A 54,788-nucleotide genomic window follows, 5' to 3' on the forward strand; every position below is an offset into this window, starting at 1 on the left:
CCGAGGTCGAGGCCTTCATCTCCGCCCGGCGCCCCCGACGCGCCCGCGCTGCCGGCCGAGGAGCTGCGGCTGCTTCTGATCGGCGCCATGGCCAACGAGGGCGCGCGGATGCTGGCCACGGGCATGCTGCAGCGCGCCTCCGATCTCGATCTGGTGGCACTGCAAGTGCTGGAGATGCCGCGCTGGCGCGGCGGGCCGATGCAGGTGGCGATGCGCCTCGGGCCTCGGAAACTGCGCGAGGCGCTGGCCGGGGTGGCGCATCCCGACCGCGCCTTCTGGGCACCGCAGCCGCTCTGGGACGATCTGGTCACCACGCGCGCGGCGGACTGGCCGCAGCGGTAGGTCTGCGGGCTCAGCCGAGCAGGATGCCGACCATCACCATGGCCAGGCCGAAGACCGACAGCAGCAGCGTCGCCATGTTCAGCGGCACGATCTTGCGCATAACCTCGCGCAGCCCGTCGTCGTCGAGCCCGGCGCGCTTGGCGCTCCAGACCTTGATGATGCATCCGAAAAGCCCCAGGAGCCCCGCGAGCGAGACCGCCGCACCCAGCCAGATCAGCCATTCCATGCCGCACTATCCTCCGTTCGCGCCGCCCTTCGGCGCTTTCGGGGCGGGTACTGCATCGCCGCCCGCCTCGCAACCCTCGGCGGCATCTGCCCGGCGCGCCGGATCGGGCTTGATGAGGGCGGCGCCGGGGGGGTAGTCAAACCGGCGATACCGGCAGAAAACCTGGCAGGAGTTGATGAGATGCAGGACAATGGTTCCGACGCCTATGGCGTCGCCGCAGGCGAGCTGAAGCAGTTCATCGAGCGCTTCGAGCGGCTCGAGATGGAAAAGAAGGAAATCGCCGACCAGCAGAAAGAGGTCATGGCCGAGGCAAAGGGCCGCGGCTACGACACCAAGGTGATGCGCAAGGTCATCGCGCTGCGCAAGCGCGACAAGGACGACATCGCCGAGGAAGAGGCGGTGCTGGAAATGTACAAGGCCGCGCTCGGCATGGACTGAGCCGCCGCGCCAGCCCCTCGAAAATCCCGGACCGGGGCACGCGCCCCGGTTCCAGGCCAGATAATACCAGACCGGACCGGAGGCGGGACCTCCCGCCCTTCTTCTAGGCAAAAATATCCCGGGGGAGCCGCGCAGCGGCGGGGGCGGAGCCCCCTGTTCTCCGACGTGCACGCGCCGATTCAGGGCGTCAGCACCCGCACCCCGTCCATCTGCGCCAACTGCCACAGATCCTCGTCGTAGAGCCCGGTGAGCATGTCGACATAGGCCTCGTCCCAGCCCGGCATGTCGAGTTCTTCCTCCATCGCCCCGGGCAGGGCGTATTTCTCCAGGAAGGCCGTCATCACCCGGCGCTTCTGCGCCTCGCTGACCGTGGGGTTCTCGCGCAGGAAGCCGCGGAAGCGCTGCATCGCCTCGGGGCTGACGAGTTCGGAGAAGATATCGAAGCTGCCGGTGATCTTCCGCTCGGGCTCGATCCCCGCGGCCTCGCGCAGGATCTTCCCCCAGAGCAGCGGCGTGTCCTCGTTGCACCAGAGCGTGATCGGCACATCGGGCAGGTCGCGCCGCAGCCGCATGACGAGATCGGACCAGCGCAGCTGCATCGGGTCGGCGCCCGACAGGAAGCTCTCGAGCGTCTGGTGCGGCGTGGCGCGCAGCATCGCGGGCAGCCATGTGGCGAAATCGCGCAGCCCGAGGAAAATCTGCAGATCGTCCCCCTCGAAGAGCCGGGCGATCGCCTTCAGCCGCCGTTCGGCCTTGCGATAGAGCGTGCCGCCCTCCAGCGCGAGCTTCGGCACGGATAACAGCGTCTCGTGGCTCAGGATGAGCCGCGTGACCTGCCCGGGATCCTCGCTGAGGATGGCGTCGAGCAGCACCTCGCGCGCTTCGGGCGCCGGGTCCTCTGCACCGAGCGCGCCGATGGCCTCCGAAAGCAGCATGCGGTAGCGCGAGGGGCCGGGGACGGCGATGCCCTCGCGGTGAAACTCGCCTGCATTGCGCAGCAGGCCCTTGAGCAGGCGATCCTCGTCCGTGCATTGCGCGCCGATATGGAGAATGACCTGCATGACCTGCACTTTCGGTTACCAACGGCAGGCACTATACCCGGATGAGAGCCAAGGAAAACCGCGCGCCGCCCGGGGCGGATCACGAAGGAGCCCTCATGAGCCTTGCCGACAACAGCGCCCCGCGCCGCGCCCGACTTTCGCTGGCGCGGGCCTTGCCGAACCCCTGGTCGCTCGGCGCCGCGCTGATTGCCGCTGTGGTGATCGCGCCGATCCTGGCGGTGCTGTGGATCGCGCTGTTCCCGTCGGAAAACATCTGGCCGCATCTCATTTCGACAACTCTGCCGCGCTATTTCGGCAATACGCTCAAGCTGATGGCGGGGGTCGGGCTGCTGGCCGGGGCGGCAGGCTCGGGCGCGGCCTGGCTGGTGGCGCGCTACGAGTTCCCGGGGCGGCGCTGGCTCGAATGGCTGCTGCTGCTGCCGCTGGCGATCCCGGCCTACGTGGGCGCCTACGCGCTGGTCGATTTCCTCGAATACGCCGGGCCGGTGCAGACCGGGCTGCGCGAACTCTTCGGCTGGAAGACCTCGCGCGACTACTGGTTCCCCGAGATCCGCTCGATGGGGGCGGCGATCATTGTGCTCTCGGCGGCGCTTTATCCTTACGTCTACCTGCTGGCCCGCAACGCCTTCCGCGAGCAACCGGGCAGCGCCGACGAGGTGGCGCGTTCGCTGGGGCAAGGTGCCTTTGCGCGCTTCTGGCGCGTCGGCCTGCCGCTCGCGCGCCCGGCCATCGCCGCGGGCATGGCGATCGCCATGATGGAGGCGGTGAACGATTTCGGCACGGTGGATTACTTCTCGGTGCAGACGCTGACCACCGGCATCTTCAGCGTCTGGCTGCAGAGCAACAACGCCGGAGGAGCGGCGCAGATCGCTGGCACGGTGCTGGCGCTGGTCATCGTGCTGGTGCTGCTCGAGAAGGGCTCGCGCCGCCGCATGCGCTTCTTCAACCTCTCTTCGCGGCACCGCCCGGTGGCGCGCACCGCGCTGCGCGGTGCCACCGGGATCGGCGCGACGCTGGCCTGCCTGATCCCCTTCGGCATGGGGTTCGTGCTGCCCGCCTGGGTGATCCTTGGCCATGCGATCGACAACGCGCGGGCCTGGGCCGACCCGAGGCTCTGGCAGGCCGGGGTGCACACGCTCACCGTTGGCGGCATCGCGGCAGTTCTCACGGTGCTCGGCGGGATCTTCCTGGTCTACGGCGTACGCTTGTCGGGCCGGCAATTGCCGCGCCTTCTGCTGCCGATTTCGACCATCGGCTACGCCGCGCCGGGAGCTGTGCTGGGGGTGGGAATCCTGATTCCGCTGGCCGCTGTGGACCATGTGCTCGCCGACACGGTGGAGGCCGCGACCGGCATCGACATGGGCCTGGTGCTGACCGGGTCGGCCTTTGCGCTTGTTCTTTCCTATTTCGTCCGCTTCTTCGCCATCGCGCAGGGCGCGGCGGATGCGGCGATGGGGCGGATCTCGCCCAATCTCGCCCGCGCCGCCCGCTCGCTCGGCCGTACCCAGGGACAGACGTTGCGCGAGGTGTACTACCCGCTGATGCGCGGCTCGGTCGCCTCGGCGCTGCTGCTGGTCTTCGTCGATTGTGTCAAGGAGCTTCCTGCCACGCTGCTGCTGCGCCCGTTCAACTACGAGACCCTTGCCACGCGTGTGCATGACCAGGCCTCGCTGGAGAACCTCGGAGGCGCCGCCCCGGCGGCGGTGCTGGTGATCGGCGTGGGGTTGGCGGCGGTGGGACTCCTGGCTCGCGCAAATCGCTGAATCGCTCTTGCACAAGGGGGCGAAGCTGGCATATGCCTCTGCCCACGGTGCCCCTATAGCTCAGCTGGTAGAGCAACTGATTTGTAATCAGTAGGTCCGCGGTTCGAGTCCGTGTGGGGGCACCATTTTTCCTAAGACTTCGGTCGTGATGCCATATTTTATCATGGTTCCAGAGGTCCAGTGAACCAAGAACTCGCGTGCGCATTCTCTTGGCGCACTTGCAGGCATCGCGGCGCTCTTCCTCGCTTTTCACCACTTGGTCTCGGTCAACGCCGCTTATCAGGCAGTATTGAGTCAGATGAATTGCTGCAATTGCCCGTCTTGGTAGCGATGCTTTTCCTTGAGGTGGAGCCTGAGAAGCACGCCTTTGCCACGTCTTGTTATCGCTTTGCGGGGGTCCAAACCTTCCATACTTCGAAGACCTATTCCTGCCTGAAAATAGGTTAGCTGCGACCCTCAAAAGCACGGCCCGGACTGGGCGATCTCTTGCTTGGATAGTATGTGGCGAAGAATTCTTGGGCCAGACGCTGACCTGCCGCTGTCGTCCTCCATTCTTCCAATCGCCGAACCATTTCTGCGCGCATTCGCGAGTTAACAATGAGCTGCAAGAAGTGTCTTCGTAAAAATGAAGATTCTGAAAAGGACCTCATTTCATTTGGTAAAATATCGTTCGCGTTCGTCGGTTTTCGTCTTTGCGACCCGCCCCGAGGTGAGCGGGCTCGAAAGACGAAAGACCGCGTCACGCAATACGCGCAGGAAGAAAGGAGGAGCCCCCGCCTGCGTGCTTGTCGTCCGTTTCGGGGGCGGCGTTTACAAGAAAGGACGTTCGAATGAACGCCATTCAGAAACGTGCGGTGGTACAGGCCTTCCTCGCACGTCACGATCTCGATCTTCAGCATTCCTGCCTGCAGCTCGGCGGTGCGCCGGCCCTCGGCAGGTTGCAGCGGTTCCGCCGCGCGGTGGCCGTCGCAACGCGGCTCACCACGGGCCACCGCCGGGAGCTCGGCTGGCTGCAGCGGTTGTTGTTGGCCGAGCACGGGAAGGAGGTTGGTTTCGACGAGGTGGATTTCTTCCACGATATCGACCCGGCGGACCCATCGATCCTGACCATCTGCCTGCTCACCGAGGCCCTTGCCGAGGTGATCTCTGCCCTGGGAAACCCTGGGGGCGCGCAGGGCTCCGATGAAGCAGCTGCTGCATGAAGGAGGACAGCATGAGCTATAACTACACGCGCCGCGAAGTGACCATCGAGTACCTCGCGGAACTGGTCATCACCCATGCTGCCGGTCTTTCAGACTGCTGGCGCCCTGCCAGTCTCAACGTGGAAGGTCGTCGTCATCAGATGATGCTGGAGCGCTTTGCGCGTGGCGACGTGCTCGACGACCGGGATGATGCCGCGCTCGAAGCCGTCGGCAAGGCCCTGATTGCCGACGTCGAGGGGATGCTGCCAGGGTATTCGGCGCTGATCCTGCGCGGTGACACTCGCGAAGACGTGTACGTCAATGCCGAGATCCAGCGGCGTCATGACATGCTGATTCGATGGCAGGAATTCCGCGATGCCCGCAACCGTTTGCGCGGCAAGGTTCGGGCAATGCGCCTTCTTGCGGACCTTTGAAGGCAATGGCGGCCAGGCGTGACGCCTGGCCGCCATTGGGTGCAGAATTGCGTGCCACGCACCTCCGGGCACCGCTCTTGTCCGGCGCGGTGCACCATTTCTGGGTTTTTCTGGCATCGGAGGGCCGGGCGCCGCGTACTTTCCAAGTCCCGCAGTCCCATTTTCCGGTCTATGCTATCGTAGATTTTGGCGCACAGGAGTGCATCGTGACAGACGAACATGAGCGCAAGAGACGTCATGCTATCAACGCCTTGAAGGGTATCCTGAAAGATGTGCCCATGAGCGAGCCGCCCGAAGACATGACCTTGGGCGGCAGGGGCATCCGGAATGCCCCGCGGACTCCGCCGGAAGAGCCTACACCGGAACTCGAGGCGGAGATGGACGCTCGTCAGGATGCCTACCGTGCCGGTGAGGTCGGTGAGCCGCCGCTGCTCGAATTCTCGAAGTGGTATCGGGAGGCGAGGGGTCGGACACCGGCGCATTACCAAGCGGTGTTGAAGCCGAAGAACTGGAAAGGTGATGACTCATAATGAAGAGATTCAGGCCTTCCTGGCCGACGTTCTGGCGCTATATCGCGGACACGGTCTGGAGAACCGTGGCGAAGCCGTAGGTTGGAGGTCTGTCGCCGGACGGCACTCGGTGGGTGGCCTGCAAGCCGGGGTTCTTTCTGCACGTCCGACTGTTGTCACGTCTGTTTCGGCGCCTGTTCCTCGATGGGCGGCTGGTTCTGCATCGCGCCGGGGAACTGGCCTTCTACGGCGATCTCGAACGACTGGCGCAGGCGGATGCCTTCATCGCCTGGCTCGCGCCATTCCGAAAATCCGAATGGGTGGTCTATGCCAAGCCGCCTTTCGGCGGCCCCGAGGCCGTGCTCGCCTACCTGAGCCGATACAATGCACTCGACGTCTGCTATCTGCGCTTCTTGGACGCCGTAGCACAAGTCGGATGCCAGCGCTTCTGCGACATCCGTGAAAAACGCAGCATGACGTAAGGCGTCGACAGGAAGGGCGGTCTCCGGACTTTCTCTGCAAGTGCGAACCTAACTTGGTCAAGGTTCAGGACCTGACATTCAGTCAGGCCCAACTCCCCAGATCCAAGGAGGCCGAAACTGACCACGGCTTCCAAAAATTCGCCACCGGCGCGAGAAACCGGTTCACTAAACGTAAAGCAGTGTTCTTCGCGGGGAGAGTTGGCGCACCTCAAATTGAAATTATGCACGCCCAAAGCGTTGCAATCTATCCGTAAGGAACTCACATTGCGTGGGAACGAAAATGGAAAGTAAAGTATGTCTGTAGCGATTACCAAACAGGCCGAAGCATATCTTGAGGCTTTGGCAGAGGCGCTCGAGATCCCACTGGCACGCTACGAACAGGCGGAAACGAGCTATAAATCACTCGGTGACTGGCTGCATCGGGAGGCGTCCAGCGTCCGGGATCATGACCCGGATATCTTTATACAGGGCTCTTTTCGGCTCGGCACGGTTATCAGGCCGATGTCTGACGATGAAGAGTATGACGTGGACTGCGCCTGCTCGCTTACAAGTCTGAGCAAGTCGGATCTGTCTCAGTACGATCTGAAGGACATGCTGGGCAAAGAAATAAAGCTCTACCGTGAAAGCAAGGGCATCAAGAAACCGGTGCACGAAGGCCGACGGTGCTGGCGACTCGAATATGCCGATGGCGCCCAGTTCCATATGGACATCGTTCCCTGTATTCCAAACGCCGAAGATCAGCGACTGCTGCTTGAGACGCGCAATCTCGATGCACAATTTTCCGACACGGCCATCGCAATCACGGATAATGAGGAACCGGCGTACTACGCCATCACAGACGAATGGCCACGTTCCAATCCGCGGGGATACGCGGAGTGGTTCAAATCGCGCATGGGCGACGTCTTCCTCCGCAGGCGTCAGAAGATCTTGAACGAAATGCGCGCGGAAGGTGTAGCCGCCAGTGTCGAAGACATCCCGACATATCGGGTGCGCACACCGCTGCAATCTACCATCATGATTTTGAAACGGCACCGCGACTCAATGTTCGCGGATGATCCGACAGACAAGCCAATTTCGATCATAATTTCCTCTCTTGCCGCGCACGCTTACCAGAGCGAGGAAACGATTGGCTATGCGCTGCTGTCGATTCTGAGCCGGATGGAGGACGCAATTGAGCATGACGGGACAAAGTACATCATCAAGAACCCGACTGACGCGCTCGAAAACTTCGCTGATAAGTGGGAGGACCATCCGGAGCGCGCGGATGCGTTCTTTGAATGGCTGAAGCAAGCGCGAGAGGATTTTTCCACCGCCGGTCGTCTGGTCGAACACAGGCGCATGGCAAATGTGCTGGCGAGCCGTATGGGGCAAGGTCTCACCGATCGGGCAAGCAACCGTGTATTGCAGCCATCACGGCCAGGCTCGCCCAGCCTTGTGAAGGCTGCAGGGGTAGCTTCGGCGACCTCAGCCCCCAGTGTTTCCTTCGGAGACACACCTCGGACGCCCAAAAAGCCTGACGGTTTCGCATGACTTGGTGGCTGCTGCAAAATTCAAGACTTAGGGCGGAAAAGGCCACCCTCGCGGAACTGGAGGGCAGCGTGGATTGGCTTTCTGTCGAAAAATGGCAGGCCAACAAAGACCTTGAAATGTGCGTCGGCTTCATAATCACGCATGGCGAGAAGCGTTTTGGGTTTCGGATGCGTTATCCAAGTGTATTTCCAGATGCGCCGCCAATGATCTTCACCGACGACGGATCGCGGATTTCAAACCATCAATATGGGGCTGACGGGGAACTCTGCCTCGAACACCGCCCAGACAACTGGCACCCTGCGATCACAGGCGCGGATATGGTGGCGAGTTGCCAGCGTCTGATTGCCGAAGAACATCCCGAGGGTGGAGAGACCGTAAATGCGCGATCGGCACACACTGCATCTCTCGGACGTGACCTTCGATCCAAGTCTTGTCGTTTCTTAGTGAGCGAGAACGATCTTGCGGCAATCAACAGGCTACCGGACTTTGGGGAAAGAGAGTTCACGCTTTCAGAGAGGAAGGCAGCAAACAGCTTTCTTGCTTCACTAACACACATAGGGCCAATGGACGCTCCGTCTTGGGTGAGCGACCTGGTCTTGCCCGATGGATTTGCCAAAGAAGCGGGAACGGTCGTTCGCGTGCCGGGAGCAGGAAGCTTAGGCCCTGTAACCATCGAAGCCCTGGGAGCTTTTCTTGACCGCGTAGGCCTTCGTGAACTGCGCTGTCGAATGTTCGACACGGATGCGTTCACCTATTTGCTATTGGGCTACGCGGAGGAATGGGAGCTTTTCTCGATCTTTGGTAAGCCAGACGATCGGAAGGCTTTCCCTTACAGAACGGTTATCGTTCCGGCCGAGCAAAAAACGCGTGCCGGACGAGTTCAAGGTGCTGGCTGACAAGTCTGTAGGGATCGTTGGATGTGGCTCCGTTGGGTCAAAGGTTGCTGCCAGTCTTTGCAGGACGGGCGTGGGAAAATTCCTCTTAATCGATGAAGACATTTTTTTTCCCCGGCAATGCAGTGCGCAACGAGTTGGACCTGAGCGTCACGGGCGCGCATAAGGCGTTCGGGCTGCGAGAAAGACTGAAGAATCTGGCTCCTGAAGTAGATGTCGCCGCATTGCGCATGACACTCGGCGGCCAAGAAAGCGCGGACTCTATGGCCGGTGCGCTTGAGGCGCTAAGTGAATGCGATGTTCTGATCGACGCCACTGGCGAGCCGACCGCATTCAACATGATTGCCTCAATGGCTACGCGCAAAAGAAAACCAATGGTCTGGGCCCAAGTGTTCGCCGGCGGAATCGGGGGCCTTATAGCGAGGGCGCGGCCCGATATGGATCCAACCCCGCACATGGCACGGGCGCAAATCGACAGGTGGTGTGAGGATCAAGGCGTCGCATGGATCAAGCCTGACGATCCAGAGCGTTATGCGGGCCAGGGTGCTGATGGGACACCGATGCTTGCGGTTGATGCAGATGTCGGCGTAATTGCTGCGCACGCCAGCCGTTTAGTAATCGATCTACTGGCCCGCCCGGACGGCAGCATCTTCCCTGTCTCTGCCTACGTGATCGGCCTTTCATCAGAGTGGCTCTTTGACCAACCCTTCGACACGCGGCCAATCGATTTGATCCCTGTTGGGGAATGGGGGGAAACCATAGAACCGCTTGACGAGAAATCCTTTTTCGAGATCCTCAAAGCCCACTTGCCTCCAGAGGAGGACGCGGATGCAGTTGCAGTTGCCGACTGATGTTCTGCAACGCATGCGACACCATCTGTTCATGTCAGGGTCACGTGAGATCGGCGGAATCTTGATGGGCGAAGAGATCGGCGACCAGGTGTTTCAGATCGTCGACTTCAGCGTAGACACATCCCGCGGAACCCGCGCGCAGTTTGTGCGCGACGCCGATCATCACGATGAAGCTCTGTCGGCTTTCTTCGAAAGAACGGGTTCCGAATACGGACGCTTCAACTATCTGGGCGAATGGCACAGCCACCCGAGCTTCAACGTGGACCCCAGTCTTCAAGACGTGCGCGCCATGCAGGATCTCGTGGACGGCTCTGGAGGGGTAGATTTTGCGGTACTCTTTATCAGCCGGCTGAGATGGTATTGGCGCTTCGAATGCAGCGCACATCTTTTCGTACGCGGCCATCCTCCCTCTACGGTTAGCGTCTCGCGTGTGTAACGTGCCTTCTAAATGAAAGACCCGCTTGAAAATGTTCAAACGACACTTCGACAATTTTCTCACGAAGCTCATAGACTGGTGGTTCCGGACCACAACAATCGAACGCTTTCTGATTCAGACAGGCGTAGGTTTGCTCATTGCGATCTTTGCCGGGGCACCCTTGCTCCTTCAGCTTTTGCGTTTTTTTTTGGGGGAGCCTTCCTGAAGGCGCAGCCCGTCTCGAGAACAAACTTGAGGACATCGACTTTTATATTCTTGCAGTCGGCCTTGTCTTAATAGTCTCCGGAATCGCATTCGCGGTTGCAAGATTCATTGGAGAGGCGCGAGCGCAATCAAAATTTCGGAACATCGTTATCGAGGCGCGCGGACTTCGGGACGATGATGGAAATTCGTTGGCCGACACGGTGGCAAAACACCAGAAGGGCTCGGTGGTGCCCATCCTGCTGGACTTGCGAAACAGGCTGGACGGACAGGTGATCGCACCTGAAAGAGCTCTGAGCGAAATAGTATCAATGCACCGGTCTGTTCTGCAGCACCAGAAAGATGGCGACAGGGCTGATCTTACGACGATCTATGGCGGGCTGACATCGGTCCCCTACACATTTCTGACGGGCGTGCTGCTCGACGATGAAGGAAGCATCATCACTTATGACTGGGACCGCGCTCAGGAAACGTGGCGTAAGATCGAAGGCCCTGACGATGGCGCACAATTTCATGTGGATGGGGTCGAAGCGATCGGGGGTGCGCCAGAAGTCGTTTTGGCAACGGCATTCTCATACCCGATCCAAGATGACGACATGGCGACCACGTTTGATCTCCCGAAGGTCAGACTGACCCTCGATGGCATGTCATCCGACGGACACTGGTCGCAACAAAAGCAGAACCGCTTGGCACAGGAATTTCTGGAGGTCGCGAAGAATCTTGCCGGGAAAGGCGTAAAGCGGTTGCATCTGGTGTTGGCCGCACCGAACAGCGTGGTTTTCACATTTGGTCGGCGCTACGATAAGCGGAACTTGCCGGAAATCGTAGTATATCAATATCAACGCGGGGAACCCATTGCCTATCCGTGGGGCGTGTCAATGCCCGTTGCGGGCCTTGATCAGGTCAAAGTAGTCGAGTGCTCTGAGCAGGGTGCCTAAATTGTAAATTAGGTCCATAGCTTTGAGCCTTCACGGAAGGATTTCTTTCGCAAGCTAATTTGCCGAAGGTGGTAGACTTTGCATGAAGGGCCTTGGGTTATATCGCACTGATCCGACCTGGCCTGCTACACGATCCTACTGATGGCCGCTTCGGGGAAGCTGCGCCGCAGCGAGGTCCGTCTTGACGAAGATCGGCTTAGGGCCGTCTCTGCCGGGAGGGTCGCCTCACTTGGGCACCCAGCACGCCGCGCCGCCGCAGGTCTGCTCCGAGCCCTTTCACGCCATTCAGGTCGAAGAAAGTCGAAATTCCTTTTGCGCATGCAGCATTAACCGAGATCCTCCCGCATGGGAGCCTCTTCGGAGGGCGCAGCAGCCTCGCCGGGGAGAAGGGCGATGCCGTTTTCGAGGGAAGAGTTTCTTCGCGATCTTCGCCGCCTGGAACACGGCGGCATGGCCCTACTGGATGCTCGCCTATCCCGTAGGGCTCATGATGATTGTCCTCTGCCGGCGCGGCACGGCGCGCGCGTCCCGGGTCGTGCTGGCGCTGCTCGGGCTGATGTGGATTGTCTGCGGGGCGGGGTATCACTGGGCCTATTTCGCGCAGATCAATGCGGCGGCACGGGGCTTGGCCCTGGCTTTCGTCCTCGAGGGAGCCTTGCTGATCGCCTTCGCAGTCATGACGGACGTCCGCATTTACGCTGGGCGGGACCTGCGAACGGCCCTGGCGCTCGCTACCATGGTCTACGGGCTCGCGCTCTACCCGCTGGTCGGCTGGATCGGAAGGCAGCGTGCTCGGCGCCAACTTCACAGGCAGCTTTCCCTACGTGTGGGACAAGCAATCCGGTGATAGGGCTGTGAGCGGGGAATGACCCGCTGAACGCAAAGGAACGCACCATTCGGTTCTCCATCACCATAGCCCTCATCCTGCTGCTCTCGGCGGTGGGGCTGACCTACGAGATCGCGGCAGGCCGCGTGCTCGCGCCCTTCTTCGGCACCTCGCTGCTGACCTGGACCAGCGTTATCGCGACCGTCCTTGGAGGGTTCTCGCTTGGCAGCGCGCTGGGGGGGCTTCATCGCTGAACGGCCGCGCGCGGTGGCGCTCGGCAACGTCCGAAACGCGCTGGTGGCGACGGCGGTGCTCATGGCAGTTTCGCCGACACTGCTCGGGCTGTTCCATGCCTGGGGCGCGCGTGGCACCGGCGGCATGCTGTTGACCGTGATCCTCGTCTTCTTTCCGGCTTCGGTCTTCGTGACACTGCCGTCGCCTCTGCTGGCCAAGCTGGCCATCGAAGCGCGACCGGGCCGCGAGGGCTCGTCACTGGGGATCGTGCTGGCCGCCGGCTCCGCGGGGGCGATCTTTGGTGCCATCCTCGCCGGGTTCGTGACGCTGCCGCTGATCGGATCGACCGCGACCTTTGCCGCCTGCGGCGCGGCCGCGCTTTTTTGCCTGCCGTTCCTGCGGAGCGGGTCCGCTGACCGGGGGGGAGCAGAACAGGGTTGTCTCCTTCTCAGCGGTCGGCTTCGTGGCCTTCGCGGGTCTGGCCGGCGCGCCGGCCTGCGAGTACGAGTCTGGCCTTTCGTGCCTGCATGTCGCGAAGAACGGCCCCGAGGTGCTTCTCGTCTCGGATGGAACCATACAGGCCGCCGAGTGGGCGTCTGCCGCTGAGCCGAAAGCGGCTGCGGGTGAGCTGGTCCTGCCCTATACGCAGTGGCTCTGGAACCGCCTCGATCATGACTTGGGTCCGGCCCCTTCGGTGCTCTTTGTCGGTGGTGGCGGCTACACCCTCCCGACCGAACTTCTCGTCTCGCGCCCGAAGGCCCGAGCGACCGCCGTCGAGATCGATCCGCTCGTGACCCATGTCGTGCAGGACAACCTGCCGCGCGCGGGACAGATGATCGCACGCACGGGGTACGACGCAGGCACCGAGGCCGCGACCGGGCGGCTTGGACTCGTGCATGCAGATGGGCGGGTCTACCTGAACGAGACAGAGCGCCGGTTCGATGCTGCGGTGATGGATGCCTTTTCCTCGGGCTCGGTCCCGGCCCACCTCGTGACGATCGAGACCTTCGAACGTCTGCGCGGCATCGTGGATGGGCCGGTCTATGTGAACCTGATCGACAAGCCTGACGGCCCCCTTGCCCGAGGTGTTCACGCGATCCTGCGCGAGCTCTACCCGCATGTGGAGACGATCCGCGGTCCAATCAGCGACCGAGGGCGCGGCAACATGCTCCTCGCAGCGTCGCGCACACCGCTGACCGCGCTCGACAGTCTGCCGGAAGACTACCAGTACACCCAGCTCTCGGATGCCCGCGCCTTCACCGATGATCGCGGATGGGTGGGGCATCGGTAGGCGCGCCGGGGGGGCACTCCCTGTGGCCAGCTTCCATTGGCGATGGCTGACGGGGGCAAAGGTGGCTAATTCGGGCCTACCTTTCCGCAGTCCGTCGGGGAACGCGCGTTTGAGGCCGGGCTGGATATATTGCGCTAAACGCCAAAAAAATCTGCTCCGCAGCGAGTATCCTGAAGCTGCGCGTTCCGACCGGCCAGCGCTGCGCCTGCTGCATCCTGCCAATCAGAGAGTTCCAGGGACGCTGAGCTGTGATGGCAGCATTCGTCCAGCCGGCTCGCTGAACGCGTTGCTCCTGTTGGCCTTCCGTCGCTCAACCGCCTCTGGCATCTTGAGCGAGAAAGACCAAGCCTCCGTGCCAAGGGCGGCAAGCACGCCTCGGCGATGACCAGAAAGGAGCCACCGATGACCATGACACGACGCAACATGATAAGCGCCCTCGCGAGTTTTACGGTTTCAGTCCCAATTGGAGTTCGGGCGCAGGCTGCACCGGCGATCCATGTCCTCAAGGATCCGAATTGCGGGTGTTGCACGGGCTGGATCGAAATCCTGCGCCGTGAGGGTTTCACCGTCACCGCGGAGGACAGCCTTGGCACGCTTTTGATGCGCCACAAGCTCGACAAGGGCATCCCGCAGGACATGACCTCCTGCCACACCGGCGAGATCGAAGGCTACATGATCGAAGGGCACGTGCCCGCGGCCGACATCCGCAAGCTCCTCGCGCAGCGCCCGGAGGCCATCGGCCTCACCGTGCCCGGCATGCCTTACGGATCGCCCGGTATGGGTCCCGAGAGCGAGCGCGAAGCCTATGATGTAATCCTGATCAGAAAGGATGGGAGCACAGAGGTCTTCTCCAGCTACGCGGCCGCCTGAGCAGAGGTCTCCCGTCCGAAGGCAACCCGCTCGGGCGTTGCGAGTGCCCAAGGTCAAAGGGCTTTAGTGCCCGAAGCCGCCAGTCAAACCGCTCACATGCCAATGTCGTTTCTCCGGATGGCGAGCTTGCTCCGCATATTCCCGCTCGGCTCGGCAAGTGACACGGCGCCGAAACTTCTTCCAGCACCGACCCTCGCCGGTCCCCGGTTGCCCTGACTTACGGAGCGTCGCGCTCACGATACTCCGCTTCAGTGTCAAACAAGGCGGCGCCCGATTGATCCAGATCATGGACCTTCCAGCGCTGGAATCCCGCATGCTTGGCCTCCCGGCGGATCAATGCCTGGGGAGACATGACATCAGAGCGGCCTTCACTGCGCCGCCGAGGAGAATGAAAATGAAACTCAGCACATTTCCGGCGCTCCTATTCGCATCCACCGTCGCCCTTGCGGGAGCTGTTTGGGCTCACGAAGAGGGTCAGGGATGGGGTGGCCAGGGCATGATGGGCAACCCTTCCGGAGGGTATGGCGGAGGTGGCTATGGTCACGGCCAGGGCATGTTGCAGAGGCAGATGCCACAGGGCGGCTATGGACAGGGCATGATGCAGGGTCAAGGCAGCCCGGCTGAGATGATGGGCGGACAACGTCCCATGTATCCGCAGCGCTCACCTCAGCAGAATTATGGAAATTTCGGACCCGGGATGATGAATGGCCAGCCCCCGATGTTTCCCGGTTCAAGCTACATGGACCGCGGCATGATGAACGAGATGATGCACCCCGGCCAATTTCGGGATGGGCAGGGCTACATGGACTTGGGACAGATGTTCCAAAGCATGGAGAGCAATTTTGCGGACGCAGACTCCGACGGCGATGGCGTGCTTTCAGCAGAAGAGTTCGAACAGCTCCACATCATCATGGTTCGGCCCGTTCTTAGTGACAGATTTCAGGCTCTCGACGAAGACGGGAGTGGTTCGTTGAGCACGGACGAGATGGCCGCGCCCGGCCATATGATGGAGCGCATGCGCCGGTTCTGGGGTGGGAGCCAAGACAACTGACTTCAGGCTGTTTTGCCCCTGAAAAGCTGCTGGCCCAGATAGGTGGCTGGGCTGGCTGACTTTTACGCGGGAGGCGACAGGTCCTCCCATTTCGGGGAGTTTATGGGTCCGTTGCCGGTGTTGTGCGAAGACGGGCGGGCGCCGGTGAAACGCGCGTCTGCCCGCCACGGCGAACGGCGGAACATTCGAGCAGACTGCTCCCGGCCCTCTCGACGAACACCGATGGCATCAATTTCAGAATGCCTTTCGTGCCGGCGTTGCCTGCGTGTGCCGCAAACTGGCTGCCCACTCCTTCACCCCCCCATGCATGCGAGTTCACTTTTTCGGGAACCCTCCAGCGCTGGAAGGCCGTTGAGCCTGAGAGCGACAAGCATGGAGGAGCCGATGACCTATTCCCGCTTCGCCCTCATGATCCTCGCCTCGACGGTGATCATGTTCGGGCTGATGTATCTCAACACCTACGCGTTCGAGCATGTCTTCTTCAGCGAGACCCGTGTCTACATGGCGATCGTCATGGGCGCGACCATGGCCTTCGTCATGCTCGCCTTCATGGCCGCGATGTATCCCAGTCGGGCGGTGAATATCGCCATCTTCGCGGGCAGCATCGTCGTCTTCGCCGGCGCGCTCTGGCTTGTGCGCAGCCAGGTGACCGTGAACGGCGCAAGCTACATGCGGGCCATGATCCCCCACCATTCGATCGCCATCATGACCTCCGAGCGGGCCGGCATCGAGGACGCAAGGGTGCGCAAACTCGCCGACGGCATTGCCACGGCCCAGAAGAAGGAGATCGCTGAAATGCGCGCGCTGATTGCCGATGTCTCCGCCGGAAACGTGGTGCGCGAGATCTACGAGGACCCGCCCGCGCGGCAGGGCACTCTGCAGGATGCGCTCAGCAACACGCTTCTATCGACTCTCGATCCGGCACCGCTGACCCCCGAAGAGGCCGGTAAGGCGATGCCCGAGGGCGAGACCTGCGCCTTCCGCCGCACCCGCACCGAAGACCCAGTGCTGATCGCGGCCGCCGATGGCAGCGCAGCCGTCACCAAACTCAACGGCATCATCCTTTCGTTGAATGCAGGCGACGCCGAGCGGTCCTACAGCACCGAGGGGCTCGAGATGGCGGTCGAGCAGGTGGATGCACTGCGTTCGGACAGCAAGTTGACTTTCAGGCTCGATCCCGGCCCGGAAGCAATCTACCGCGGTTTTTGGTCCTGCAGCGGGTAAAATTTCTGGACTCAGTTGTCTTCGCGGTTCCCTTGCCTGGCGAGAATGCTCGGCGCGCCCGCAAGACGAGAAGCACATCTTCTCTTACGCAGGGGCTGCCCACAACTTCGGCTCATACGCGATGAAAGACGGCCCGATCCGCCATCCGGGCGGCAGAAAATTGCCTGACAGAAACGTGTTTCACCCCGTCCGCGCGAAGCACTTGCTCCGAGAGCGTCTGGATGCGTAACTCTTGCCCATGCTGGAAAAGATTCGAGCCATTGTGATCTTTTGCTCCGTGATGCTCATCACGGTCGGCATGACTCTCGGTCCGGCAAATGCGGCGACCATGATCTCCTGCGAGTCTGAGACGCCGTCGGCGCCTGATAACGCTCAGCCTCACGCAGAACATCATGCACAGATTCCCCACGAGGTGCATGACGATGTGGCGTCTTCGACGCCTCATCAGGCCGAGCACTGTTCGAGCCATGCGTGCATTTTTGGCATCTCGGTGAGCTCTTACGCCCCTTCGGACAGCTTGGTCGAGACGCGCTTGGCCAGAGAGCCCTTTGCATCCTCGCTTGTGCCCCTCGCCAGCCCCGATGGGCTGCGGCGACCTCCTCGCGCCTGAACATCCTTTCTGACACCGCGGCTCTCTTGGGCCGCGCAATGAAGATGTTCTGAACGCGGGACCTATCCCATGAAAATTCTGCATGCGGCTTTCTTGCCGCTGCTCGCTGCGGGCTGCGCGTCCGTGGCCGAGCTTGATGCCTCGCCGACGCTCGTCGCGGCGACCAATTCCGGCATGACCGCACTCGCCGAGGCGGGTCCGACTGTCACCTACACACGTCATGCCATCGAAGAGCCCGGCGACTGGCGCGCCCTGAATGACGCCCAGTCGGAGGAAAGCCGATGAGGCGCGCGACACTTCCGGCTCTTGGAGCTGTCCTCCTTCTCGCGGCATGCGGTGACGCAGCCCTGAGACAAAGTTCCAGCGCGCCCCGTGCAGGTTTTGCCTCTGTAGAGGCTGGGAGCCGCAAGGCTCTGGGCTCGGCTCCCGCATGGCACCTCTCTGCCGCCGAGATCGAGGCAAACGCGTCGCGCGTCCATGCACTGATCAACGGCAAGACGATCAGCGCGGACACCGCAGTACAGGTGGCACTCATCAACAATCGGGCACTGCAGGCCAACTTCGCTGATCTTGGTCTTTCTTCCGCCGAGCTCTGGGAAGCGGCGATGGGCCCGGTCCCCTCGGTGGGCGTGTCGGTGTCGGGGTTGGCCGGCGATGTGACCCGGTCTCTCGAAGCGACGCTGATCAACTCGTTGCTCGACCTCGCGACTACACGCTCCCGGACCGAGATCGCTGCGATCCGTTTCCGACAGGCAGAGCTCGCGGCGCTTTCCGAAACCATCGCGCTCGCCATTGAGACCCGGCGTGCCTGGATAGAAGCGGTGGGGGCTTTCGAAGCCGCCGCTCTGATCGGACAGGCGCAAGGTACCGCAGATGCCGGGTCGGAGCTGGCCGCGCAACTCGGCCGGACTGGCGCGATGAGCAAGGCGGATCAGGCACGCGAACATGCCTTTACCGCCGAACTCGCGGGCGAGCGCAGCGCCGCCAGGCTCGAGGCACAACTCGCCAAGGACCGTCTCATGCGGCTTATGGGGCTCTGGGGCAGCGGCACGACTTTCTATGTGCCCGACGCCCTGCCGTCCCTGCCGGGCCGGCCCCGTGCTTCGGCGGATATCGAACGCATGGCCTTGGCGAACCGCGTTGATCTGGCGGCGGGCAAGCTCGAACTGCAGGCCGTTGCGCTCGACTACAAGCTGAGCGGCGAGACGCGGATGATTTCCGATGTCGCGCTTGCGGCCGGGCTCGAGCTCGAACGCGCGGACGACGAGACCGAAAGAAGCCCAGTGCTGGAAGTGGACTTCGAGATCCCACTCTATGATACCGCAGGTCTTGTCTCGAAGCGCGGCCAGATGGCTTACCTGCAGGCTGCCAGCATGCTTGCGCAGACCGCTGTCGATGCGCGTGCCGAGGCGCGCATGGCCTACCGCGCGGTCACCGGACGCCACGCCGTCGCGCGCCATTGGCGGGACGAGGTCATGCCGCTCCGCAGGCAGATCGATGAAGAGGCCCTGCTGTCCTACAACGGCATGCTGACCTCGACCTTCGAGCTGCTCGAAGACGCGCGTGAGGGGCTTGATGCGCGTCTTTCCACCGCAGAGGCCAAGCGCGACTACTGGCTCGCCGAAACTGATGTCACCGCCGCGATCTGGGGGGGGCGACGTCGGCGCATCCTCCGAAGAGGAGGACGAAGAATGATGAACCGCAGACAACTTCTGGGGGCCGGCATCGGCGCGGGGGCGACCCTCGCCTCGGCAGCTATGGCCCAAACCCGCTTTCGCGATCTGCCCGAGGCGGCGAGCACCGAGAGCCCCTATACTCAGGTGCCAGAGCGTCCGGGTGTCGGACCGGACTACAATCCGGTTGTCACCCTAAATGGCTGGTCCTTGCCTTTCCGCATGAACGGCAACGTCAAGGAATTCCATCTGGTTGCCGAACCGGTCGAACGCATCATGGCCGACGGGATGATCGCGCGTCTCTGGGGTTACAACGGTCAGTCCACTGGCCCCACGATCGAGGCGGTGGAGGGCGAGCGGGTCCGCATCTACGTGACCAACCGGTTGCCCGAGCACACCTCGGTCCATTGGCACGGGCTGATCCTGCCATCCGGCATGGATGGTGTGGGCGGTCTCAGCCACCCTGGGATTCCGCCGGGCAAGACCTTCGTCTACGAGTTCGATCTCACGAAATCCGGCACCTTCATGTACCACCCTCACGCCGACGAGATGGTGCAGATGGCGATGGGGATGATGGGGCTCTTCATCGTCCACCCGCGCGATCCCGAGTTCATGCCTGTCGACAGGGATTTTGCCTTCCTTCTGGCGGCCTACGACATCGACCCCGGGACCTATATCCCGCGTGTAGCCGAGATGACGGATTTCAATCTCTGGACTTTCAACAGCCGGATTTTCCCCGACATCGACCCGCTGGTGGCGGCGAAAGGCGACAGGGTGCGCGTGCGCGTGGGGAACCTCACGATGACCAATCACCCGGTCCACATGCACGGCTACGATTTCGAAGTCACCTGTACGGATGGCGGTTGGGTACGCCCCGAAGCCCGCTGGCCCGAGGTGACCATCGACATCCCCGTCGGCGCCATGCGCGCCTATGAGTTCGACGCCGTGCATGAGGGGGATTGGGCACTGCATTGCCACAAGTCGCACCACACGATGAACGCGATGGGCCATGAGCTTCCGAACGTCATCGGCGCCGACAAGCGACGACTGACGGAAATGGTGCGTCGCCAGCAGCCCGGTTACATGCCGATGGGTACTGCGGGCATGGCGGACATGGGCGAAATGTCCATGGAAATTCCCGAAAACACCATCCCGATGATGACTGGTTGGGGACCTCACGGGCCGCTTGAGATGGGCGGCATGTTTACCGTGATGAAGGTGCGCGAGGGGATCGAGGCAGGCGATTACAGCGATCCCGGCTGGTACGAGAATCCCCCCCGGCACGCAGGCCTACGAATGGACCGGCGAACTTCCGGACCACGCATCCAACACCAGCCCCAAAACCCTTCTCACGCCGCGCGGCGGTGTGAGGCAGGGCTGACCTATTCGAGCAAAGGAGGACCAAAGCTCATGAAGAAAGCACTACTCACTCTCGCGACCCTGATCGCGCCCACTTTCGCATCGGCTGCCGGGCAGCACGCCGGTGGTCACGCCGACGATCATGGCCCGATGAAGGGCCATGCCATGGCGCTTGGCTCGACCGCCCAAGGCGAGCCCACGCGCACGGTCGAGATCGTGATGAACGAGGACTACGACGCGGACTCCGTCTACGTCTTCGACAAGAAGGAACTCGACTTTGCTGCTGGCGAGACCGTGCGTCTGCACATCATCAACGCCGGCGAAGAAGTCCACGAGTTCGTCATGGACACCGCCGCAGCCAATGCCGAGCACAAGGAACTGATGGCGAAGTTCCCGGAAATGGAACACGACGATCCCAACTCCGTCCGCCTCGAGCCGGGTCAGGAGGCAGAGATACTCTGGACCTTCGGCGAACCCGGCACCTTCGAATTCGCATGCCTTCTTCCCGGCCATTACGAGGCCGGCATGCACGGCCCAATCACTGTCAACTGATCCAAGCGGAGACTTCCCATGAAACTTCTTTCGATTGCAACTGCACTCGTCGTCTCTGCGACGGCGGTTTTCGCCCAGAGCGACGATGGCATGAGCACCGGCACGGTGACCAAGGTGGACACCAAGTGGAACAAGGTGACCATCGATCACGGCCCGCTGGAAAACCTCGATATGCCCGCGATGAAGATGGTATTCGTCGTTGCGGATGCCGCCATGTTGGAAGGGCTGGCGGAAGGCACTGAAATCCGATTCAGCGCCGACCGCGTCAACGGCAAGCTGACCGTCACCGAGATGGAACAGCAATGATAACAGACCCCGCGCCGGCTCTGGCCGGCGCGGGACGCTTAGCCAGAAGGGAGGGCTCCGTCACAAAGGTTCGCCGCAGCGCGGCGAATGGCAGAAAGGTCCGCGCTGCCGACCTTCATCCTCCGAAAATGCGGCGCAATGGACGAATGTCCGGTCTGGTGAAGCTGCACCGCGGCAACCATCAGGACAGCGAATGTCCGTTCAGGGCATCAAATGGAAGTTGCGAAACCAAAATTCGAACGACGGGCCAATATTGCATGGATGCGCCCCACCGGCATTGCCTGCAGCCGATGATTTGCATCGCCGATTTCCCAAGCAATCAGCCCCGGATTGGAACCGCCGGCATGTAGGCCAATTCGCGCGATTATGTCATTCGTGTGCCAGTTCCGAGCCTGCGCCCGTGTCGTCGGGCAATTTTGGATAAGGTGACGAAAGTATTGTCCGATCGTCAATCCAATTTCCAATACTGACCGACTCGAAACGACCTGTTTCTTCTACCGGATAGCGGATAGGCTGACCCGACCTAATATCGAGAACCTCGGAATCGCGTACGACCAGCGATCCATTGACGATTACGTAGGGAATACCGGTCGAGGGCAGTCCGTTTTCACCGGACTTATAGGTGGCGTTGTCGGTAACAGTTTCGGGGTTAAATAGAGTCAAGTCAGCAACCTTGCCGACCTGGACCCGCCCGCGATCCTGCATGTCCTGAAGCCCGGCATCGCCGAGGTGCAGCGCTGTCCAATAGCTGACCTGCGACAGGGTGAACATCAGCGGCACACCCTGCTCGCGGCCCATGCGGAGAGTTTTGGCGTAGGCGCCGGGCGTACGCGGGTGACCGGCATATTCCGGATAATCAGCCTCCCAGGCCAGCAACGCGCCTTCCCGTCCGACACCGGGCATGGCGTCGCTCGCAACCGTCATATGAGGAACCGTCAGCCAATAGGCCATCCATTTCTGGCGCGGAGGCAGGAAGACGACGACGGACTGGCCGGGATCATTTTGCACGAGGGCCTCGTATTCCTCCCTCGTGAGGAATTTGTTCTGCAGGGGATCAAACAGCGTGTCCTCGTACTGGTAGCCGTATTTGTCGATCCACAGTTCAGGCTTGAAGAAGTCAGCGCCGACCCCGGTCGACCCAGCGTCATAGGGATAGTACTCGCCCCACATGTTGAGGCCCTTGGCGCGGGCCATCTGGAGTTTTTCTTCGATCTCCCACCAGCCGTAGTCATTGTCATGAGCCACCAGCAACGGTGCATCCAGGAGATACGCATTTGTGAAGACCTCGTCGAAAGCGATTGGCGCTTCGGTCGGCGTCTCCGCGCTCAGGTGGTATCGCGTATGGACTGAGGCGAGCCGGCCATATCGGGCGGCAGTGCGCTGCATCTCGAACACTTCGTAGCTTGTTGCCCCGGTCGCCATGTAGGCGAGATTAATTCCGACGCCGACCGCGCCCGCGCGTAGATCATCGTCCACGATCTTCATGACCGCATTCATCTGGTCGATATTGCTGCGAGTCACGGACCAACCCTGCGTCCCGTCTCTCGCCGTCTCGTTGACGTAGTTAGAGATGTTGGACATATCGACCGTTTCGTCAAAATTGCCTTCAGGGTCATGGACGACCATGCGCGCGAGCAAGGTGCTTGCCGTCGTGCCGTAATTGACCTGCCAACCTTCCTTTGCCTTCGTGTCGTACCAGTCGCCGACGTTCAGTGCGCCAAGTTCCAGGTCCATCCCGGTCGTCACACCGTCGCGCAGTGCCATTTTGGTGGCGAACAGATCGACCGCATGAAAATGCGTGTCGATGAAACCGGGCGCGACTACAAGGCCGGTCGCGTCAATGGTTTCCGCTCCGGTAATCGCAACCTTGGTTATCGCCGCGATGCGACCATCCTTGATCCCAACATTGGCGACAGCATCATACATAGTCTCAGGGTCCATGACTCGACCACCATTGACGACAAGGTCGTATTGCTGCGCAGAAGCCGCGATAGCGAACATCATACCTGCGGCGATGCTAACCGAACCAATGGGCACAAAATCCATCAAGGCTTTCGAAGTAATTCTCATTCTGAAATCCCTCCGATTACAAACTCCCTGACGATGATGGTAATATTGTTTGGTTTGTGGCGGTCGTGATCCATGTCAAATTTCTCGCGCGTTGGAAGCTTCGAAGTTGGATCGCAGGCTTCCAACCAAGCACTCAGCTCAGAAATCAATGTCTTAAACGTCCGCAATGCCGGCCTCGGATCGTCGGAAATGCTGCGGTCTGCATAAACGACCGGCTCGGTGGAGCTGCGCCGCAGCGAGGTCGGCCAGCCCCAAGGTCGGGTTAGGGCCGGGAATGACGGGCCGCGCTCCCCGCCAGGTGTAGGGCTCGCCGCAGCGCCGCATGACCGGTTAAGCGCGAACACGACATTCGATCTTGTCGCAGCACGACGCTTATTGCTGACTTTGAGGCCGAAATCGGTGGTCTGGTTCGCGAGATGCAATCGGCTGAAATGCAAACGCTTCGAACTCGCCGGCATTCCCCTCGCCCGGGGGATGGAAACCGCGCTCGAAGATGCCACTCACCTATGTGCGGTTGTGGCTCTGACTTTTCTAAGGAGCCACGCTCCATAGAGAACGTTCGGCAATATCAGCAGGAGGGGCACCAGCATCTGCTGGCCTTTGCCTGCCTCCTCGAGAGCCTGTTGCTGCTCCATGGCCTGCTGCGACGCGAGGCCGATCATGAAAATCGCGAAGTCCCAAAGCGCGTGGTAGATGACGGAAACCCAGAGCGATCCGGTGCGCAGGAAAATCGCCATTAGAAAAAAGGCCCGTGCAAGCGGCCATCGCTGCTTGAACCAAAGCGGGACCGAAGTCTCCCGTGACAAAGCCATTCAATAGGTGAACGGCGCCGAAAAGCCCCGATGTCCAAAGGATGGCTGGCCAGATGGAAACTCTCGCGCGCAGGCCATGGAACAGCAGCCCCCGAAACATCGCTTCCTCCGAGAACCCCACCAGAAGCGTGTTCGCGAGAACGAGCAGCGTAACTCCTGCAGGAGGCAGCCCCATAAGCGCCGCGAGGCCGAGGATCACGGCAAGCACGAGGACTGGGAACCAAAGCAGCGGGAGATCGCGCCTGCGCGGGCGTCTGAAGCCCACCTCCTGCCATCCGGGCCCCCATGTGATGACGGCGGTCAGCAGGACCCCGGCAAGAAGCACCTGCCAAGCGAGGGTGCTGGTCAGCAGATCCTGCAGCGGCTGCGGGCTCGGGTGGAACACCTTCGCCCCGAAGATCGTGACCGTTACCCATCCCACCAGCAGGATAGTCAGCCCTGACGCGGAGGTCTTCGACCCTGAGGGGGCCTCGGTCAGGGGCATGCGCGCCACCAGCAGCTACGGCGACCTCCCAGCCGGGGAACAGTCACAAGCCCTGCTCGCGGCGATAGGCGTCGACCGCCTTGCTTGCGTGAATGGATTGCTCTGCCGAGCAGCTGGAGCCGGCGGTGATCAGGCTGCCGGCGGGGGCGAACAGCAGGGTGCAGCCGGTGTCGAAACGAACCTCAAACTCTCCACTGTCCCGGTGCAGCAGTTCCGGCGGAGCCCCAGTCGCGCCGCCGGGGGTTGCGGGAGCTGCGCTCTCACGCAGGTATCGCCCGTTCACCCATCCGCGCAGACTGCCCGCAGCATTCTCGATCTGGCACCAGCGCGAGCTGTCAGTGCGTTGGCACCCGAGGTTGCGTAGCTCGGCGCCGTTGGACACGGTTCCCACGACGACATGTCCGGTCCCCGGCCCAGCCCGCACGTTCAGGCTGTCCTGCGGTGGAAGATCACTGACGACGTACCAGTCCGGACCTCCTGCAAGGCCGTCGGCAAAGTCGGTAGGAGTCGCGCCCGCGCCATCGGTGATCGAGATGTCGAGGCTGTAGCGCGCGGTTTCCTCCCGGCGGGCGGCATTGCGCATCAGGAAGACCTGAATGCGATAGCGCCCGTTCACAGGCAGTTGCCCGGAAAAACGGTCGCCGGAACTTGCGCCAGTGAACATCGCAGCATCCGCCCCCGGAGCCCAGACGTTGAAGTAGTTCGACAGGTTGGACGTCTGCAGCTCGACCTGCATGGCCTGACCCGCCCCAGCTTGCAGGTAATAGTCGACCGCTGCGTAGCCGCTGATCTCGCCGCTATAGGTCGCACCCGTCGTCCCTGGCGCGAAGCGCACCTCGACGCTGCGGGTGTCCTGAGCGGCGACTGGTCCCGCAAGCGCCGCCATCAAGCCAAGAGCAAGATTGCACAGGGTTCGTGCCATCATCGTCCTATCCTCCGTCGGTGGGGCGTCATTCGCCCAGCTCCCGCAACAGTGCAGCCACAGCTGCCTCAAGCTGAGGATCGCGACCGCTCAGCATCGCCTCCGGCGGGGTATGGACGACCTCGTCCGGGACAATTTCCCGGTTCTCGAAGAAATCTCCCTCAATCGTCCGGAAGCCCAGCTGGGGCACTCCAAGAACGACCCGCGTATCAAGCTGATCGGGGCGCAGCACCGCTGTCCCGGTGCCCGGCACGCGGTCGCCGACCGCAGGCCCCATTCCCTCGCGGATATAATAGTAGGGAAAAACCGACGCATCCGAGTAATTCCAGGTGTTCATCAGAAGCGCGCTCGGCTTTGCCCAACGAAGATAGGGCGTCGTCCCCAGATCGACGCCGTTGCGGGTCACCATTCCCGAATGGCGTTCACCCGTGAGGAACGCGCTCAACTGGTCATGCAGGTTGCCGCCGAAATTGAAACGGGTGTCGACGATGGCACCTTCCTTGTCACGGTCGCGCCCCATCAGGTCGGAATAGACCTGCCGGTAGGAGTCATCCATCATGCGCCGCACATGGGTATAGCCGAGGCGCCCGCCCGAGAGTTCCAGCACCATGGCCCGCCGCTTCTCGACCCAGGCATGGTAGGCCAGCTCTCCGTCGCTGCCCGGAGGGGCTGCTCGTAGGGTGACGTCGACAGTTGCACCCCCATCCGCCGGGGCAACGGTGAGACGCAGCTTGCGCCCCGCCATGCGGTTCAGGAGCGGATAGATGTCATCCTCGGGGCCGATCCAGGCCCCATCCACCGCGAGGATCACCGCGCCAGTCCCAAGCGGTCCGCCTGCCAGTGCTGCCGGTCCGCCGGGCAGCGTCGCCGCAATTTTCACACCCGCGCCCACGTGATCCGTTTCGTAATAGAGGCCAAGTTCCGCTGTGCTATCCCATCCTGGGTTATCCTGCACGAAGCGCGCCGTCATGTGGGAGGCGTTCAGCTCTCCCTGGAATTCGTTCATCAAGGTGACGAAATCTTCCCAATGGGTGATGTGCGGCAGGTACTTCGCATAGGCGCCCCGCATCGCTGTCCAGTCGACGCCATGCAGCGCGGGATCGTAGAATTTCGACTGCACGAAGCGCCAGTGGTGATCGAAGATGTATTTCATCTCGGCGACCGGATCGAAGCTGGCGCGCAATTGAAACGGCGTTTGGGTACTTGCACCGCTGGCGACCTGCACGGTCTCGATGGACCCGGCCTTGATCAGGAAGAGGGTCGAGGCGTCCTTGCTCGCGATGATCTGCTCGATGCCGGTGCCCGGCTTGGCAAAGACCTGTCGCGGCCGACCGGTAGCAAGGTCGATTAGCTCGGCCTCAATCATGCCGGATGTAACCTGCAGGGTGACCAGGAGCAGTCCACTGTTGTCGGCGGTCATGCGGGTCAGGATCGGCAAGACAGGGCTGTCTGTGATGCGCGACGTGCGGTAGGGCACGCCATCGAAGTCCGGTTCCGTCCCCGCGTCCGCAGCCGTTGCCTCGCCCAATTCGCGGGCAAGATAGACGTCCGCCGTGAGCCAAGTCGCCATGACATCGACCATGGCGCCTTCGGAGGACAGGTTCCGCTGCGAGAAACGGTCGCTCACCCAGAAGACGACGCTACCATCGGGGCTGAACCCTGCCTCGTCATCGCCGAAACCACTGTCACTGAGGTTGTAGCGACGGTGCGCGCCCGTCGTCTCGATCATCTCGATCTCGGTATTGGTCGAGATGAAGCCGGTCGTGGTCAGAATATACTTCCCGTCCGGGGACCATTCGAAATCGAACTGGTCGACGCTGTAGAAGTAGCTGGCACTGTCGGGCAGGATTTCCGTGCTGGTCCCGGTGCCCGGGTCGAAGATGCGGATTGCGTTGCGGTCGTCGCGGTAGGCGATGCGCCGTCCATCGGGCGCATAGGCTGGCTGCAATGCGTCGCTCTGCGTGTCGATCACGCGCCGTTCCGACATCGCCAGCGCCGTCAGGAAGCCCGTGTCCTCGTCGCCCAGCTTGGTCTCGTAGATATCCCAGTCGCCCTCGCGCTCGGCGGCGTAGAGCAGCCGCTTGCCATCCGGCGCGTAGCTCACGGAACGCTCCGCCTGCGGCGTGTCGGTGATGCGGCGGAGCTCACCCGTCTCGGGCGAGGCGACGAAGACCTCGCCGCGGGCGATCAGCGCGATCTCCGTCCCGTCGGGCGAGGTGACGGCCTCAGAGACCTGACCGGCCAGATCGCTGTAGACCTCGCCAGTATAGAGCGTGCCCTGACGGATATTGACCGGCACCTGCACCGGCTCTTGCGCACCGGGGTCAAGCCGCCAGAGTTGCGTGTCCCACGTGTAGACCAGCGTGCCGTTATCCGCGACGGAGGCGAAGCGCACCGGCATTGTGTTATGCGAGGTCACTTGTTCCGGCACACCGCCATCCAGCGGCATGCGCCAGACGTTGAAGGTGTCCGGCGCGGCGTTCGGGTCCTCGGTGCCGGTCTGCGGCATCTCGGTGGTCCAGTAGAGGCTCTGCCCATCCGGAGCGAAGGCCGGGCTACGGTCGACGCCGCGATAGGTTGTCAGTTTTTCGTGGCTTCCGCTCTCGAAATCGTAGAGCCAGATGTCGGGAGTGCTGTCCGAAATCTCGCCCTTGCGCCAGAAGTTCTCGACCGTCTTGCGCTCGACATAGGCCAGCGTGCGCCCGTCCGGGCTAAGGTCGGCCTGGGCTATGGGCAGAGGCAGCACCATCCTTGCCCGACCGCCAGACGTGGCGACCTTCATGAGCACGCCCACCGATTGACTGAGCCCGTCGAGATAGTCCGCTTCCGGCGTCCCCTGCCGCGCTGCACCGAAAAAGACCTCTTCCCCGTCCGCCGAAAAGGCGAGCGGCGTTTCCGGCGCCGAGTGATGCGTGAGCCGCGTGATCTCACCACCGTCGACGGGCATGACGAAGACGTCGGACACATTGAACCTGTCCGAGGCGAAGGCAATATGGCTGCTATCGGGAGACCAGACAGGCGCAGTGCTTCTAAATTGGCGCTCAGTCAGCGGGAAGGCATCGCCGCCTTCGCTTGGGACGATCCAGATTTGGCCGCGGTAAGTGAAAGCAATAGACGCGCCATCTGGCGAAACCTGCGCGTCGCGGATCCAATATGGAGAGGCCGCATCGGCCTGGCGTGGTAGGGGAGCGCAGAGCAAACCTGCAGCAGCAACACCAAGAACATATTCGAAAAAATTCATCGAGCCACCAAAATTGTGCGCCGTTCAGATTGAGCGTAGCAAGGCCTCACAATTGAGTCACCAAGTCATCCGACCTTTTGAGTATTGAAATAGAAGTCCCGATCGCCGTCGTCGGTGAGGCGATCTCGCCGCGCAGCATAAGATGAGGTCAGCAAGACCAGCCGCGCCTCATCTTCCCGGCCCTGTGGTGGCTTGCGCTGCGTGGAGCGGTGCTGACCGAGCACCCGGCAGGCCCGGCGTTCGGAGATGCCGAGTGTCTTGCACACATGCTCCACGCACTCGCGGCGGCGCGAAGGGCTCAGAAGTTTCCCTGTGCAGCCTCGGTCAGGATCAGCTTCTCGAGCGTCAAGTCGGACACCGCCCGCCGCAGCCTCAGGTTCTCCTTCTCAAGGTCCTTCAGCCGCGACAACTGAGCCCGGTTCATCCCACCATACTGCTTCCGCCACCGGTAAAAGGTATGCTGCGATATCCCGATCTGGCGCACCGCATCGGCCATCGACAGGCCCTGGCCGTGCAACACCTCGACTTGGCGCAGCTTGGTGACAATGTCTTCCGGCTTCTCACGCCTTCCAGCCATTCCGTAGTCCTCCTGTTCGCCGAAATCCTATCGGATTTCAGGCTTCGTTGGTGGACCATTTCAAAGGGGCTGGCTCAAATTTTTGAAAAAATTCGCAACTCACTATTCTGGTTTCGAAGAAGTGGCTAATATTGTTTGTGAGATTAAGAAATATCTCGACGTTGGATAGTTTCTTGTCGCGCCATGGCGGCGCCCGGGTGTCTCCCGTAATGTGAGGAATAATATGAGCAAGATTCTTACTGTTTGTCAGGTTGCCGAAAGGTGGGGGTGTTCAGTGAATGCTGTTCGAAATGTAGCACAGCAAGGATGCTTGCGGCATTTCCGTGTCGGGCGTCTTTACAGATTTCGAGAGTCGGAAATTGATCTCTTTGAAAGGGGCGCTGAAGAACATTGGAGGGACAGCATGAAAATTTCGGGTTCTAAGTAATATGGCGCAGGCGAACATATGAAATATGATCAGGGTCTGAGTATCGGTGGTCTGGCGCTCCGTTGGGGCTGCTCGCCGAATACGATAAGAAAAATCATCCGCCGAAACGAGCTACGTGCTTTCAGGCTGGGGGAGAGAAATGCCCGCATTTCTCTTTGTGAGATTGAGGAGTTCGAGAAATGATTTCCACCCACTACGAGGTTGGCAGGCTCAAGGGACGCTACGTAGTAACGTGGTATGAGACGCAAAGGGAGGGGGCGCCCAAGAAGCGCCGCCGATTCCGCTTGAATGCGACGCGTCGACAGGACGCGCTCTTGGAGGCAAAAAGGCTCTACGAAAGTAGAGTAAGAGATAACAGTCAATCCGCAAGCTTCAATGCGCTTTGGGATATGTATAGTGACTACCTAAAGGGAAGGCCTACCGAGAAGGATTTGGAGAACTCGGGAAAATGCGTTAAGCCATTTTTCCAGAATTACGGGCCAATGGAGATAGATAATATTGCAGTCGAAGGGTATCTTAAGGAGAGAAAGGAGAGGTTTCATGAACGGTTCGGAAGGGCTCCTTCCAGGGCTACATTGTACAAAGATGTCAATCTCATAAAGTCAGTACTTAACTGGGCGCACAAGGAGCTCAGAGCGATACCGGAACCCCGCTACATCAGGCTCCCAGAGAAAGCTGAACCTAAAGATAGGTATCTCGATTTAAACGAGATCGACGCATTGCTGAAGAGCGCAAGGAAAATTCCACATATCTACGTCGCGATTGCGCTGATGCTCGGTACTGCAGGGCGAGTGGGCGCTATCTTGGAGCTAACTTGGGATAGTGTGAATTTCGAGACTCGGACGATCGACCTTCGGGTTGATTTGGAAAACAAGAAGCCTCGGGCGAAGGTGCCGATGAATGATGGTTTGTGCAATATTTTAATGCAATGGCGGAGCACGGCAACTACAAGGTACGTAGTTGAGTTTCGTGGCAAACGCCTTGGCAGTATCAAGAAAGGTTTCGCTTCGGTTGTGCGCGATGCAAAGTTGAATGATGTCTCGCCACATATCATGCGGCACACGGCTGCCGTTCATATGGTCGTAAATGGATCTTCTATGGAGAAAGTTTCTTCATACCTTGGTCACAGTAGTTTATCTGTTACGCGAAAGGTTTATGCGCGTCACCGTCCTGACCATCTCAGGGAAGAGGCTGAAAAGCTTGATTTCTTTGATGGAGATTTTGCGCCTCTGGATTTCTCGGATTTCGATAGAATAACCGAAAATTAAGGCCTGGAATTATCCTACTTCATCTTGGGAAGTATCTCTGGGTCGCTCTGAGCTCTATCACTGCAATGATTGAGTTCTGCTTAGAATTTGGAATATGCCTGTGCGAGTCGCCTTTGATTCTGGAGCGCCCAGTAAGGCAGAAGACGTCGGGTGAGTGGGCTCTTTCGAGGGGTCCACTCACAGAGTGACGAGTTCATGGTTCTACGCTGAAGTTCAAGGCTCTCTGAGAGTTTGGCGCCAAGTCTGTTTTTCATAGCCCATAATAACGGTACGTTTCCGATTTCCCTCGTGATTGGTTGCCAAGGATTTTCGGGACGCGTCCATTTGTGTGTTCCTCCGGGGAGGTAGGCAAGATACGCGGTGCGAGGTCCGCCGTCGGGTTATGCGGACGCCGCTGGACTGAGAAGCCATCACAATCGGCCCACATCGGAGGGCATGTTTGCGAGGGTGCTGGAAGAAGAGGAACCAGCCGAAGGATAGGGTGAAGTCTGAATGGGACCACGATCCTAACGACCCACCAGATAACAGCATGCCGACCATATCCTGCCCTGACCAGTCAACTGCTAATCCCGAACCGATGCGCCGCTCTACACGCCGCAACCGCATGCCGAAGTCGATTTCCACGGGGAGCTACGCTCCAACGCGTGACATTCTTCTATGACCGATCCCGATGCTCGGCTGATTAAAAAAATCGCCCGGCACTGGGGTTGGGCTGTGCTTCAAGGGGTATAGCCTGATGTAGCACCGCTCCGGCCGGGTCTTCCTGGCTGACTCTTCGCGAGCTAACACCTGCGCGGAATGGCGAGCTACTGTCGACATCCTTCATCGCTATTCGCCAGTATCGACACGTTGTCTGACACCCGCACCGGACCGCGACTTTAACAGCGCGAGCTTCGTCGCCGAGATGCGCCAGATGGTGGTCACCCCACATGTCGCTCAGAGGTCGCGGCATTCGGCAATCTACGGCAGAACTACCAGGTTCCCCGGGGCTACGCGTAATCGGAGCAAGGCCGGAAGAAGATCGAAGGTCTTTTGGCTGAGGCAAAGCCGTCGGTGAAATGAATTCGATGCTTAGGGTTAAGTGGACCAGTTAGATCGAGAGGGCTGAACGCTCGCACATGAAAGCATTTGGTTCCGCCATTGCTGGTCACAAATTTCTATGAATTCTTCAATCGTTTCTATTTCAAATTCGGCGAAATTCCCCACGAGAACGACTGAACTGTGTATGTCATGAGTATTGTCTGTCTGTCTTCTGGCGCCTGATCAATCATGCGCTCTTGGTTCGGTGAACCAATTTAGGTGCGTTGAAGTGTTTTATATGAGCGAAATTGATGTTGGAACCCCTTCGTGGGGGCTTAAAAGCCCTTATAGATCGGAAAAGCACCTGATTTGTAATCAGTAGGTCCGCGGTTCGAGTCCGTGTGGGGGCACCAGTCTCAAAACAAATCATTGGTTTCGCAGCAAGTTTTCGAAGTTTCCTGAAGCCTGGGGACATGTCGGAAACCATTTTTCCTGTCTCGGCCATTGTGATGCCCGGGATGTGTGTTGGCCGCCCCCGACGCGCCCGACGGTTGACCCTACCCGCCAATCACCAACGCATCCGAAGGATTGAGCGCCAGCGAGACGGTCTCGCCCACCTTGGGGGGAGCCTGCCGTGTGGTGTTGAAAAGATCGACCGCCAGCGGCTGCCCGCCCAGGTCGATGCGCAGCCGGATGACCGAGCCGAGGAAGTCGAGCTCGGTGATCGTCCCGGTCAGCGCCGCTTCGCCCGGATGCGCGCCGAGGCGCAGCATCTCGGGGCGCAGGCCAAGCAGCGCTTCACCCGGCGGGATCGCGCGGCCCAGCGTCATCTCGTTCCCGCCCAGTTTCACCCGGCCGATGGAGGGGTCGAGCACCTTGGCGTCGAGCGTGTTCAGCGTGCCGACGAATCCCGCGACGAAACGGGTGGCGGGCGTGTTGTAGATCTCGAAGGGGGTTCCCACCTGCTCGGCCACGCCCTGGTGCATCACCACGATGCGGTCGGACATCGAGAGCGCCTCTTCCTGGTCATGGGTGACGAAGATGGTGGTGATGCCAAGCTCGCGCTGGATCGCCCGGATCTCGTTGCGCAGGCTGACCCGCACCTTGGCGTCGAGCGCCGAGAGCGGCTCGTCGAGCAGCAGCACCTGCGGCTTGGGGGCCAGCGCCCGAGCCAGCGCCACGCGCTGTTGCTGCCCGCCCGAGAGCTGGAACGGATAGCGATCCCCCAGCTCGGGCAGGCCGATCAGCGCCAGCATCTCCTCGACACGGGCGGCGATCTCGCGCGCGGGCACGCCCTTGACCCGCAGGCCAAAGCCGACGTTCTGCGCCACGGTAAGGTTGGGGAAGAGCGCGTAGGCCTGGAACACCATGCCGATGTTGCGCTGGTTGGGGCGCAGGCTCGAGACCTCGCGCCCCTCGATCGTGATATTGCCGGCGCTCGGGGTCTCGAAGCCCGCGACCATGCGCAGCACGGTGGTCTTGCCGCAGCCCGAAGGGCCGAGCAGCGAGATGAACTCGCCCTTCTCGACGTCTAGATTGAAGTTTTTCACGACGCGGGTGACGCCGAAGCTCTTTTCCAGGTGGGAAATCGTCAGGAAGCTCATCGGCCCGCCTTGTCGTGCTTGGTGAATCTGGTGACCAGCTGGATCAGCCCCATGCAGGCCCAGGTGATGATGAAGGCGATGGTGGCGAGCGCGAAGGGCTCGTAGGCCTTGTTGGCTCCCATCAGCTGCAGGTAGGGCCCGAAGGCGGGACGGTTGAGCAGCGCCGCCATGGTGAACTCGCCCATGACGATGGCGAAGGTCACGAAGGAGCCCGAGAGCACGGCGACCAGCACGTTGGGCAGGATCAGCCGGGTGATGATGGTGACCCAGCCCGCGCCGAGGCTCTGCGCCGCCTCGGTCAGCGTGGCGACGTCGATGGTGCGCAGCCCGGTGTCCACCGCGCGGTACATGTAGGGCAGCGACAGCATGGCGTAGCCGAACATCAGCAAGAGGTTCGTGCCGAAGATCGTGCCGGTGAGGGGCAGCCAGCTGGAGGTGTTGTAGAGCCGGATGTAGCCGAAGACGGTGACGATGGCCGGGATGACCAGCGGCAGCAGGGTGACGAACTCGACCAGCGGCCGCAGGCGCGGCAGCTTCAGCCGCACCCAGAAGGCGGTCGGCACCACCAGCAGGATGCCGAAGACGATGGTCAGCAGGGCCATCACCACCGAGTAGGAGAAGGTCTCGCGGAACTGCGGGTCGGCCAGCACGGCGGCATAGGCGTCGAAGCTGTATTCGCCCCGGCGCATCGACAGCGAGAATTCGACCATGCCGACCAGCGGCAGGATGAAATAGGTCAGGCCCAGCAGAAGCACGGCCCAGGACGCGGCCCTGGTCATTTCAGCCACCTCTCGGAGCGGATGCGCAGCACGATGTAGACGACGTTGGCGAGGCCCGTGACGAGGATCATTCCGAAGGCCATGGCATAGCCGAGGTGCGGATTGCCCAGCACGTCGCCGCGGATCTGCGCGAAAAGCATGATCGGCACGATGTTGAGCGAGCTGCCGGTGAGCGCGATGGCGGTCGCCACGGCGCCGAAGGCGTTTGCAAAGAGCAGCGCGAAGGTGCCGAGGATGGTCGGAAAGAGGATCGGCAGCGCCACGATCCGCCAGTATTGCGCGCCGCTGGCGCCGAGGCAGGAGGCCGCCTCGCGCCATTCGCGCTTCAGCCCGTCCAGAGCCGGCGTGATGATCAGGATCATCAGCGGGATCTGGAAGAACAGGTAAGTGATCGTCAGCCCCCAGAAGCTGAGGATGTTGAACCCCATGACCCGCAGGTTGATGCCGAACTCGGTGCGCAGGAAGACGGTCACCAGACCCAGTGGTCCGAGCGTCGCCAGGAAGGCGAAGGCCAGGGGCACCCCGGCAAAGTTGGAGGCGACCCCCGAGAAGGTCATCAGCGGCGAGCGGATGCCCCGCGGCAGCCCGCCCAGCACCATGGCCGCCGCCATCAGGAAGCCGATGAGGCAGCCGAAGGCCGAGGAGGCGACGGAGATCTTGATCGAGATCCAGTAGGACGAGAGGATCGAGGGGGTGAAGAGCCCGGCGATGTTCTCGAAGGTGAAAGAGCCGTCGGCGCGCTGGAAGGCCCCGAGGACGATCTTCATCGTCGGCATCACCAGGAACAACAGGATGAACACTGCGAAGGGCAGCAGGCCCAGCCATGTCAGGCTCGGGCGCCAGCGGCGCTTCGGCGGAGGGGAAGTCACATCAGTCACACAGGGTCCGGACATGGGCAGAACATGGGCAGAACAGGATACGCCGATCCCGCCCCGGATCACCTGACGCGACCGGGACGGGAAAGGGGCCCCCGGGGGAAACATCCGCGGGCCCCGTGACGTTAGGGTTTACTGGACGTTGGCGCCCACGACGGCATCCCAGCCGCCGACAACCGCTTCCTTGTTGCCCGCCTGCTCGTCGAGCGTCGGGAAGTAGGCGGCCTCGTAGCTTTCCGCCGGCGGCAGCGCCTCGAGCAGCTCCGCCGGGATCTTGTCGGCGGCGGCCATGGCGTTGAAGCGCGCCGGGTGGCAGTAGCCCTTGAGCCAGAGGCTCTGGCCCTCGTCGGAGTAGAGATACTCCATCCAGAGCTTGGCGGCGTTGGGGTGGGGCGCATGGGCCGAGATGCCCTGCACGTAGACGCCGGCAAGAACGCCCGACTTCGGCACCACAACGTCGACCGGCGGGTTGCCGTTCAGCGTGTCGCGGGCAGCGAGGGCGTTGTAATCCCACATGATGGTGATCGGGGTCGCGCCCTGCGCCAGCGTGCCGGCCTTGCCGATCACCGGCACGAAGTTGCCCGCCTCGTTCATCTTCTTGAAGAACTCTAGACCCTTGGCGCCAGCATCCTTGCCGGCGGCACCGCCCTCGGCCATGCCCGCAGCGAGCACCGCGAGGATTGCTTGGTTCGAGGCGCGCGGGTCACCCGCCAGCGCCACCGAGCCGGCGTATTCCGGCTTCAGCAGGTCCGACCAGTCCTCGGGGGTGGTGTCGATCAGGTCCTTGTTCACCATGAAGGACATCACGCCGTAATAATCGCCGTACCAGTAGCCTTCCTCGTCCTTGACCGCGTCGGGGATCTCGTCCCAGGTCGAGACCTTGTAGGGCTGCAGCAGGCCTTCTTCCTTGGCCTGCGGGCCGAAGGAGAGACCCACGTCCAGAACGTCGGGCGCCTGCGGGCCGGTGTTGCCCTTGTTGGCGCGGACGGCCTCCAGCTCGTCGGCCGAACCGGCATCGGGGTTCAACTCGTTGACCTCGATCTCGGGGTATTTCGCCTTGAAGCCGGCGATCACGTCGCCGTAGCCGCACCAGCTGTGCGGCAGGGCGATGGTGGTCAGCATGCCCTCTTCCCTTGCCGCCGCTTCGAGCGCGGCCATGTCCTGAGCCTGCACCATCGAGGTGGTGGCCATCAGCGCTGCGACACCCGCGAGCCAAATCTTTGTATTCGCTTTCACAATCGTATCTCCCCGTTTCCCGGTCCCGGCCGTAGCAGCCGTGACGCGCGTGTAGGTTTTTTTATTTGACGGGTTCATGACAGCCAAAATTTAGGCAAACTCCGCGGCGCGAGGGTTGACCGAAAATTGACGCCACGCAAGCTTTGCGTCTCTCGCTCTGCGAAGCTTCGCGGGATTTTGAAAGCGGCCAGCGGGGCAAGTGCCCAATTTTGAGACAAATTTTCGCCCAACTCCGGGCTGCGCTGACAAGCAGTCGCCTCCAACGGCGGGGGCGAGGCTGCCGCTGACGCGCGGTTCGAGCGGTCCGGTCCCGGCGCTTTTCGGACCGGGCATTGCTGCGTGCAGGGGGCTATCGCTGCGAGGGGGGGCTGCCTCCATCGCAGGAAAGACGGCATGATGCCTTGGGTGCTCACTCGCCCCCGTCCACCGCAGGCCGAAGCCCTGCGGTGGGGGGATAGCGGCAAAAGAGTCGCCCTCAGCCCATCCGTTCGGAGCTGTAGGAGCCCGGCGAGGCGGGGAAGACCACGGTCTTGTCGCCGTTGAGGAACACCCGGCGGTGGGCATGGGCATGGATGGCGCGGGCCAGCACCTGTGCCTCGACGTCGCGGCCGAGCGAGACGTAGTCCTCGGGCGATTGCGCGTGGGTCACGCGCACGATGTCCTGCTCGATGATCGGACCCTCGTCGAGGTCGGCGGTGACGTAGTGCGAGGTTGCCCCGATCAGCTTCACGCCGCGCTGGAAGGCCTGCTTGTAGGGGTTGGCACCCTTGAACGAGGGCAGGAACGAATGGTGGATGTTGATGATCCGCCCCGACATCTTGCGGCACATCTCGTCGGAGAGGATCTGCATGTAGCGGGCCAGCACGATCAGCTCGGCGCCCGAGTCCGCGACGACCTGCATGATCGCCGCCTCGGCCTGCGGCTTGTTCTCGCGTGTGACCTTGATGCAATGGAAGGGGATGTCGGCGTTCACCACCACCTTCTGGTAGTCCATGTGGTTCGAGATCACCGCGACGATCTCGATTGGCAGCGCGCCGATGCGGCAGCGGTAAAGGAGGTCGTTCAGGCAATGCCCGAAGCGCGAGACCATCACCACGACCTTCATCTTGGTCGCCTCGTCATGGAAGGCGAACTCCATGCCGAACCGCTCGGCCACCGCGGCGAAGGCGGCCTCGAGTTCGGCCAGTTCCGCGCCGGTCTCGCTCAGGAAGCTCACCCGCATGAAGAAGCTGCCGGTGCCGAGGTCGTCGAACTGGGCACTGTCGGTGATGTTGCAGCCCTGCTCGGCGAGGAAGCCGGCAACGGCGGCGACGATGCCGCGGGTGGAGGGGCAGTGCACGGTGAGGGCGTAGGAGGAGCTCATGGGAGGGCGTTTCTTTTCTGGACTAAAGGCGTGGACAGATCGCTGCCGCCTGCGCCGGGCGAGGTCAAGCGGATTGCAGGCCGATCCTGCGGCAAGATCGCTCCACGGCGTCGTGCTGGCGCGACATGTTTCCCCGAAGATGCGACAAGGGCGCTTTCGGAAACCTTTGCCCAATCTCGGGCCGCCGGGTGGCCGGGCAGGGGCGAAGAGGCCCGCTGCGGGGAGTAAACGCTTGTGAAAGCGGGGCTCATTGCTTACCCCAAGGGTAAGTGCCCGGAATTCCGCGCCGTCCCTGGCCTTCCGGTCCTCCCAACCCGGACCCGTCGAGACCCGTTTTCATGACCGAGACTTCCTTCAGCGCCCGCCTTTCGGAACTGCTTCATTTCATCTACCCCGATCTCAATGCCGACATTCTTTCCAGCCAGGTCATCGATGCCTTCTGGCCCGAGACCCCCGATCATCCGGGCAGGGGCCGCCGCCGCCAGCCGCGCAAACCCGGCAACAATCTCTGGTCGCAGAAGGACGCGGTGCTGATCACCTATGGCGACAGCCTGATCGACGGCAGCCACAAGCCGCTCGACCTGATGAACGACTTCCTGCTGCGGCACATGAAGGGCGTGGTGAACGGGGTGCACATCCTGCCCTTCTTTCCCTTCACCTCGGACGACGGTTTCGCAGTCACCGACTATCGCAAGGTGAACCCGCAGCTCGGTGACTGGGTCGACATCACCCGCATCGGCGACGAGTTCCACCTGATGTCGGATCTGGTGCTCAACCACGTCTCGTCTCAGGGGGTCTGGTTCAATGCCTACCGGCAGGGGCAAAAGCCCTACGACGGATTCTTCTTCGAGGCCGAGCCGTCGGACGACGTGTCGATGGTGGTGCGCCCGCGTACCACGCCGCTGCTGCAGGAGGTCGAGACGGCGATGGGCCCGCGCCACGTCTGGTGCACCTTCAGCCACGACCAGATCGACCTCGATTTCCGCAACCCCGAGGTGCTGCTCGAGATCCTGCGGATCATTCGCCTGCATGTCGACATGGGGGTGCGGATCATCCGGCTCGATGCGGTGGCCTTCCTGTGGAAGGAGATCGGCACCAATTGCATCCACCTGCCGCAGACCCATGCGGTGATCCGCCTGCTGCGGCTGCTCGCCGATTACGCCACCGAGAGCATCATCCTGCTGACCGAGACCAACGTGCCGAAAGCCGAGAACCTGTCGTACTTCGGCAACCGCAACGAGGCGCATATGGTCTACAACTTCCCGCTGCCGCCGCTGGTGCTGCACGCGATGATGGCGGGGACGGCGAAATATCTCAACGCCTGGCAGCGGGCGATGCCGCCGGCGCCGCTCGGCTGCGCCTATCTCAACTTCACCGCCAGCCACGACGGCATCGGCATGCGCCCCGCCGAGGGGCTGCTGCCGCCCGAGGAGGTGGCCCGGGTGATCGACACCGCGCGCGAGCTTGGCGGGCTGGCCTCGATGCGCTCGCTGCCCGGCGGCGGCGAAAGCGTCTACGAGCTCAACTGCGCTTTCTTCGCGGCGATGGCGCGCACCTACAGGGGCGAGGACGGCAACCACCTCGCGCGCTTCCTCTGCTCGCAGACCATCGTCATGTCGCTCGAGGGCATCCCGGCCTTCTACATCCACTCGATGCTCGGTACGCCGAACGATCTCGAGGCGGTGCAGCGACGCGGCATGAACCGGGCGATCAACCGGCACCGCTGGGACTACGCGGAACTCAACGCGCTGCTCGACGATCCGGAGACCGTGCACGCGCGGGTGCTGGAGAGGCTGTCGGAGCGGCTGACGCTGCGCTCGGCGCAGGCGGGCTTCCACCCCAATGCCACGCAATTCACCCTCAATCTCGACGAGCGGGTCTTCGGCCTGTGGCGGCAGTCGCTCGACCGGGCGCAGTCGATCTTCGCGCTGCACAACTGCTCGGACGAGGAGGTGGTGATCCCGCACGAGGGGCTGAACCTCATCGCCGACGAGCAATGGGTCGACCTTTTGTCGGGCGAGACCATCGAGGCCGGCGCGGTGACGCTGGCGCCCTACCAGTGCCGGTGGATCTCGAACCGCGGATAGGGCTTGGCGGGCGGCCGGCATCGACGAGAAGAGAAGGGGGCTCTGCCCCCGCCACTCACAGAGCGGCAGGTTCGGGCAGAGGGGACTCTGCCCCCGCCGCTCACAGAGCGGCAGGTTCGGACAGAGGGGGCTCTGCCCCCGCCGCGCTGCGCGCGTCTCCCCCGGGATGTTTTTGCCTAGAAGAAAGGCCGATCTCGCACGGCGGGTGAACCCGGAGGCGCGGGCGCGCGTTGTGCTGTCGGACGTCAAGCGGAGGGCGATATGTTCGACTGGATCTCGGGGTTTGTCGACGCGGTGGGGGCGATCGGCATCGCCGTGCTGATGTTTCTCGAGAATGTCTTTCCGCCGATTCCTTCCGAGCTGATCATGCCGCTCGGCGGCTTCAACGCCGCCGCCGGGCGCGAGCACCTGCTGGCGGTCATTGTCGCGGGCTCGCTCGGCTCGCTCGCCGGGGCGCTCTTCTGGTACTGGATCGGGCGGCGGCTCGGGACGCAGCGGCTGAAGCGGCTGGCGGCGCGGCATGGGCGCTGGCTGACCATCCTGCCCGAGGATCTCGACCGTTCAAACGACTGGTTCACCCGGCATGGCGGCAGCGCGGTGCTGATCGGGCGGCTGATCCCGACGGTGCGCACCTTCATCTCGGTGCCCGCCGGAGTGGCGCGGATGCCGATGGCGAGCTTTCTGGCTTTCACCACCGTGGGGACCGTGAGCTGGACGACGGTGCTGGCGATGGCGGGCTACCTGCTGCAGGCGCAATACGGGCTGGTGGCGGGCTGGCTCGACCCGGTGTCGACCGCGGTGGTGGTGGGGATCGTCGGGGTCTATGTCTGGCGCGTGGCCACCTACGGGCGGCGCAAGCGGCGCAAGGGGATCGACGCCTAGCGGCGCAATGAAAACGGGGCGCCCCAAGGCGCCCCGTTTCGCGTCTGTCGTGCTGCGCGTGTCAGAGACCCAGCGAGCCCAGCACGATAACCGTGATTGTTGCCAGCACCGGGATCGCCACGGCCACCACGAAGATGTCCGAGTAGCTCTTGCGGTGGGTCATGCCGGTGATCGCCAGCAGGGTGATCACCGCGCCGTTGTGCGGCAGCGCGTCGAAGCCGCCGGACGAGAGCGCCGTCACCCGGTGCATCAGCTCCATGCTGATGCCCTGTTCGGCACCCATCGCGGCGAATTGCTCGCCGAGCGCCTTCAGCGCGATCGACATGCCGCCCGAGGCCGAGCCGGTGATGCCCGCAAGCACGTTCACCGCCACTGCCAGCGAGGCCAGCGGGTTGCCCGGGAAGAGCCCAAGCACCGCGTCGCGGATCAGGGCGAAGGCCGGGAGCGAGGCGATCACCGCGCCGTAGCCGACCTCGGAGGCGGTGTTGAAGATCGGCAGCAGCGAGCCCATCGTTCCCTTGTTCACCGTCTCCTTGACGTCGGCGAAGCGCTTCCAGTTCAGCGCCAGCGCCAGCACGATCGACACGACGAGCGAGATGATGATCGCCCAGATGCCGGCGACGCGCGACAGCGAGGTTTCGCCGTATTGCGCGTCGGCGAGGTAGTCGGCGCTCATGTTCGGGAAGATCACGTAGGTGAGCAGCGCGTTGAGCGCGATCACCGCGATGACCGGCAGGATCGCCGCGAAGAAGCCGGGCATGTCGGCATCCTCGGGCAGCGAGCTGTCGGCCGCGGTGCGCTCGTGCACGCCGTAGCCCTCGCCGCGGGCCTGCGCCGCCTTGGCACGGCGGCTCAGCCAGAGCGTGCCGCCGCCGAGCATGATAAGGCCCGCCAGCGTGCCGAGCAGCGGTGCCGCGAAGACGTTGGTGCCGAAGAACGGGATCGGGATCGCGTTCTGGATCGCCGGGGTGCCGGGGAAGGCGGTCATGGTGAAGGTGAACGAGCCGAGCGCGATGGCCGCAGGCAGCAGGCGCTTGGGCACGTCGGCGCGGCGGAACAGGGCGTTGGCGATCGGGTAGATGGCAAAGGCCACCACGAAGAGCGACACGCCGCCGAAGGTGAGCACGCCGCAGGCGAGCACGACGGCGAGGATGGCGCGGTCACCGCCGACCCAGGCCACGATCTTCTCGGCGATGGTGCGCGCGGCGCCGCCGTCGGCCATGACCTTGCCGAAGATCGCGCCGAGCAGGAACAGCGGGAAGTAGGTGATCACGTAGCCGCCGAGCGACTTCATGAAGACCTGCGTGTAGGTGGCCATAACCGGCAGCCCGCCCGAAAACAGGACGGCGAGCATGGCCAGAAGCGGTGCCAGGATCAGCACGTTGATGCCGCGGTAGGCCAGGTACATCAGCAAGCCCAGCGACAGAATGATCCCGATGAGACCCATTCTTCTCCTCCTTTTGATTTGAAGCGCCCCGCGGGGAGGCCGGAATGGGGAGGACCGGCGCGGGCAGGGCTCAAAAATCAGTTACTCGGACGGGAGCTGGGTCAGGTCAATGCGACGACGCGAGGAAAGACGCGACGTCGCGAGCGTCGGTGATCACGGTGACGTGAGGTTTTTCCGGCGGTCAGCCGAATTCCGCATCGTCCGCGGCCACCGCGGCGCGGAAATCCGCCAGCAGCGAGGGGTCGGCCGAATGCACTCGGTTCCACGTCGGGATGAAGGGCGTCTCCTGGGGGTTCTCGATGAAGAGCTGCCCGGCGCGGACGATGTTCTCGCCGAACATCTCGATGCTGCGCTCCTCGGCGTGGCGGTCAATGTTCAGCCCGTTCATCTTGGCATCCGCAGAATAGGCCTCGAGCAGGTCGAGCGCTGAGCGGTAGTAGGTGGCCTTGAGCGTACGGAAGACATGCGGGGTAAAGACCGTGCCATCGGCGGCGAGCTTGCGGAAGATCGCCTTGCAAATGTCCACGGACATGCGCGAGAGGCCCTGGCTGGCGTCCTCGGGCGAGAGGTCCTGGTGCTTGTGGTCGTAGATGTCGGCGATCTCGACCTGGCAGACCTGGCGCGGGCCGAGATTGCGCCAGGCTTCCGACAGAACGCCGATCTCGAGCCCCCAGTCCGAGGGGATGCGCAGGTCGGGCAGGAGCCCGGTGCGCAGCGCCATCTCACCCGAGAGCGGGTAGCGGAAGGCGCGCAGGTAGTCGATGTAGTCCCGGTCACCGATGGTGCGCTTGAGCGCAATCAAGAGCGGCGAGACCAGAAGGCGGGTGACCCGGCCGTTCAGCTTGCCGCCGCCGACGCGGGGGTAGTAGCCCTTGGAGAGCTGGTAGCTGAAGCTCGGATTGGCCACCGGATAGACCAGCCGGTCGAGCATCTCGCGCGTGTAGGTGACGATGTCGCAATCATGGATCGCCATCACCGCGCTGTCGGCGCAGGAGATGAGATAGCCCATGCAGCCCCAGACGTTCTTGCCCTTGCCCGGCTCCTGAGGGGCGAGGCCGAGCGCCTCGAGCCGACCCATGATCTCGAGCATTCGCGGGCTGTCGTTCCAGATCACCGTGGTCTGCTGCGGCAGCACGGAAAAGAACTGGCGGGCGTGGCGATATTGAGCCTCGTTGGCGCGGTCGAGGCCGATGACGATGCGGTGCAGATAGGTGACCTTGCCCAGTTCCTTGAGGATGCCCGGCAGCGCATCGCCCTCGAGCTCGGAGTAGAGCGAGGGCAGGATCAGCGAGATCTTCCGGCTCTGGGCATAGGTCTCGAGCTCGTAGATCATCTCCTCGATGGGGCGCGAGCGCAGGTTGTGGAACTGGGCGATATTGCCGTTCTGCTGGAAGTCGGCCATGGCGGTGGTCTCCTAGAGCCCGAGGTCTGCAAGTAAGTCGAGGATGGCGGCGTTCCAGCCCTCGGGGCCGGGCAGGGTGGTGCGGCGGATGCGTCCCGTCTGCTCGCCGGGCAGGGGCGGAATGCCGGTGCCGTGGTTGTTGCGGATGATCACGCCGTAGGTGGCGGCCTCGATCATCTCGATGTCGTTGGGCGCATCGCCGAGCGCGATGGATCTGTCGCAGCCAAGATCGGCGAGGATGCCCGCCATCTGCTGCGCCTTGGTGCCGCCGAAGGAGAGAGTGAGGAAGCGCCCGCCCTTGCGTGCATGGATGCCCTTCTGGCTGAGAGCCGCGAGGAAGGCCTCCTGCTGCCCTTCGCTGCCGGACCAGAGGCCGGGCTCGGTGAAGCGGCGCTTGCGGGCGAGGGCGGCGTTCGCAAGGGGCAGGCCGGTGACACGCGCGACCTCCGCCGCGTTCATGTCGCCGAAGCCTTTGAAATGTTGCGCGTGCTCCGGCATGCCCGCCAATGCGGCGCGGAGCTTCTCATACTCGGGCGCATCCTCCGAAAGGGCGCCGGGGGCAATCCGGTCGGCGCCGTTCTCGACGATGGCGGGCCAGTCGCCAAGGCCCAGCTCTGCATGCAGCGGCGCGATCTCGGCAGCGGTCTTTGAGGAGGCAAGGATGAGTGGGATGCCGCGCGCTTTGAGCTCCTCCAGCGCGGGCCGCGCGGCCGAATAGGAGTAGGTGTCGTGGTCGAGCAGGGTCCCGTCGAGATCGGTGAAAACCGCCAGCCGCACGTCTTGTCCCTTCGTCTGTCCCCCGGGTCAGTTAAGCGGATGGGACCAAGGAAGGGAACAGGCGCGGGGTGAGGAAATTCCTAAGTTGCCGAGATTGGGCGGAAAAGAGGCAACGCGTGAGCGCATCACCAAGCGCGGCATCGCGGCACGGGCAGGAATGCAGAAGCGCCGGCCCGTGCGGACGGGCCGGCGCCTGCAAGGGCGTCTTCTGCCTTTCAGGCGGCGAAAGCCCCGCCCAAAGTCGTCAGGCGACGTTCTCGAGCTTGTTGTCCGGGGTCACGCCGAGCGCGAAGCACACGTCGCGGGTCAGCTCGGGGCGGTTGAGCGTGTAGAAGTGCAGCTTGTCGACGCCGCCTTCGAGCAGCTCGTTGCAGAGCTCGGTGCACATCGCGGTCGCCAGCAGGTCCTGCCGGTCGTCGCGCTCGGCCTTCTCGAAGGCCTCGATCACCCAGGCGGGGATCTTGGTGCCGGTGGCCTCGGCGAAGCGGCGCGCGCCCTTCCAGTTCTCGATCGGCAGGATGCCGGGCACGATCGGCTTGTCGATGCCCGCCTTCTCGCATTCGTCGCGGAAGCGGAAGAAGCTCTCGGCCTCGAAGAAGAACTGGGTCAGCGCCTCGGACGCACCGGCGTCGAACTTGCGCTTGAGGTACTCGACATCGGCGGTGGCCGACGGCGCCTCGGGGTGCTTGTCGGGATAGGCGCCGACGCGGATGGTGAAATCACCGGTCTCGCGCAGCGCCTCGATCAGCTCGACCGAAGAGCCGAAGCCCTCGGGGTGGGGGGTGAAGCCGCTGGCGCCCTTGGGCGGATCGCCCCGCAGCGCCACGATGTCATTCACGCCCGCCTCTTGGAACTGGCGCGCGATGGCCAGCGTCTCCTCGCGGGTCGCATCCACGCACGTCAGGTGCGCGGCGACCTTGAGCCCGGAGTTCTTGTGCAGGGTGGCGACGACGTCACGGGTCAGCTCGCGGGTGGTGCCGCCGGCGCCATAGGTGACCGACACGAAGCGCGGACCGAGCGGCGAAAGCGCCTGCACCGTGTCCCACAGCCGGAAGGTCGCCTCGATGTTGCGGGGCGGGAAGAATTCGAAAGAGATGTCGGGGCGCGTCATTGGCCGGGACTCCAGTTTGGATTTCGGTCCTTGTGACACATGAGCCTTTGTGAGACAAACTCATACTTCTCAAGAACAACATGAGGCGAACGCTGGGATGCACATCGAGTTTCGTCATCTGCGCACGATCAAGGCCATCCACGAGGCCGGGGGGGCTCGCGCGTGCTGCCGATCAGCTGAACATAACGCAATCCGCGCTGTCTCACCAGATCAAGGGGCTCGAGGATCAGGCCGGGGTCGAGCTTTTCGTGCGGCGCTCGAAGCCGATGAAGCTTTCCGCCGCCGGGCTGCGGCTGTTGCGGCTCGCCGACCAGGTGCTGCCGCAAGTCGAGGCGGCAATGGCCGAGTTCGACGGGCTGCGCGCGGGCTCAGCCGGGCGGCTGCACATCGCCATCGAGTGTCATGCCTGTTTCGAGTGGCTTTTTCCGGTGCTCGAGAGCTTCCGCAAGAGCTGGGGCGACGTCGATGTGGACATCCGCCCGGGTCTCGCTTTCGACGCGCTTCCGGCGTTGGTGAAGGAAGAAGTGGATGTGGTGATCTCCTCCGATCCTGAGGATCTGCCCGGCGTCACCTTCACCCCGCTTTTCGAGTATCATCCGGTCTTCGTAGCCGCCGCCTCGCATCCGCTCGCCGGGAAGCCGTGGATCGAGGCGCAGGACTTCCGGGGCGAGACCCTAATCACCTATCCGGTGGATCGGGCACGGCTCGATATCTTCTCGCAATTGCTGACTCCGGCAAAAGTCGAACCGGCGGCGATTCGCCAAGTCGAGCTGACCGCGGTGATTCTGCTTTTGGTTGCCTCGAATCGCGGTGTGGCCGTATTGCCCGATTGGGTTGTGCGCGAGGTGAAATATAATTCCGATTACATCACCCGGCCGTTGACCGAAGCGGGGATCACCCGGCACCTTTATGCGGCGACGCGCACCGAGGATCTCGAAAAGCCCTACATGATGGATCTGATCCGACTGGCGGGGCAGGAAGCGCGGCGCCTGCAGACCCAATAGCCTGCCGAAAGACGCCCTCTGCGACATGTGATACGCGCCGAGGCTGGTCCGCACGGCGTCCGCAGCAAGAAGCTGCGCGGACCCGACCCCGATAGGGGTAGGGTCATTGATATTATCTGTATGTTTTTAAAGTGTTTTCAGGTCGGACGCCATCATGCGTCCATCGCGGCCTTCCTTGAGCTCGTAGCTCACTTTCTGATTGTCCGCGAGGCCGGTAAGGCCTGAACGTTCGACGGCCGAGATATGAACGAAGACATCCTTGCCCCCCTCTTCGGGCGCGATGAAGCCGTAGCCTTTGGTGGTATTGAACCATTTCACGGTGCCGCTCGGCATGTTTCCGTGCTCCTTCCAACTTTCCTGTTTCTACCCGTAATGCGGGCGCCCCGTCACATTCGCCTCTCAGGGGGAGGAATGCCTGTCCCGGTCGAAAACGCGGGAAAATCGAGGCTTTCCGGGTCTGATCATCGAAGGTCACGGGCCAAGAGTTGCACGGTGCCTGCAAAAATCAAGAGAAACGCTTCGCAGTTGCGGCATTAGGCAATAAATGGTGCCGGGAAAGATCAAGGAGATGGCGGATGCTGATATACGGGCTGAAATCTTGTGACACGTGCCGCAAGGCGCTGAAATCCCTGCCAGGGGCGGAGTTTCGCGACGTCCGGGCCGATGGCGTGCCCGGCGAGGTGATCGACGCGGCGCTGGCGGAATTTGGCGACAAGCTGGTGAACACCCGCTCGACGACATGGCGTGAATTGGACGAGGCGCAGCGCGCCCGCCCGGCGAAGGAGTTGCTGGCCGACCACCCCACGCTGATGAAACGCCCGCTGATCGTCGCAGGGGAGCGCATGTATCTTGGCTGGGCCAAGGACGTCGAGGCGGCTTTGGCGGGCTGAGGTCGCGGCGCTCCGGTATAAAAAAGGAAAAAGCCCCGGGGGAGTCCCCCGGGGCTTTCTCATGTTCAGAAGACCGGCTCAGCGCAGGTCGGGGGCGGTGGCGTCGAGCGACAGGGCGGCGACGATCTCGTCGAGGCTCTGCACCGCGGTCTGCTTCTCGCCGAGACGGCGCACGGTGACGGTGCGCTCCTCGACCTCGCGGTGCCCCACGGCGAGGATCACCGGCACCTTGCCCACGGAATGCTCACGGACCTTGTAGTTGATCTTCTCGTTGCGCGTGTCCGCCTCGGCGCGGACGCCGGCGGCCTTCAGCGCGGCGACAACCTCGAGCACATAGTCATCCGCCTCCGAGGTGATCGAGGCGACCACCACCTGACGCGGCGCCAGCCAGAACGGCAGCTTGCCGGCGTGCTCCTCGATCAGGATGCCGATGAAGCGCTCGAAGGAGCCCAGCACGGCGCGGTGCAGCATGACCGGGCGGTGCTTCTCGCCGTCCTGGCCGATGAAACTCGCATCCAGGCGCTCGGGCAGGTTGGGGTCCACCTGCAGCGTACCGCACTGCCAGTCCCGGCCGATCGCGTCGGTCAAGGTGAACTCGAGCTTGGGGCCATAGAAGGCGCCTTCGCCTTCCTGGATCTCGTACTCGTAGCCCGCCGCGCGGCACGCATCGCCAAGCGCCGCCTCGACGCGGTCCCAGCTCTCGTCCGAGCCGATGCGCTTCTCGGGGCGGGTCGAGAGCTTGATCGTCCAGTTCTCGAAGCCCAGATCCGCGTAGATCGAGGCGAGGAACTCGATGAACTTCTTGGTTTCCGCCTCGATCTGATCGTCGGTGCAGAAGATGTGTGCGTCGTCCTGGGTGAAGCCGCGCACCCGCATGATGCCATGCAGCGCGCCCGAGGGCTCGTAACGGTTGCACGAGCCGAATTCGGCCATGCGCAGCGGCAGGTCGCGGTAGGACTTCAGGCCCTGGTTGAACACCTGCACGTGGCAGGGGCAGTTCATCGGCTTGAGCGCGTTGATCGCCTTCTCGCGGGCATGCTCCTCGTCAACCTCGACGATGAACATGTTTTCCTGGTAGTTGTCCCAGTGACCGGACTTCTCCCAGAGCTTGCGATCGACAACCTGCGGCGTGTTAACCTCGACGTAGCCGTCCCGCTCCTGCCGGCGGCGCATGTAGTCCTGCAGCGTGGTGTAGATCTTCCAGCCGTTGGGGTGCCAGAAGATCTGCCCCGGCGCTTCGGGCTGGAGGTGGAAGAGATCCATCTCGCGGCCCAGCTTGCGGTGGTCGCGCTTCGCCGCTTCCTCGAGGAAGTTCAGGTATTTCTTCAGCTCGTCGCGGTTGCGGAAGGCCACGCCGGTGATCCGTTGCAGCATCGGGCGCGAGACGTCGCCGAACCAGTAGGCGCCCGAGACGCCCATCAGCTTGAAGGCATCCGACGGCAGCTGGCCGGTGTTCTGCAGGTGCGGGCCGCGGCAGAGGTCCTGCCACTCGCCGTGCCAGTACATGCGGATCGGCGCGTCTACGGGGATGCGGTCCACCAGCTCGACCTTGTAGCCCTCGCCGCTGTCCTCGTAGAACTTGCGGGCGCGGTCACGGTCCCAGATCTCGGTCTTCACCTCGTCGCGGGCGTTGATGATGTCCTTCATCTTCGCCTCGATCTGGCCGAGGTCCTCGGGGGTGAAGGGCTCGGCACGGTCGAAGTCGTAGAACCAGCCGTTGTCCGTCACCGGGCCGATGGTGACCTTGGTGTCGGGCCAGATCTCCTGCACCGCGCGCGCCATCACGTGCGCGAGGTCGTGGCGGATCAGCTCGAGCGCCTGGTCCTCGTCCTGCAGGGTGTGGATCGCGATCGTGCTGTCGGCGTCGATGGGCCACTGAAGGTCCCAATGCGCGCCGTTCACGGTGGCGGAGATGGCCTTTTTCGAAAGGCTCTTGGAAATGGCTGCGGCCACGTCGGCAGGGGTCACGCCCTTGTCGAACTCGCGCGCATTGCCATCGGGGAATGTCAGGGAAATCTGGCTCATAGGCCTAGTCTCCTCGTCGGTCTGGCGCCCACGGAACGCCCGGTTGCGGGTTATTTGTCGTGCCGCCTTGTGACCCTCGGGGGAGGGGGTGTCAAGCGGCGGGGAGGCGGCCCCCGCCGGCTTGCGCAACGGGAGGAGGATGCGCGCCGTGTGCCGGCGGCTTCAGTCCGCGCGGGTCGGCGCCCTGTTCCTAAGGCCGGATGATCCTCGGCGCGGGCGCCTCGAAGGTCATCCTGCCGCTGCGCATCCCCCAGACCGGCCGCCTGATCTCGGCCACGGCAGAGGCGCGGGTCTCGCAGGGCAGCAGCACCAGATCGGCGGGGCTGCCGGGCTCGATCCTGTCGGAGACCCCGAGCAGCCGGAAGGGATGGCTGCTGACCATCGCGAAGCAGGCTGTCAGCTCCTCGGGGCCGCCAAGCTGCGCGACATTGGCAAAGAGGTTCGCCATCCGCGGCAGCGAGCAATCGCCATAGGGGGTGAAGGGGTTCAGAACGTTGTTTGTCGCCACGGTGCAGCAAACCCCCGCGGCGTGGAACCGGTGCGCCGGGGCAACGCCCCGCGGCACCGCGTGGTCATACCCGCGCCCGGTGATGAAGAGATCGGTTGCCGGCAGCACGGTGAGCGCGATCCCGGCATCCTTCAGCAGCGCCACGCTCTGCGCCAGCGCGTCCGCGGGCAGCATCGAGAGCTTGGTCACATGGCCGATCGCCACGCGCCCCTGCATGCCAAAGGCGATGGTCTGCCGCGCCACCTCATCAAGATGTCGCCAGCTGGTGTCGAGGTCGAAATCGAGGTGGAAATCGAGATCGACATTGAACTCACGCGCCATCCCGAAGAGCAGGGCGATCTGACCTTCGGGGTCGGTGTCGGTATAGGGGCAGCCGCCGAGCAGGTCGGCGCCCTCCGCCAGCGCCGCGCGCAACAGCGCCTCGGTGCCCGGGTAGTTCAGCAGCCCCTCTTGAGGGAAGACGCAGATCTGCAGGTCCAGCGCCCAGGAATAATCCTTTTTTTAACTGCTTGACCGCCTCGAAGCCAGCCAGCCCGATCACCGGGTCGATCTCGACCTGCGTGCGGATGAGCGTGGTGCCCTGACCGATTGCCTGCTCGAGCACCCGCGCGCCGCGGGCGTAGACATCCTCGGTCGTGAACGCCTTCTTGGCCGCCGCCACCGCCGCAAGGGCACCTTGCAGATCGCCGGTGCGGTTCACCGCCCGTTCGAGGATGCAGGCCTTGTCGAGGTGCAGGTGGCTGTCGGCAAAGCCGCGGAAGATCAGCCCGCCTTCTGCGTCGAGCGAGGGGGCGTCGCCGGCGAGGCCGGTCGCGATGGTCGCGATCCTCCCCTGCGCGATGCCGATGTCGACCGGGGCGGCGCCGTCCGAAAGCCGCGCATCGCGGATGATGAGATCGAGTGTCATTGTGCTGCTCTTGCCTTTTCTTCGCGGGTCTCTTCCTGGCGGGAGAGCCACCCGGCCATGCGCATGTTTCGGCGCCCACACAAGGCAGGCTCGACCTGGCCGACTGTCAAAGTCGTGCGCCGTCAAGCCGCTGAAATATCGCCTTGGCGGTGCAGCCTGCACAAGCTTCGGGCAAAATGCATGCAATTCTTGTATGGAATTTGCGCGCCCGGGTTCCTTAATTCCCGTGGTGTGCCAGAACCGACTCGCCGGACCAGCGAAAGGACCTCTGATGACCGCCGAAAAGACCGCCCCCCTCGGGATCGACTACGCCGCGCTGCCGCCCGAGGCGCAGATCGTGCATGACTACCTCGAGGCCTCATGGTGCCCGATCCGGAGCGCGCCGCCACCTATGTGGCCGAAGGGGTGGTGATCACCTTCACTGGCGGGAGGGTCTACCATCACCCCTCGGGCCCCTCGGGCTTCAACGCCATGCGGTACGCCTGGGTGAAAAAGGACATGCGCCAGTTCGACGTGGCGCAGGGGAGCGAGGGCACCGTGGTCTACTCGACCGGCTACCTCTACGGCGCATGGCCCGACGGTACGCCCTTCGAGGGAAACCGCTATGTCGACCGCTTCGTGGTGCAGGGCGGCAAGATCGTGAAGATGGACGTCTGGAACGACAGCGCCGAGCGCATCCTCACCGCGCGGGGCATCGAGGCGTAAGCCGCTTCAGCCAGTCTCGCGTACGCCAATGGCGTATGGCTCCAGCGCGTCGAGATGAGAATAGGCGCTCTGGCCGCCGTCCCGGAACTGCGCGCGGGCCGAGACCTGTTCCAGGTGGCTGCGGGCGAGGGCCCTTGCCTGCGCGGCGTCGGCCCGGCGGAGCGCCGCGAGGATGTCGCGGTGCTCTTCGATGCCGCAGGCCGAGGAATGCGGGCGCGAGAACTGCGAGAGCGTCAGGGCACACCGGTAGCTCATCTATCTCACATAGCGCATCAGCTCCGGGCTGCCGGTAAGCTCTCCCGGCAGAATATGAAACTCGGTGGCACGCCGCCCGCGCAAGCTCAACCGAGGCCGCCGCGCTTTCTAATCGCCTGTGTTTGCGCCACGCTGCTGCCAGCCACGGAGGGAACACCCATGCGCACATTCGACGAGATCCTCGCCATCGCCGCCGAGCGCCACGGCGGACAGGAGGCGGCCCTGGCGGGCATCCCCGCACCGCTGAGCCCCGATGAGATCGCCATGCAGCCCGACGCCCGCTTCCTTGCCGCCATGGCGCGCGGGATCTTCCAGGCCGGCATCAGCTGGAGCGTGGTCGAGGCCAAATGGCCCGGCATCGAGGAGGCCTTCCACGGCTTTGAGCCGGCGCGGGTTGCGATGATCGAAGGCGATGCCTTCGATGCGCTGCTCTCGGACACGCGGGTGATCCGCTCCGGGCCGAAGCTGGCGGCGATCCGCGACAATGCCGCCTTCCTCACCGAGGTTGCCGCGGAGGCGGGGAGTTTTGCCCGCAAGATCGCCGACTGGCCGGTGACCGAGTTCGACGCGCTGCTCGACTGGCTCAAGCGCAGCGGGGCCCGGCTTGGCGGCAATACCGGCGCCTACATGTTGCGGACGATGGGCAAGGACGGCTACGTCCTGAGCCGCGACGTGGTGGGGCGGCTGAACGCCGAGGGGGTGATCGACAAGCCACCCAGTTCGCGCAAGGCGCTGGCGGCGGTGCAGGAGGCCTTCAACACCTGGGCCGAGGACAGCGGGCTGCCCCATACGACGATCAGCCGGGTTCTTGCGCGCAGCATCGGCTGACCTGCACGGGAACCGGCCCTTGCGCCGCGGCGTTTCCCTGCCGGACCCACCGGCGGACGAGCAGCGGCAGGCGCATGACCCATTTCGACGAGACGCAGATCTACGACAGGTTGACCGAAGGCGAGGACGGCGCCCCAAGGTCAGAGGCCCGTAACGGGCTGCGCCACGTCGGGGCGCTGTCGATGACCAAGCTCGCCGATGGGCTGCTCAATCCCAAACTGGTGCTCACCTGGCTGGCGCAGGCGCTTGGTGTGCCTACCGCCGTGACCGGCCTGCTTGTGCCGATCCGCGAGGCGGGGGCGCTGCTGCCGCAGCTCCTGCTGGCAGGTGTGGTGCGGCGCAGTCGCCAGCGCAAATGGATCTGGGTGGCAGGTTCGGTCGGGCAGGGGTTGGCGGCGGCGGGTATGGCTGCCGTGGCGCTGACCTTGCAGGGTATGGCGGCGGGGCTGGCGCTCTGCGCTTTGCTGGCGGGGTTGGCGCTGTCGCGCGCCGCGGCCTCGGTCAGCTACAAGGACGTGCTCGGCAAGACCGTCTCGAAGACCCGGCGCGGCTCGATCACCGGCACGGCGGGCTCGGTGGCCGCGGCCGGGGTGCTGGTCTTTGCGATGCTGCTGATGTCGGGCGCGGTGCAGGACGTGCCACCCGTCGCCGCGGCCATCGGTCTTGCGGCTGCGCTCTGGCTAGGTGCAGCGGCGCTCTTCGCGATGCTGGAGGAAGAGGACAGCGACCCCGAGCCGAACGCCGCCCCCGTTGATCTGTCGCCGCTCCGCGAGGACCCGCAGTTCCGCCGCTTCATCGCCTGCCGCGGGGCGCTGACCGTGACCTCGCTGGCGCCGCCCTACCTCGTGCTGCTCGAGGAGAACGGCGGCGCGCTGCAGAAACTCGGGGCCATGGTGCTTGCCTCGGCGCTGGCAGGCTTCGTGTCGAGCTGGGTCTGGGGGCGGATGGCAGACCGCTCGGCGCGCCGGGTGCTGGTGCTCTCGGGCTTCACCGGGGCCGGTGCCATGGCGCTTGCGGTGGTGGCGGCGCTGCTCGGCTGGACCGGGCCGGTCTGGGTGACGCCATTGCTGCTTTTCGCGCTGCTGATCTCCTGGCAGGGGGTGCGGCAGGGGCGCTCGACCTATCTCGTCGACATGGCCCCCGAGGAGGGCCGCGCCAGCTACGCCGCGCTGGCCAACACGCTGATCGGCGGTCTGCTGCTGCTGACCGGCGCGCTCGGCGGCGTGCTGGCCATCGTCGGGCCGGTGGCGGCGCTGGCGGGCTTTGCCGGGCTGAGCCTGATCGGCGGGGTCATCGCCATGGGGCTGCACGAGGTCGAGACGGATCAGGACGGCAGCAGGGACTGACGCGCCTGCGCCCGCACGGCGCGGGTCAGCGGGGCCAGCGCCGCGGCGACCATCCGGTTGACCTGCCACGTCAGGGCGATGTCCTCCGGCATGTCCGGGCACATGGCGACCAACGCGCCCGAGGCCAGCAGAGGCGCTGCGAGGAATTCCGGGTTCAACCCCCAGCCGATCCCCAGCCGTGCCGCCTCGACGAAGCCCTGCGTCGAGGGCAGGCGGTGCGTGGGCGGCAGCAGCGCCTGCCCGGTGACCCGGCGCAGCCAATGGTGCTGCAGCGCGTCCTTGCCGTCGAACTGCAGCAGCGGCGCGCGGGCGAGGCTCTCGGCTGTCACCCCTTCTGCAAAATACCTCTCCCGGAAGTCCGGCGCGCAGGTTGCCACGTAGCGCATCCGCCCGAGCGGCACCGCATCGCAGCCCTGCACCGGGCGGGCGTGGTCGCAAATCGCCGCCGAGACCTCGCCCCGCCGCAGCCAGTCGGCCGAGAAGGCCTGATCGTCCAACACGATGTCGAAGAGCATGTCGCGCCCGACCAGCGCGGGCAGGAACCAGGTCCCGAGGCTGTCGGCGTTGACCGCCAGTCGCAGCCGCGCCTGCGGTGCCGGCTGGCCGAGGTCACGCGCCAGTGCCGCCTCGAGCAGCGCCACCTCGGAGGCGTGGC

The 54,788-nt window shown here is 63.1% G+C and carries 52 protein-coding genes, 2 tRNA genes and 7 pseudogenes; 37 read left to right on the forward strand and 24 right to left on the reverse strand.

Annotation, left to right across the window (positions count from 1 at the left end):
- Window positions 1–342: pseudogene (locus CLG85_RS17810) on the forward strand (hypothetical protein); the annotation flags it as partial.
- A 10-nt stretch (window positions 343–352) separates the two neighbouring features.
- On the opposite strand, the gene CLG85_RS17815 reads toward CLG85_RS17810, so the two are convergent.
- Window positions 353–568, reverse strand: a complete 216-nt coding sequence (locus CLG85_RS17815) for a hypothetical protein (protein WP_164191842.1) — start codon at window positions 566–568, stop codon at window positions 353–355.
- Window positions 569–748: 180 nt separating this feature from the next.
- On the opposite strand from CLG85_RS17815, the gene CLG85_RS17820 reads away from it, so the two are divergent.
- On the forward strand, window positions 749–1,006 hold the full coding sequence (locus CLG85_RS17820; RefSeq protein ID WP_224844552.1) for a DUF2312 domain-containing protein: 258 nt from the start codon (window positions 749–751) through the stop codon (window positions 1,004–1,006).
- Between the two features lie 179 nt (window positions 1,007–1,185).
- Here the strand turns inward: CLG85_RS17820 and CLG85_RS17825 are convergent, their stop codons facing one another.
- Window positions 1,186–2,067 carry a hypothetical protein gene (locus CLG85_RS17825; RefSeq protein ID WP_095880587.1) on the reverse strand — a complete coding sequence of 294 codons (882 nt, stop codon included), beginning with the start codon at window positions 2,065–2,067 and terminating at the stop codon, window positions 1,186–1,188.
- A gap of 95 nt (window positions 2,068–2,162) precedes the next feature.
- On the opposite strand from CLG85_RS17825, the gene CLG85_RS17830 reads away from it, so the two are divergent.
- The 23 genes and pseudogenes from CLG85_RS17830 to CLG85_RS17935 all read left to right on the forward strand — a co-directional run bounded on the left by CLG85_RS17830 (window position 2,163) and on the right by CLG85_RS17935 (window position 21,281).
- Window positions 2,163–3,830, forward strand: a complete 1,668-nt coding sequence (locus CLG85_RS17830; protein WP_095880588.1) for an ABC transporter permease — start codon at window positions 2,163–2,165, stop codon at window positions 3,828–3,830.
- 49 nt (window positions 3,831–3,879) lie between these two features.
- Window positions 3,880–3,955 (forward strand) — tRNA-Thr (locus CLG85_RS17835).
- A 705-nt stretch (window positions 3,956–4,660) separates the two neighbouring features.
- Window positions 4,661–5,032 carry a hypothetical protein gene (locus CLG85_RS17840; protein ID WP_095880589.1) on the forward strand — a complete coding sequence of 124 codons (372 nt, stop codon included), beginning with the start codon at window positions 4,661–4,663 and terminating at the stop codon, window positions 5,030–5,032.
- An 11-nt stretch (window positions 5,033–5,043) separates the two neighbouring features.
- Window positions 5,044–5,445 carry a hypothetical protein gene (locus CLG85_RS17845; protein ID WP_095880590.1) on the forward strand — a complete coding sequence of 134 codons (402 nt, stop codon included), beginning with the start codon at window positions 5,044–5,046 and terminating at the stop codon, window positions 5,443–5,445.
- A 206-nt stretch (window positions 5,446–5,651) separates the two neighbouring features.
- Complete coding sequence (locus CLG85_RS17850; protein WP_141244415.1) at window positions 5,652–5,975, forward strand: hypothetical protein; 324 nt, start codon at window positions 5,652–5,654, stop codon at window positions 5,973–5,975.
- A gap of 83 nt (window positions 5,976–6,058) precedes the next feature.
- Window positions 6,059–6,337, forward strand: a pseudogene (locus CLG85_RS17855) (transposase); the annotation flags it as partial.
- 393 nt (window positions 6,338–6,730) lie between these two features.
- Window positions 6,731–7,966: a nucleotidyltransferase domain-containing protein gene (locus tag CLG85_RS17860; protein WP_095880592.1), complete on the forward strand. Its 1,236-nt coding sequence runs from the start codon at window positions 6,731–6,733 to the stop codon at window positions 7,964–7,966.
- 68 nt (window positions 7,967–8,034) lie between these two features.
- Window positions 8,035–8,862: a ubiquitin-conjugating enzyme family protein gene (locus CLG85_RS17865; RefSeq protein ID WP_260349771.1), complete on the forward strand. Its 828-nt coding sequence runs from the start codon at window positions 8,035–8,037 to the stop codon at window positions 8,860–8,862.
- Window positions 8,852–9,025 (forward strand): ThiF family adenylyltransferase, encoded by a 174-nt coding sequence (locus CLG85_RS17870; RefSeq protein WP_260349802.1) that lies wholly within the window; start codon window positions 8,852–8,854, stop codon window positions 9,023–9,025. Before CLG85_RS17865 ends, CLG85_RS17870 begins: the two co-directional genes overlap by 11 nt.
- A complete protein-coding gene (locus CLG85_RS17875; protein ID WP_260349772.1) occupies window positions 8,955–9,710 on the forward strand; it encodes a ThiF family adenylyltransferase in 756 nt (251 codons plus the stop codon). The genes CLG85_RS17870 and CLG85_RS17875 overlap by 71 nt, the downstream gene beginning before the upstream one ends.
- The gene (locus CLG85_RS17880; protein ID WP_095880594.1) at window positions 9,688–10,146 is read left to right on the forward strand and encodes a Mov34/MPN/PAD-1 family protein; all 459 of its coding nucleotides are present in this window, start codon (window positions 9,688–9,690) and stop codon (window positions 10,144–10,146) included. Before CLG85_RS17875 ends, CLG85_RS17880 begins: the two co-directional genes overlap by 23 nt.
- Before the next feature lie 31 nt (window positions 10,147–10,177).
- Window positions 10,178–10,351 carry a hypothetical protein gene (locus CLG85_RS27790; protein WP_375796936.1) on the forward strand — a complete coding sequence of 58 codons (174 nt, stop codon included), beginning with the start codon at window positions 10,178–10,180 and terminating at the stop codon, window positions 10,349–10,351.
- Complete coding sequence (locus CLG85_RS17885) at window positions 10,293–11,285, forward strand: SAVED domain-containing protein (RefSeq protein WP_260349803.1); 993 nt, start codon at window positions 10,293–10,295, stop codon at window positions 11,283–11,285. Before CLG85_RS27790 ends, CLG85_RS17885 begins: the two co-directional genes overlap by 59 nt.
- A gap of 229 nt (window positions 11,286–11,514) precedes the next feature.
- Window positions 11,515–12,132, forward strand: a complete 618-nt coding sequence (locus CLG85_RS17890; RefSeq protein ID WP_260349774.1) for a DUF6064 family protein — start codon at window positions 11,515–11,517, stop codon at window positions 12,130–12,132.
- A gap of 92 nt (window positions 12,133–12,224) precedes the next feature.
- The gene (locus CLG85_RS17895; RefSeq protein WP_260349776.1) at window positions 12,225–12,365 is read left to right on the forward strand and encodes a fused MFS/spermidine synthase; all 141 of its coding nucleotides are present in this window, start codon (window positions 12,225–12,227) and stop codon (window positions 12,363–12,365) included.
- A gap of 13 nt (window positions 12,366–12,378) precedes the next feature.
- Window positions 12,379–12,708 (forward strand): annotated as a pseudogene (locus tag CLG85_RS17900) (fused MFS/spermidine synthase); the annotation flags it as partial.
- Between the two features lie 100 nt (window positions 12,709–12,808).
- Entirely contained in the window at window positions 12,809–13,636 is an 828-nt protein-coding gene (locus CLG85_RS17905; RefSeq protein ID WP_260349778.1) for a spermidine synthase, read from the forward strand.
- Between the two features lie 402 nt (window positions 13,637–14,038).
- Window positions 14,039–14,506, forward strand: coding sequence for a DUF411 domain-containing protein (locus CLG85_RS17910; protein ID WP_095880598.1), 468 nt, complete (start codon window positions 14,039–14,041; stop codon window positions 14,504–14,506).
- A 394-nt stretch (window positions 14,507–14,900) separates the two neighbouring features.
- The gene (locus CLG85_RS17915; protein ID WP_176476454.1) at window positions 14,901–15,557 is read left to right on the forward strand and encodes an EF-hand domain-containing protein; all 657 of its coding nucleotides are present in this window, start codon (window positions 14,901–14,903) and stop codon (window positions 15,555–15,557) included.
- Between the two features lie 384 nt (window positions 15,558–15,941).
- Window positions 15,942–16,781 (forward strand): DUF6692 family protein, encoded by an 840-nt coding sequence (locus CLG85_RS17920; protein ID WP_095880600.1) that lies wholly within the window; start codon window positions 15,942–15,944, stop codon window positions 16,779–16,781.
- Between the two features lie 679 nt (window positions 16,782–17,460).
- A complete protein-coding gene (locus CLG85_RS17925) occupies window positions 17,461–17,676 on the forward strand; it encodes a hypothetical protein (protein ID WP_092430903.1) in 216 nt (71 codons plus the stop codon).
- A gap of 239 nt (window positions 17,677–17,915) precedes the next feature.
- Window positions 17,916–20,975 carry a multicopper oxidase domain-containing protein gene (locus CLG85_RS17930; RefSeq protein ID WP_260349783.1) on the forward strand — a complete coding sequence of 1,020 codons (3,060 nt, stop codon included), beginning with the start codon at window positions 17,916–17,918 and terminating at the stop codon, window positions 20,973–20,975.
- Between the two features lie 18 nt (window positions 20,976–20,993).
- Window positions 20,994–21,281 (forward strand): copper-binding protein, encoded by a 288-nt coding sequence (locus CLG85_RS17935; protein WP_176476456.1) that lies wholly within the window; start codon window positions 20,994–20,996, stop codon window positions 21,279–21,281.
- Window positions 21,282–21,650: 369 nt separating this feature from the next.
- Here CLG85_RS17935 and CLG85_RS17940 read toward each other — a convergent pair whose 3' ends face one another.
- The 7 genes and pseudogenes from CLG85_RS17940 to CLG85_RS17965 all read right to left on the reverse strand — a co-directional run.
- Complete coding sequence (locus CLG85_RS17940) at window positions 21,651–23,351, reverse strand: amidohydrolase family protein (RefSeq protein WP_235865280.1); 1,701 nt, start codon at window positions 23,349–23,351, stop codon at window positions 21,651–21,653.
- Window positions 23,348–23,809 (reverse strand): hypothetical protein, encoded by a 462-nt coding sequence (locus CLG85_RS17945; RefSeq protein WP_141244416.1) that lies wholly within the window; start codon window positions 23,807–23,809, stop codon window positions 23,348–23,350. Before CLG85_RS17945 ends, CLG85_RS17940 begins: the two co-directional genes overlap by 4 nt.
- A gap of 42 nt (window positions 23,810–23,851) precedes the next feature.
- The gene (locus CLG85_RS27795) at window positions 23,852–24,163 is read right to left on the reverse strand and encodes a CPBP family glutamic-type intramembrane protease (protein ID WP_375796937.1); all 312 of its coding nucleotides are present in this window, start codon (window positions 24,161–24,163) and stop codon (window positions 23,852–23,854) included.
- A pseudogene (locus CLG85_RS17950) lies at window positions 24,120–24,647 on the reverse strand (CPBP family intramembrane glutamic endopeptidase); the annotation flags it as partial. The pseudogene CLG85_RS17950 and the gene CLG85_RS27795, both read right to left, overlap by 44 nt.
- A 43-nt stretch (window positions 24,648–24,690) precedes the next feature.
- Window positions 24,691–25,572: an SH3 domain-containing protein gene (locus tag CLG85_RS17955; RefSeq protein ID WP_095880604.1), complete on the reverse strand. Its 882-nt coding sequence runs from the start codon at window positions 25,570–25,572 to the stop codon at window positions 24,691–24,693.
- 25 nt (window positions 25,573–25,597) lie between these two features.
- Window positions 25,598–28,810 (reverse strand): S41 family peptidase, encoded by a 3,213-nt coding sequence (locus tag CLG85_RS17960; protein WP_095880605.1) that lies wholly within the window; start codon window positions 28,808–28,810, stop codon window positions 25,598–25,600.
- A gap of 158 nt (window positions 28,811–28,968) precedes the next feature.
- Window positions 28,969–29,387: pseudogene (locus tag CLG85_RS17965) on the reverse strand (transposase); the annotation flags it as partial.
- Between the two features lie 223 nt (window positions 29,388–29,610).
- On the opposite strand from CLG85_RS17965, the gene CLG85_RS27800 reads away from it, so the two are divergent.
- The 4 genes and pseudogenes from CLG85_RS27800 (at window position 29,611) to CLG85_RS17980 (ending at window position 32,515) form a co-directional block, all read left to right on the forward strand.
- Entirely contained in the window at window positions 29,611–29,814 is a 204-nt protein-coding gene (locus CLG85_RS27800; protein WP_095880606.1) for a helix-turn-helix domain-containing protein, read from the forward strand.
- A 179-nt stretch (window positions 29,815–29,993) separates the two neighbouring features.
- Window positions 29,994–31,082, forward strand: coding sequence for a tyrosine-type recombinase/integrase (locus tag CLG85_RS17970; protein ID WP_095880607.1), 1,089 nt, complete (start codon window positions 29,994–29,996; stop codon window positions 31,080–31,082).
- A 457-nt stretch (window positions 31,083–31,539) separates the two neighbouring features.
- Window positions 31,540–32,144, forward strand: a pseudogene (locus CLG85_RS17975) (IS5/IS1182 family transposase); the annotation flags it as partial.
- Between the two features lie 299 nt (window positions 32,145–32,443).
- Window positions 32,444–32,515, forward strand: a tRNA-Thr gene (locus CLG85_RS17980).
- Between the two features lie 144 nt (window positions 32,516–32,659).
- Here CLG85_RS17980 and CLG85_RS17985 read toward each other — a convergent pair.
- The 5 genes from CLG85_RS17985 to purU form a co-directional block, all read right to left on the reverse strand.
- Window positions 32,660–33,706 carry an ABC transporter ATP-binding protein gene (locus CLG85_RS17985; protein ID WP_095880608.1) on the reverse strand — a complete coding sequence of 349 codons (1,047 nt, stop codon included), beginning with the start codon at window positions 33,704–33,706 and terminating at the stop codon, window positions 32,660–32,662.
- Window positions 33,703–34,485, reverse strand: a complete 783-nt coding sequence (locus CLG85_RS17990; RefSeq protein WP_095880609.1) for an ABC transporter permease — start codon at window positions 34,483–34,485, stop codon at window positions 33,703–33,705. The genes CLG85_RS17985 and CLG85_RS17990 overlap by 4 nt, the downstream gene beginning before the upstream one ends.
- Complete coding sequence (locus CLG85_RS17995) at window positions 34,482–35,363, reverse strand: ABC transporter permease (RefSeq protein ID WP_217989677.1); 882 nt, start codon at window positions 35,361–35,363, stop codon at window positions 34,482–34,484. The genes CLG85_RS17990 and CLG85_RS17995 overlap by 4 nt, the downstream gene beginning before the upstream one ends.
- 129 nt (window positions 35,364–35,492) lie before the next feature.
- Window positions 35,493–36,551, reverse strand: coding sequence for an ABC transporter substrate-binding protein (locus CLG85_RS18000; protein WP_095880611.1), 1,059 nt, complete (start codon window positions 36,549–36,551; stop codon window positions 35,493–35,495).
- Between the two features lie 520 nt (window positions 36,552–37,071).
- Window positions 37,072–37,959, reverse strand: coding sequence for a formyltetrahydrofolate deformylase (purU, locus tag CLG85_RS18005; protein WP_095880612.1), 888 nt, complete (start codon window positions 37,957–37,959; stop codon window positions 37,072–37,074).
- A gap of 338 nt (window positions 37,960–38,297) precedes the next feature.
- Between purU and CLG85_RS18010 the strand changes: the two genes are divergently transcribed.
- Window positions 38,298–40,046 carry an alpha-amylase family glycosyl hydrolase gene (locus CLG85_RS18010; RefSeq protein ID WP_095880613.1) on the forward strand — a complete coding sequence of 583 codons (1,749 nt, stop codon included), beginning with the start codon at window positions 38,298–38,300 and terminating at the stop codon, window positions 40,044–40,046.
- Between the two features lie 261 nt (window positions 40,047–40,307).
- Window positions 40,308–40,928: a DedA family protein gene (locus CLG85_RS18015; RefSeq protein WP_095880950.1), complete on the forward strand. Its 621-nt coding sequence runs from the start codon at window positions 40,308–40,310 to the stop codon at window positions 40,926–40,928.
- A gap of 61 nt (window positions 40,929–40,989) precedes the next feature.
- Here CLG85_RS18015 and CLG85_RS18020 read toward each other — a convergent pair whose 3' ends face one another.
- The 4 genes from CLG85_RS18020 to metF form a co-directional block, all read right to left on the reverse strand.
- The gene (locus CLG85_RS18020) at window positions 40,990–42,375 is read right to left on the reverse strand and encodes a GntP family permease (RefSeq protein ID WP_095880951.1); all 1,386 of its coding nucleotides are present in this window, start codon (window positions 42,373–42,375) and stop codon (window positions 40,990–40,992) included.
- 181 nt (window positions 42,376–42,556) lie between these two features.
- On the reverse strand, window positions 42,557–43,777 hold the full coding sequence (locus tag CLG85_RS18025; RefSeq protein WP_095880952.1) for a glycosyltransferase family protein: 1,221 nt from the start codon (window positions 43,775–43,777) through the stop codon (window positions 42,557–42,559).
- Between the two features lie 12 nt (window positions 43,778–43,789).
- Window positions 43,790–44,554, reverse strand: a complete 765-nt coding sequence (locus CLG85_RS18030) for an HAD-IIB family hydrolase (RefSeq protein WP_095880953.1) — start codon at window positions 44,552–44,554, stop codon at window positions 43,790–43,792.
- A 244-nt stretch (window positions 44,555–44,798) separates the two neighbouring features.
- Window positions 44,799–45,665, reverse strand: coding sequence for a methylenetetrahydrofolate reductase [NAD(P)H] (metF, locus tag CLG85_RS18035; protein ID WP_095880954.1), 867 nt, complete (start codon window positions 45,663–45,665; stop codon window positions 44,799–44,801).
- Between the two features lie 97 nt (window positions 45,666–45,762).
- Between metF and CLG85_RS18040 the strand changes: the two are divergent.
- Window positions 45,763–46,669, forward strand: a pseudogene (locus CLG85_RS18040) (LysR family transcriptional regulator).
- 126 nt (window positions 46,670–46,795) lie between these two features.
- Here the strand turns inward: CLG85_RS18040 and CLG85_RS18045 are convergent.
- Window positions 46,796–47,002, reverse strand: a complete 207-nt coding sequence (locus CLG85_RS18045; protein ID WP_008885598.1) for a cold-shock protein — start codon at window positions 47,000–47,002, stop codon at window positions 46,796–46,798.
- A 242-nt stretch (window positions 47,003–47,244) separates the two neighbouring features.
- Between CLG85_RS18045 and CLG85_RS18050 the strand changes: the two genes are divergently transcribed.
- A complete protein-coding gene (locus tag CLG85_RS18050) occupies window positions 47,245–47,559 on the forward strand; it encodes an ArsC/Spx/MgsR family protein (protein ID WP_095880956.1) in 315 nt (104 codons plus the stop codon).
- Window positions 47,560–47,637: 78 nt separating this feature from the next.
- On the opposite strand, the gene thrS is transcribed toward CLG85_RS18050, so the two are convergent.
- The 3 genes from thrS to CLG85_RS18065 form a co-directional block, all read right to left on the reverse strand.
- Complete coding sequence (gene thrS / locus CLG85_RS18055) at window positions 47,638–49,584, reverse strand: threonine--tRNA ligase (protein ID WP_095880957.1); 1,947 nt, start codon at window positions 49,582–49,584, stop codon at window positions 47,638–47,640.
- Window positions 49,585–49,774: 190 nt separating this feature from the next.
- Window positions 49,775–50,506 (reverse strand): amidohydrolase family protein, encoded by a 732-nt coding sequence (locus tag CLG85_RS18060; protein WP_260349795.1) that lies wholly within the window; start codon window positions 50,504–50,506, stop codon window positions 49,775–49,777.
- Window positions 50,403–50,999, reverse strand: coding sequence for an amidohydrolase family protein (locus CLG85_RS18065; RefSeq protein ID WP_260349796.1), 597 nt, complete (start codon window positions 50,997–50,999; stop codon window positions 50,403–50,405). Before CLG85_RS18065 ends, CLG85_RS18060 begins: the two co-directional genes overlap by 104 nt.
- Window positions 51,000–51,270: 271 nt before the next feature.
- Here CLG85_RS18065 and CLG85_RS18070 point away from each other — a divergent pair, with 271 nt between their 5' ends.
- Both CLG85_RS18070 and CLG85_RS18075 read left to right on the forward strand, forming a co-directional pair.
- Window positions 51,271–51,411: a hypothetical protein gene (locus CLG85_RS18070; protein WP_260349798.1), complete on the forward strand. Its 141-nt coding sequence runs from the start codon at window positions 51,271–51,273 to the stop codon at window positions 51,409–51,411.
- Entirely contained in the window at window positions 51,360–51,704 is a 345-nt protein-coding gene (locus tag CLG85_RS18075) for a nuclear transport factor 2-like protein (protein WP_235865299.1), read from the forward strand. Before CLG85_RS18070 ends, CLG85_RS18075 begins: the two co-directional genes overlap by 52 nt.
- Window positions 51,705–51,710: 6 nt before the next feature.
- Here CLG85_RS18075 and CLG85_RS18080 read toward each other — a convergent pair whose 3' ends face one another.
- Complete coding sequence (locus CLG85_RS18080) at window positions 51,711–51,959, reverse strand: FCD domain-containing protein (RefSeq protein ID WP_095880960.1); 249 nt, start codon at window positions 51,957–51,959, stop codon at window positions 51,711–51,713.
- Window positions 51,960–52,118: 159 nt separating this feature from the next.
- Here CLG85_RS18080 and CLG85_RS18085 point away from each other — a divergent pair, with 159 nt between their 5' ends.
- Window positions 52,119–52,787, forward strand: coding sequence for a DNA-3-methyladenine glycosylase I (locus CLG85_RS18085; RefSeq protein WP_095880961.1), 669 nt, complete (start codon window positions 52,119–52,121; stop codon window positions 52,785–52,787).
- Between the two features lie 74 nt (window positions 52,788–52,861).
- On the forward strand, window positions 52,862–54,133 hold the full coding sequence (locus CLG85_RS18090; RefSeq protein ID WP_260349800.1) for an MFS transporter: 1,272 nt from the start codon (window positions 52,862–52,864) through the stop codon (window positions 54,131–54,133).
- On the opposite strand, the gene CLG85_RS18095 is transcribed toward CLG85_RS18090, so the two are convergent.
- A partial coding sequence (locus tag CLG85_RS18095; RefSeq protein ID WP_260349801.1) for an ArgP/LysG family DNA-binding transcriptional regulator occupies window positions 54,112–54,788 on the reverse strand: 677 nt, incomplete at its 5' end. The genes CLG85_RS18090 and CLG85_RS18095 overlap by 22 nt on opposite strands.

Origin of the sequence: Alloyangia mangrovi (assembly GCF_002300555.2) — a bacterium.
In the GTDB taxonomy this organism is placed as follows: domain Bacteria; phylum Pseudomonadota; class Alphaproteobacteria; order Rhodobacterales; family Rhodobacteraceae; genus Salipiger; species Salipiger mangrovi.

Excerpts from the sequence above, each read along its gene's own strand:
- CLG85_RS17815 (WP_164191842.1), bottom strand. The coding sequence starts at position 568 with ATGGAATGGCTGATCTGGCTGGGTGCGGCGGTCTCGCTCGCGGGGCTC.
- CLG85_RS17820 (WP_224844552.1), top strand. The coding sequence starts at position 749 with ATGCAGGACAATGGTTCCGACGCCTATGGCGTCGCCGCAGGCGAGCTG.
- CLG85_RS17825 (WP_095880587.1), bottom strand. The coding sequence starts at position 2,067 with ATGCAGGTCATTCTCCATATCGGCGCGCAATGCACGGACGAGGATCGC.
- CLG85_RS17830 (WP_095880588.1), top strand. The coding sequence starts at position 2,163 with ATGAGCCTTGCCGACAACAGCGCCCCGCGCCGCGCCCGACTTTCGCTG.
- CLG85_RS17840 (WP_095880589.1), top strand. The coding sequence starts at position 4,661 with ATGAACGCCATTCAGAAACGTGCGGTGGTACAGGCCTTCCTCGCACGT.
- CLG85_RS17845 (WP_095880590.1), top strand. The coding sequence starts at position 5,044 with ATGAGCTATAACTACACGCGCCGCGAAGTGACCATCGAGTACCTCGCG.
- CLG85_RS17860 (WP_095880592.1), top strand. The coding sequence starts at position 6,731 with ATGTCTGTAGCGATTACCAAACAGGCCGAAGCATATCTTGAGGCTTTG.
- CLG85_RS17875 (WP_260349772.1), top strand. The coding sequence starts at position 8,955 with ATGAAGACATTTTTTTTCCCCGGCAATGCAGTGCGCAACGAGTTGGAC.
- CLG85_RS17880 (WP_095880594.1), top strand. The coding sequence starts at position 9,688 with ATGCAGTTGCAGTTGCCGACTGATGTTCTGCAACGCATGCGACACCAT.
- CLG85_RS27790 (WP_375796936.1), top strand. The coding sequence starts at position 10,178 with ATGTTCAAACGACACTTCGACAATTTTCTCACGAAGCTCATAGACTGG.
- CLG85_RS17910 (WP_095880598.1), top strand. The coding sequence starts at position 14,039 with ATGACCATGACACGACGCAACATGATAAGCGCCCTCGCGAGTTTTACG.
- CLG85_RS17915 (WP_176476454.1), top strand. The coding sequence starts at position 14,901 with ATGAAACTCAGCACATTTCCGGCGCTCCTATTCGCATCCACCGTCGCC.
- CLG85_RS17920 (WP_095880600.1), top strand. The coding sequence starts at position 15,942 with ATGACCTATTCCCGCTTCGCCCTCATGATCCTCGCCTCGACGGTGATC.
- CLG85_RS17925 (WP_092430903.1), top strand. The coding sequence starts at position 17,461 with ATGAAAATTCTGCATGCGGCTTTCTTGCCGCTGCTCGCTGCGGGCTGC.
- CLG85_RS17935 (WP_176476456.1), top strand. The coding sequence starts at position 20,994 with ATGAAACTTCTTTCGATTGCAACTGCACTCGTCGTCTCTGCGACGGCG.
- CLG85_RS17940 (WP_235865280.1), bottom strand. The coding sequence starts at position 23,351 with ATGAGAATTACTTCGAAAGCCTTGATGGATTTTGTGCCCATTGGTTCG.
- CLG85_RS17945 (WP_141244416.1), bottom strand. The coding sequence starts at position 23,809 with ATGCCGGCGAGTTCGAAGCGTTTGCATTTCAGCCGATTGCATCTCGCG.
- CLG85_RS27795 (WP_375796937.1), bottom strand. The coding sequence starts at position 24,163 with ATGGCTTTGTCACGGGAGACTTCGGTCCCGCTTTGGTTCAAGCAGCGA.
- CLG85_RS17955 (WP_095880604.1), bottom strand. The coding sequence starts at position 25,572 with ATGATGGCACGAACCCTGTGCAATCTTGCTCTTGGCTTGATGGCGGCG.
- CLG85_RS17960 (WP_095880605.1), bottom strand. The coding sequence starts at position 28,810 with ATGAATTTTTTCGAATATGTTCTTGGTGTTGCTGCTGCAGGTTTGCTC.
- CLG85_RS27800 (WP_095880606.1), top strand. The coding sequence starts at position 29,611 with ATGAGCAAGATTCTTACTGTTTGTCAGGTTGCCGAAAGGTGGGGGTGT.
- CLG85_RS17970 (WP_095880607.1), top strand. The coding sequence starts at position 29,994 with ATGATTTCCACCCACTACGAGGTTGGCAGGCTCAAGGGACGCTACGTA.
- CLG85_RS17985 (WP_095880608.1), bottom strand. The coding sequence starts at position 33,706 with ATGAGCTTCCTGACGATTTCCCACCTGGAAAAGAGCTTCGGCGTCACC.
- CLG85_RS17990 (WP_095880609.1), bottom strand. The coding sequence starts at position 34,485 with ATGACCAGGGCCGCGTCCTGGGCCGTGCTTCTGCTGGGCCTGACCTAT.
- CLG85_RS18000 (WP_095880611.1), bottom strand. The coding sequence starts at position 36,551 with ATGGCCACCACCTCGATGGTGCAGGCTCAGGACATGGCCGCGCTCGAA.
- purU (WP_095880612.1), bottom strand. The coding sequence starts at position 37,959 with ATGAGCTCCTCCTACGCCCTCACCGTGCACTGCCCCTCCACCCGCGGC.
- CLG85_RS18010 (WP_095880613.1), top strand. The coding sequence starts at position 38,298 with ATGACCGAGACTTCCTTCAGCGCCCGCCTTTCGGAACTGCTTCATTTC.
- CLG85_RS18015 (WP_095880950.1), top strand. The coding sequence starts at position 40,308 with ATGTTCGACTGGATCTCGGGGTTTGTCGACGCGGTGGGGGCGATCGGC.
- CLG85_RS18020 (WP_095880951.1), bottom strand. The coding sequence starts at position 42,375 with ATGGGTCTCATCGGGATCATTCTGTCGCTGGGCTTGCTGATGTACCTG.
- CLG85_RS18025 (WP_095880952.1), bottom strand. The coding sequence starts at position 43,777 with ATGGCCGACTTCCAGCAGAACGGCAATATCGCCCAGTTCCACAACCTG.
- metF (WP_095880954.1), bottom strand. The coding sequence starts at position 45,665 with ATGACGCGCCCCGACATCTCTTTCGAATTCTTCCCGCCCCGCAACATC.
- CLG85_RS18045 (WP_008885598.1), bottom strand. The coding sequence starts at position 47,002 with ATGCCGAGCGGCACCGTGAAATGGTTCAATACCACCAAAGGCTACGGC.
- CLG85_RS18050 (WP_095880956.1), top strand. The coding sequence starts at position 47,245 with ATGCTGATATACGGGCTGAAATCTTGTGACACGTGCCGCAAGGCGCTG.
- thrS (WP_095880957.1), bottom strand. The coding sequence starts at position 49,584 with ATGAGCCAGATTTCCCTGACATTCCCCGATGGCAATGCGCGCGAGTTC.
- CLG85_RS18065 (WP_260349796.1), bottom strand. The coding sequence starts at position 50,999 with ATGACACTCGATCTCATCATCCGCGATGCGCGGCTTTCGGACGGCGCC.
- CLG85_RS18070 (WP_260349798.1), top strand. The coding sequence starts at position 51,271 with ATGACCGCCGAAAAGACCGCCCCCCTCGGGATCGACTACGCCGCGCTG.
- CLG85_RS18075 (WP_235865299.1), top strand. The coding sequence starts at position 51,360 with ATGGTGCCCGATCCGGAGCGCGCCGCCACCTATGTGGCCGAAGGGGTG.
- CLG85_RS18080 (WP_095880960.1), bottom strand. The coding sequence starts at position 51,959 with ATGAGCTACCGGTGTGCCCTGACGCTCTCGCAGTTCTCGCGCCCGCAT.
- CLG85_RS18085 (WP_095880961.1), top strand. The coding sequence starts at position 52,119 with ATGCGCACATTCGACGAGATCCTCGCCATCGCCGCCGAGCGCCACGGC.
- CLG85_RS18090 (WP_260349800.1), top strand. The coding sequence starts at position 52,862 with ATGACCCATTTCGACGAGACGCAGATCTACGACAGGTTGACCGAAGGC.